The organism is Sinobaca sp. H24 (genome assembly GCF_023845525.1).
In genome coordinates, this window is the sequence record NZ_JALBWT010000010.1 from 114490 (window position 1) to 172160 (window position 57671).

General features: G+C 47.1%; 39 protein-coding genes, 17 pseudogenes and 1 other annotated feature (2 of these 57 only partly in view). Of the genes and pseudogenes, 4 read left to right on the forward strand and 52 right to left on the reverse strand.

The genetic code is table 11. The features are described from left to right. The 3 genes and pseudogenes from ftsY to smc all read right to left on the reverse strand — a co-directional run. Positions 1–313, reverse strand: the beginning of a protein-coding gene (gene ftsY, locus MMY81_RS14755) for a signal recognition particle-docking protein FtsY (protein WP_120192281.1). 665 nt of this gene lie to the left of the window's left edge; the window shows 313 of its 978 coding nt (coding positions 1–313); it begins with the start codon at positions 311–313; its stop codon lies off the left edge, out of view. Between the two features lie 20 nt (positions 314–333). Further along, positions 334–922, reverse strand: a pseudogene (locus MMY81_RS36270) (chromosome segregation protein SMC); the annotation flags it as partial. A gap of 604 nt (positions 923–1526) precedes the next feature. Further along, on the reverse strand, positions 1527–3893 hold the full coding sequence (gene smc / locus MMY81_RS14770; protein WP_252313498.1) for a chromosome segregation protein SMC: 2367 nt from the start codon (positions 3891–3893) through the stop codon (positions 1527–1529). Positions 3894–4099: 206 nt separating this feature from the next. Between smc and MMY81_RS14775 the strand changes: the two genes are divergently transcribed. Further along, complete coding sequence (locus tag MMY81_RS14775; RefSeq protein WP_120192283.1) at positions 4100–4327, forward strand: DUF1128 domain-containing protein; 228 nt, start codon at positions 4100–4102, stop codon at positions 4325–4327. A 54-nt stretch (positions 4328–4381) separates the two neighbouring features. Here MMY81_RS14775 and rnc read toward each other — a convergent pair whose 3' ends face one another. The 9 genes and pseudogenes from rnc to MMY81_RS14820 form a co-directional block, all read right to left on the reverse strand. Next, positions 4382–5110 carry a ribonuclease III gene (gene rnc, locus MMY81_RS14780; RefSeq protein ID WP_252313499.1) on the reverse strand — a complete coding sequence of 243 codons (729 nt, stop codon included), beginning with the start codon at positions 5108–5110 and terminating at the stop codon, positions 4382–4384. Between the two features lie 240 nt (positions 5111–5350). Next, positions 5351–5584 carry an acyl carrier protein gene (gene acpP / locus MMY81_RS14785; protein ID WP_120192284.1) on the reverse strand — a complete coding sequence of 78 codons (234 nt, stop codon included), beginning with the start codon at positions 5582–5584 and terminating at the stop codon, positions 5351–5353. Between the two features lie 103 nt (positions 5585–5687). Next, entirely contained in the window at positions 5688–6428 is a 741-nt protein-coding gene (gene fabG / locus MMY81_RS14790; protein WP_120192285.1) for a 3-oxoacyl-[acyl-carrier-protein] reductase, read from the reverse strand. Then, positions 6428–7317 (reverse strand): annotated as a pseudogene (gene fabD / locus MMY81_RS35305) (ACP S-malonyltransferase). The gene fabG and the pseudogene fabD overlap by 1 nt, the downstream one beginning before the upstream one ends. A gap of 46 nt (positions 7318–7363) precedes the next feature. Next, on the reverse strand, positions 7364–8359 hold the full coding sequence (plsX, locus tag MMY81_RS14800) for a phosphate acyltransferase PlsX (RefSeq protein ID WP_120192287.1): 996 nt from the start codon (positions 8357–8359) through the stop codon (positions 7364–7366). 22 nt (positions 8360–8381) lie between these two features. Continuing rightward, a pseudogene (gene fapR / locus MMY81_RS14805) lies at positions 8382–8938 on the reverse strand (transcription factor FapR). A 67-nt stretch (positions 8939–9005) separates the two neighbouring features. Further along, a complete protein-coding gene (recG, locus tag MMY81_RS14810; RefSeq protein WP_252313500.1) occupies positions 9006–11054 on the reverse strand; it encodes an ATP-dependent DNA helicase RecG in 2049 nt (682 codons plus the stop codon). A 329-nt stretch (positions 11055–11383) separates the two neighbouring features. Then, positions 11384–13058, reverse strand: a pseudogene (locus MMY81_RS14815) (DAK2 domain-containing protein). A gap of 21 nt (positions 13059–13079) precedes the next feature. Beyond that, a complete protein-coding gene (locus MMY81_RS14820) occupies positions 13080–13442 on the reverse strand; it encodes an Asp23/Gls24 family envelope stress response protein (RefSeq protein WP_120192290.1) in 363 nt (120 codons plus the stop codon). 246 nt (positions 13443–13688) lie between these two features. Between MMY81_RS14820 and rpmB the strand changes: the two genes are divergently transcribed. Both rpmB and MMY81_RS14830 read left to right on the forward strand, forming a co-directional pair. Continuing rightward, a complete protein-coding gene (gene rpmB / locus MMY81_RS14825) occupies positions 13689–13877 on the forward strand; it encodes a 50S ribosomal protein L28 (RefSeq protein ID WP_120192291.1) in 189 nt (62 codons plus the stop codon). A 148-nt stretch (positions 13878–14025) separates the two neighbouring features. Continuing rightward, a protein-coding gene (locus MMY81_RS14830) for an IS1182 family transposase (protein WP_374561984.1) occupies positions 14026–15386 on the forward strand; the annotation gives its coding sequence in 2 pieces (ribosomal slippage) (positions 14026–14604 and positions 14607–15386; 1359 coding nt in all). A 163-nt stretch (positions 15387–15549) separates the two neighbouring features. Here MMY81_RS14830 and rpe read toward each other — a convergent pair. The 14 genes and pseudogenes from rpe to MMY81_RS14895 form a co-directional block, all read right to left on the reverse strand. Beyond that, positions 15550–16194, reverse strand: coding sequence for a ribulose-phosphate 3-epimerase (gene rpe, locus MMY81_RS14835; RefSeq protein ID WP_252313502.1), 645 nt, complete (start codon positions 16192–16194; stop codon positions 15550–15552). A gap of 4 nt (positions 16195–16198) precedes the next feature. After that, entirely contained in the window at positions 16199–17077 is an 879-nt protein-coding gene (gene rsgA, locus MMY81_RS14840) for a ribosome small subunit-dependent GTPase A (RefSeq protein WP_252313503.1), read from the reverse strand. A gap of 11 nt (positions 17078–17088) precedes the next feature. Beyond that, positions 17089–18474 carry a Stk1 family PASTA domain-containing Ser/Thr kinase gene (pknB, locus tag MMY81_RS14845; RefSeq protein WP_252313504.1) on the reverse strand — a complete coding sequence of 462 codons (1386 nt, stop codon included), beginning with the start codon at positions 18472–18474 and terminating at the stop codon, positions 17089–17091. Continuing rightward, positions 18474–19229 carry a Stp1/IreP family PP2C-type Ser/Thr phosphatase gene (locus MMY81_RS14850; protein ID WP_252313505.1) on the reverse strand — a complete coding sequence of 252 codons (756 nt, stop codon included), beginning with the start codon at positions 19227–19229 and terminating at the stop codon, positions 18474–18476. Before MMY81_RS14850 ends, pknB begins: the two co-directional genes overlap by 1 nt. Before the next feature lie 13 nt (positions 19230–19242). Beyond that, a pseudogene (gene rlmN / locus MMY81_RS14855) lies at positions 19243–20323 on the reverse strand (dual-specificity RNA methyltransferase RlmN). Positions 20324–20335: 12 nt separating this feature from the next. Beyond that, positions 20336–20746 carry an RsmB/NOP family class I SAM-dependent RNA methyltransferase gene (locus tag MMY81_RS34075; RefSeq protein WP_308215338.1) on the reverse strand — a complete coding sequence of 137 codons (411 nt, stop codon included), beginning with the start codon at positions 20744–20746 and terminating at the stop codon, positions 20336–20338. Further along, complete coding sequence (gene rsmB / locus MMY81_RS14860; protein WP_308215335.1) at positions 20725–21681, reverse strand: 16S rRNA (cytosine(967)-C(5))-methyltransferase RsmB; 957 nt, start codon at positions 21679–21681, stop codon at positions 20725–20727. The genes MMY81_RS34075 and rsmB overlap by 22 nt, the downstream gene beginning before the upstream one ends. After that, positions 21671–22617: pseudogene (gene fmt / locus MMY81_RS14865) on the reverse strand (methionyl-tRNA formyltransferase). Before fmt ends, rsmB begins: the two are co-directional and overlap by 11 nt. Before the next feature lie 88 nt (positions 22618–22705). After that, positions 22706–25119 (reverse strand): annotated as a pseudogene (gene priA / locus MMY81_RS14870) (primosomal protein N'). After that, positions 25116–26321 carry a bifunctional phosphopantothenoylcysteine decarboxylase/phosphopantothenate--cysteine ligase CoaBC gene (coaBC, locus tag MMY81_RS14875; RefSeq protein WP_252313506.1) on the reverse strand — a complete coding sequence of 402 codons (1206 nt, stop codon included), beginning with the start codon at positions 26319–26321 and terminating at the stop codon, positions 25116–25118. The pseudogene priA and the gene coaBC overlap by 4 nt, the downstream one beginning before the upstream one ends. 70 nt (positions 26322–26391) lie before the next feature. Continuing rightward, entirely contained in the window at positions 26392–26622 is a 231-nt protein-coding gene (gene rpoZ / locus MMY81_RS14880) for a DNA-directed RNA polymerase subunit omega (protein WP_120192300.1), read from the reverse strand. Position 26623: 1 nt separating this feature from the next. Then, on the reverse strand, positions 26624–27238 hold the full coding sequence (gmk, locus tag MMY81_RS14885; protein WP_252313507.1) for a guanylate kinase: 615 nt from the start codon (positions 27236–27238) through the stop codon (positions 26624–26626). A gap of 31 nt (positions 27239–27269) precedes the next feature. Beyond that, on the reverse strand, positions 27270–27530 hold the full coding sequence (gene remA / locus MMY81_RS14890; protein ID WP_120192302.1) for an extracellular matrix/biofilm regulator RemA: 261 nt from the start codon (positions 27528–27530) through the stop codon (positions 27270–27272). A 74-nt stretch (positions 27531–27604) separates the two neighbouring features. Further along, positions 27605–28483 carry a YicC/YloC family endoribonuclease gene (locus MMY81_RS14895; protein ID WP_252313508.1) on the reverse strand — a complete coding sequence of 293 codons (879 nt, stop codon included), beginning with the start codon at positions 28481–28483 and terminating at the stop codon, positions 27605–27607. A gap of 167 nt (positions 28484–28650) precedes the next feature. Here MMY81_RS14895 and MMY81_RS14900 point away from each other — a divergent pair, with 167 nt between their 5' ends. Beyond that, the gene (locus MMY81_RS14900) at positions 28651–30402 is read left to right on the forward strand and encodes an Rqc2 family fibronectin-binding protein (RefSeq protein WP_252313509.1); all 1752 of its coding nucleotides are present in this window, start codon (positions 28651–28653) and stop codon (positions 30400–30402) included. Positions 30403–30448: 46 nt separating this feature from the next. Here the strand turns inward: MMY81_RS14900 and pyrE are convergent, their stop codons facing one another. From pyrE to murD, 26 genes and pseudogenes are all read right to left on the reverse strand, one after another. Next, on the reverse strand, positions 30449–31081 hold the full coding sequence (gene pyrE, locus MMY81_RS14905; protein WP_120192305.1) for an orotate phosphoribosyltransferase: 633 nt from the start codon (positions 31079–31081) through the stop codon (positions 30449–30451). Continuing rightward, positions 31081–31791 carry an orotidine-5'-phosphate decarboxylase gene (pyrF, locus tag MMY81_RS14910; RefSeq protein WP_253075968.1) on the reverse strand — a complete coding sequence of 237 codons (711 nt, stop codon included), beginning with the start codon at positions 31789–31791 and terminating at the stop codon, positions 31081–31083. Before pyrF ends, pyrE begins: the two co-directional genes overlap by 1 nt. Continuing rightward, positions 31788–32708, reverse strand: a complete 921-nt coding sequence (locus MMY81_RS14915) for a dihydroorotate dehydrogenase (protein ID WP_252313510.1) — start codon at positions 32706–32708, stop codon at positions 31788–31790. The genes pyrF and MMY81_RS14915 overlap by 4 nt, the downstream gene beginning before the upstream one ends. Then, a pseudogene (locus tag MMY81_RS14920) lies at positions 32705–33470 on the reverse strand (dihydroorotate dehydrogenase electron transfer subunit). The gene MMY81_RS14915 and the pseudogene MMY81_RS14920 overlap by 4 nt, the downstream one beginning before the upstream one ends. Then, positions 33467–36688 (reverse strand): annotated as a pseudogene (gene carB / locus MMY81_RS14925) (carbamoyl-phosphate synthase large subunit). Before carB ends, MMY81_RS14920 begins: the two co-directional pseudogenes overlap by 4 nt. Positions 36689–36705: 17 nt before the next feature. Further along, on the reverse strand, positions 36706–37794 hold the full coding sequence (locus tag MMY81_RS14930; protein WP_252313511.1) for a carbamoyl phosphate synthase small subunit: 1089 nt from the start codon (positions 37792–37794) through the stop codon (positions 36706–36708). A 1-nt stretch (position 37795) separates the two neighbouring features. After that, positions 37796–39079 (reverse strand): dihydroorotase, encoded by a 1284-nt coding sequence (locus tag MMY81_RS14935; RefSeq protein ID WP_252313512.1) that lies wholly within the window; start codon positions 39077–39079, stop codon positions 37796–37798. Next, complete coding sequence (locus MMY81_RS14940) at positions 39079–40011, reverse strand: aspartate carbamoyltransferase catalytic subunit (RefSeq protein WP_252313532.1); 933 nt, start codon at positions 40009–40011, stop codon at positions 39079–39081. Before MMY81_RS14940 ends, MMY81_RS14935 begins: the two co-directional genes overlap by 1 nt. A 51-nt stretch (positions 40012–40062) precedes the next feature. Further along, entirely contained in the window at positions 40063–41394 is a 1332-nt protein-coding gene (locus MMY81_RS14945) for a solute carrier family 23 protein (RefSeq protein WP_252313513.1), read from the reverse strand. Positions 41395–41545: 151 nt separating this feature from the next. Next, the gene (pyrR, locus tag MMY81_RS14950; RefSeq protein WP_120192313.1) at positions 41546–42097 is read right to left on the reverse strand and encodes a bifunctional pyr operon transcriptional regulator/uracil phosphoribosyltransferase PyrR; all 552 of its coding nucleotides are present in this window, start codon (positions 42095–42097) and stop codon (positions 41546–41548) included. Between the two features lie 221 nt (positions 42098–42318). Continuing rightward, positions 42319–43232: pseudogene (locus tag MMY81_RS14955) on the reverse strand (RluA family pseudouridine synthase). Then, positions 43198–43700, reverse strand: a pseudogene (gene lspA / locus MMY81_RS14960) (signal peptidase II). Before lspA ends, MMY81_RS14955 begins: the two co-directional pseudogenes overlap by 35 nt. Positions 43701–43834: 134 nt before the next feature. After that, positions 43835–46597 (reverse strand): annotated as a pseudogene (ileS, locus tag MMY81_RS14965) (isoleucine--tRNA ligase). Positions 46598–46690: 93 nt separating this feature from the next. Then, positions 46691–46907: a binding site (T-box leader), on the reverse strand. A gap of 36 nt (positions 46908–46943) precedes the next feature. After that, positions 46944–47442, reverse strand: a pseudogene (locus tag MMY81_RS14970) (DivIVA domain-containing protein). 21 nt (positions 47443–47463) lie between these two features. After that, the gene (locus MMY81_RS14975) at positions 47464–48243 is read right to left on the reverse strand and encodes a YlmH family RNA-binding protein (RefSeq protein WP_252313514.1); all 780 of its coding nucleotides are present in this window, start codon (positions 48241–48243) and stop codon (positions 47464–47466) included. An 11-nt stretch (positions 48244–48254) separates the two neighbouring features. Further along, complete coding sequence (locus MMY81_RS14980; protein ID WP_252313515.1) at positions 48255–48509, reverse strand: YggT family protein; 255 nt, start codon at positions 48507–48509, stop codon at positions 48255–48257. A gap of 12 nt (positions 48510–48521) precedes the next feature. Further along, complete coding sequence (locus MMY81_RS14985) at positions 48522–48956, reverse strand: cell division protein SepF (protein WP_120192319.1); 435 nt, start codon at positions 48954–48956, stop codon at positions 48522–48524. A 35-nt stretch (positions 48957–48991) separates the two neighbouring features. Further along, positions 48992–49684 carry a YggS family pyridoxal phosphate-dependent enzyme gene (locus MMY81_RS14990; protein WP_252313516.1) on the reverse strand — a complete coding sequence of 231 codons (693 nt, stop codon included), beginning with the start codon at positions 49682–49684 and terminating at the stop codon, positions 48992–48994. Positions 49685–49700: 16 nt separating this feature from the next. Further along, on the reverse strand, positions 49701–50537 hold the full coding sequence (pgeF, locus tag MMY81_RS14995; protein WP_252313517.1) for a peptidoglycan editing factor PgeF: 837 nt from the start codon (positions 50535–50537) through the stop codon (positions 49701–49703). 71 nt (positions 50538–50608) lie between these two features. After that, positions 50609–51806, reverse strand: a pseudogene (ftsZ, locus tag MMY81_RS15000) (cell division protein FtsZ). Between the two features lie 38 nt (positions 51807–51844). Next, positions 51845–53177, reverse strand: a pseudogene (ftsA, locus tag MMY81_RS15005) (cell division protein FtsA). A 230-nt stretch (positions 53178–53407) separates the two neighbouring features. Continuing rightward, positions 53408–53704 (reverse strand): hypothetical protein, encoded by a 297-nt coding sequence (locus tag MMY81_RS15010; RefSeq protein WP_252313518.1) that lies wholly within the window; start codon positions 53702–53704, stop codon positions 53408–53410. Beyond that, positions 53701–54390 carry a cell division protein FtsQ/DivIB gene (locus tag MMY81_RS15015; protein WP_252313519.1) on the reverse strand — a complete coding sequence of 230 codons (690 nt, stop codon included), beginning with the start codon at positions 54388–54390 and terminating at the stop codon, positions 53701–53703. Before MMY81_RS15015 ends, MMY81_RS15010 begins: the two co-directional genes overlap by 4 nt. A gap of 83 nt (positions 54391–54473) precedes the next feature. Then, a pseudogene (murB, locus tag MMY81_RS15020) lies at positions 54474–55389 on the reverse strand (UDP-N-acetylmuramate dehydrogenase). 16 nt (positions 55390–55405) lie between these two features. Next, the gene (gene murG / locus MMY81_RS15025) at positions 55406–56506 is read right to left on the reverse strand and encodes an undecaprenyldiphospho-muramoylpentapeptide beta-N-acetylglucosaminyltransferase (protein WP_252313520.1); all 1101 of its coding nucleotides are present in this window, start codon (positions 56504–56506) and stop codon (positions 55406–55408) included. 40 nt (positions 56507–56546) lie between these two features. Further along, positions 56547–57671, reverse strand: a pseudogene (gene murD / locus MMY81_RS15030) (UDP-N-acetylmuramoyl-L-alanine--D-glutamate ligase) (it continues 229 nt past the right edge of the window).

The following is a 57671-nucleotide window of genomic DNA, read 5'->3' on the forward strand; positions in this document are numbered from 1 at the left end:
TCTCCAGCTTTGCGGCCAGTTTTTCGCTGATAACCGGAGCCAGCTTTCTCGTATCCGTAATGTTTTGAATGCGGGCTTCGTGTTCGAGCTCTTCCACCAGCTCCATTACCGTCGTCACCCCTACATCGGCTCCGATCAGAATTTCTTCCAGTTCTTCAAAAAAGTCTTCATCTACTGTCCGGTACTGCGCGAACAGCTCATTCATACGGCCGGTGAAATTATCTCTTGTTTTGGAGAGGCCGTCTTTAAATTTGGAGGTCACGCCATCTGATTGATTGGAAAATTTATTTTTTAATTTATCAAAAAAGCTCATCATCTTCCTCCTCGATTTTCTTATACAGTTGCTTTCATTGCCTCTTCAAGCCGAACGGAAACCATTCGTGAAACGCCGGATTCCTGCATCGTCACCCCGTACAGCACATCCGCTTCCTCCATCGTGCCTTTACGGTGGCTGATCACAATAAACTGGGTGGTTTCGCTGAAGGTCCGTAGATATCTGGCGAACCTGGTTACGTTGGCTTCATCGAGTGCCGCCTCTACTTCATCGAGCACGCAGAAGGGCGCCGGCTTTACCTTTACGATGGCAAACAAAAGCGCAATGGCCGTCAGAGCCTTTTCGCCTCCGGACAATAACGATAAATGCTGTCTCTTTTTCCCAGGAGGACGGGCCATAATGTCCACTCCGTTGTCAGCAGATCATCCGGATTGGTCAGGTACAGATCAGCTTCCCGCCTCCGAATAACTCCGCGTATATCTGCTGAAATTCTTTTTTTATGGCCGTAAAAGATTCGTTGAAGCGGCGGGTTACTTCTTCATCCATTTCCGCCATTACTTCATCCAGCGATTCTTTTGCTCCGGTCAGATCCTGCTTTTGACCGGACAGGAAGGTGAACCGTTCGTGTACTCTGTCATATTCTTCAACTGCGCCCAGATTCACTGTTCCCAGCTCGGAAATGTCCAGCTTCAGCAGATGAATCCTGTCGCGGACCGCTTCCGGATCGTCTTCTAATGTATACGTCTCTTTCGCCCGCTCAAAGCTCATGGACAAATGATCCTGTATAAACTGCAGTCTCGTTTCCAGCTCTGCATCAAGACGATTCATCTGCACTTTTGCTTCATGGTGGCTGTTTTGTTCCTGGGTCTGCTTTTTTTGCAGTCTCATCTGTGTTTGTTCCATTTCTTCATTTTTTTCTGTTTTTTGCTGCTGGTCTGTACGCACCGTTTCTATCCTGGCGGAAAGTTCCTCTATGGCCTCTTTCACTTCATTTATGTCGGACTGAAGCTGTTTTTCACCGCCCTGCATCGAGACAATATCGCTTGCAAAATACTCCAGATCTTCTGAGGCACTCTGCAGTTCTGCTTTTTTCTGCTCGTGTTCTTTTTTTAGACGGGCGGCTTCTCTTTCCTGGTTGATTACGGTTTCGTGAAGCGCCGACCATTCCATTTTCAAGGCTGTTTCTTTTTCTTTCGCTTCAGTAATCAGCGCTGTTCTGGCTGTTTCTTTTTGTTCAACTGCTGAGATATCTTCATCCAGTTTTTCGAGCCGCCTGCACGGATTCTTTATTTTCCTGAAGAAGCGCTTCTCTTTCCTGAATGCGATTCAGTTCTGTCTGAAGTGAAAGGGCTTCTCTATCATAATGGGACAGCTTTGAAGTAACATTGTCGAGCTTTGCTTTTGCTTCCTGAGCCAGTCCTCTGGCTTCTTCTGCTTTTAAGCGGGCCTGTTCCCGCCTGGATTTTGCAGCCTGCCAGGCTTCATATTGTTTTCCGGCTTCCTCTTTGGCCTGTTCTGCTTCTGTTTCAAGCTGAATCGTCTTTTCCTGCATGTCTTTTAAAGAGGCCTCAAGCTTGATTCTTTCCTGCTTTCTGCCGAGCAGAGCCGATCCCTGCCGCTGCAGGGCCCCGCCGGTCATAGAGCCGCCGGGATTTACTACGTCACCTTCCAGCGTCACTATCCGTACCCGGAACCCGGACTGTCTGGCCATTTGATTGGCCGCTTCCAGATCTGCAGCTAAAATCACATGGCCCAGCAGGGAATGCACGATAGCGTGGTATTTGTTATCTGCGGAAATATGACTGGCTGCCACTCCCTCAAAGCCCGCCATCTGTTCCAGCTGTTTTTTCGTGTTAGCCGGTACTTCTTTCCGGCGTATCGATGTTATTGGCAGAAAGGTTGCTCTGCCTTTTTTCTGCTGTTTTAAATAGGAAATTGCTCCGCGTGCGTCTGCCTCTTCTTCGACGACGATATGCTGCATCGCAGCACCAAGGGCTGTTTCCACAGCCGTTACATATTTATCCGGTACCGTTATAAGTTCTGCTACTGCTCCGATAATGCCGTTGAGCTTCGTGCTTCGTGCTTTTAATATTTCTTTTACCCCTTGATTAAAACCGGAGTAGTCGGTTTCCATTTCTTTTAGAAGCGAGAGCCTCGATTTTGCTTCATCCAGGTAGCGGTAGGCTTTGTACATTTGTTTTTCTTTTTCAGAAGCTTTTCCGCCTGCCAGACGGCTGTTTTTTTCGGCCAGTTCTTCAGCTTCTTTGCAGGCAGCATCCTCCCTGCTCCATTCGCTGCTTTCTTCCTGTTTTTCCGCAAATGCGGCTTCAGCTTCTTTACGTTCATTCAGAAAAGCTTCATTTTCCGCATCAGCCGACCCTGCCTTACGGCGCATTCCTGCCTGTTGATCCTGAAGGTATTTTTCTTCGTTGCGGATGGCAGCGCGCGCATTGAGCTTTTCAATATAATCCGACTTCATTTCTTCAATCTGCGGCTGCAGGGAATGCATGTTTTCTGCAAGCTGCTTTTGAATGAGCGACAGGGATTCTTTTACCTGATCCTCTTTTGTTTTCATCTGCTGGAGCTCGTCTGTTTGAGCTTCCCATTCTTTTTGGCTGAAGTCTGCCTGCACGTGCAATTGCTCGATTCTTTGCTGCAGTTCTGCTTTTTTTTCTTCAATATTTTTTTCTTTTTCCTGAAAAAGCAGGCGTCTTCCTTCTTCTTTTTCAAGCTGTTCCCGGAGCGCCATATATTTCTGCTGATCTTCTTCCAGCTCGCTGGCTTGCTTTTTTATCCTGCTCGTTAACCGTTCGCGCTCGTCCTGAAGAGATGCCCATTCTTTTTCCGTTTGTTTGTACTTTCTTTCCAGCTGTTCCGCTGTTTCGACCTGCGCTTTCCACAGGGCATGCCGTTCTTCTATTTCATATACGGTCAGGGCAGCTTCCTGTTGTTCAAGCTCTTCGGACTTTTCCAGGTATTCCTTTGCAAGCGATGCCTGTTCTTTTAACGGCTCAATCTGACTTTCCAGTTCGTGCAGAATATCTTCGACCCGCTGCAGATTTTCTACGGTATCTTCGAGTTTCCGTCCGGCCTGTTGTTTTCTTTGTTTATATTTAAGCACACCGGCAGCTTCTTCAAATATGGAACGCCTGTCTTCCGGCCGGCTCGACAGTACTTCTTCCACCCTGCCCTGCCCGATAATGGAAAAAGCTTCTCTTCCCATTCCGGAGTCCATAAACAAATCGACAATATCCCTGCGCCGGCACGGCTGCCTGTTTATTAAGTATTCACTTTCCCCGGAACGATACAGCTTGCGCGTCACGCTTATTTCGCTCCACTCCATGCCGAGCTCTTCCTGTTCATTATTCAGGACCAGGGTTACTTCCGCCATGTTCAACGGCGCCCTTGTATCACTGCCTGCAAAAATTACGTCTTCCATTTTTGAACCGCGCAGGGAACGGGGCGACTGTTCGCCGAGCACCCAGCGTATACCATCTGCGATATTGCTTTTTCCACTGCCGTTGGGACCAACGACGGTTGTCATTCCCGGTGTAAATTCTATGTCCATCTCTTCAGCAAAGGATTTAAATCCTTGAATTTCCAATCGTTTGAGGAACATCCAATTCCCCCTCTATCATTTCGTATTTTATTTCAGCCGGCATGTGCTGGACGTCTTGTCCAGGTTCTGCGCTGATATTTCACTGCAACACTTTATTTTATCATATTCCTTCAGGGTTCAGAAGCATTCATCCTGTAATTTACCTTTGCTCTTTTCATGAAAAACCCCTACAATAAATAATTATCGGATAATCTGGAGGAGATAGAGTGAGTTTACAGGAACCAACGACAGAAAATGTTCATGAAATGATGGACGTTATGAGAATAAAGCTTCAAATTGTAAACCCGGCAGCACTTGATGCTGAAAACTTTGACCTGAACCGTTATGATGAGATCAAAGAATTATACGATATGGTAAGCAGCAAAGATAAGTTCAGCGTAAGCGAAATGGACGCTATCGTATCTGAGCTCGGAAAACTGACCAAAGGCAGATAAGCTGCCCGAATAGAAGACCGCTACTCTTTCCCGGGAAAGAGTAGCGGTCTTTTTTTACTGGGGGCCGCTGCTGCGGTTCTGTTCTAAATATTTCAAGGCGTTTTCAGCCGCCTGCTGTTCTGCTTCTTTTTTAGATCGTCCGGTGCCTTCCCCGAGTACCGTATCATCAAGTTTAAGCACAGCAGAGAACTCCCGGCTGTGGGCAGGTCCTCTTTCATCCTGAATTTCATACAGGAGCGTTCCACCATTTTCTTTTTGGATCGTTTCCTGAAGCTGGCTTTTAAAATCCATCATATGCGAAAAAGCACCGTTTTTCAGCTTTGTAAACATGGACTCATTTAAAAACAACTGAGCCTGTTCCATTCCCTGATCGAGATACAAAGCTCCGAGAAACGATTCGTATACATCAGCAAGCAGCGCCGGGCGGAGTCTTCCCCCCGTCATTTCTTCTCCTTTTCCGATGAATACAAGCTCACCGAATCCTTGTTCCTTTGCAAGCTTTGATAAGGACGGTTCGCATACAGCTGCCGCGCGGAGCTTTGTCATTTCCCCCTCGCTCATATCCGGGAAATGAGTATATAAATAGCGGGAAACAGCCAGTTCGACTACTGCATCTCCTAGAAACTCCAGTCTTTCATTATCCTGCACAGACCGGATCCGATGCTCATTCACATAGGATGAATGCGTAAAAGCCTGTAATAGTAAATGTTCTGCCTGAAAAGTAAATCCGAGCTGCGCCATTTTGTCTTTGATACGCTGCTTTTGTTCAGGAGGAAACACCATTTTTGCCCGCGTTTTTTTTCTTTTTTCGATACCGGCGGTTTTTGGCCTGATGAATGTGACATATCTTTTGGCATCACTCTTTCTCCTCTTTAAAACATCAGCGCCTGATCGGCAGCTGTGCTTTTCTTTTCATTTTCTACAGACTTATATAGAAACAGCCAAGTTCCTTATAGAACTTGGCTTATTCATATACAGCATATCAAATACTCTTTATTAAAAGAAGTAATAATAACCAGGGTATTATTGCTGAGCCTGTATGTAATCTACTACATCAGCCACAGTAACAATCTTTTCTGCGTCTTCATCAGAAATTTCCAGGTCAAACTCATCTTCAAGCTCCATTACAAGCTCGACGACGTCCAATGAGTCAGCGCCCAGATCTTCTTTGAATCTAGCTTCTCTGGTTACTTCTGTTTCCTCTACACCGAGGCGTTCCACTACAATACCTTTTACGCGTTCTTCCACATCTGCCATGCTTTTCACCTCCTCGAGAGAATATATCATTCTCACACTATTAGACATTATAGAAGATGTACCCTGAAAAAACCACCCTTTTTCTACAAGGCACCTTGAAACCCTACATCACCATGCCGCCGTCTACGTTGATTGTCTGCCCCGTAATGTAGCCTGCGCTGCTTGACGCAAGAAACGTTACAGCATGTGCCACATCGTCCGGTTTTCCGAGGTGGGAAGCCGGTATCTGTGAAAGCACGGCGTCCCGGGCTTCTTCCGACATCTGTTCGGTCATATCCGTAGCAATAAATCCGGGTGCTACAGCATTCACCTGAATATTACGGGAAGCAAACTCTTTGGCCATCGTTTTTGTTAATCCGATCACGCCCGCTTTGGCAGCCGTATAGTTTGCCTGTCCCGGATTCCCTGTCAGTCCGACCACCGAGGCAATATTAATGATTTTTCCACTGCGCTGCTTGGACATTGTACGGGCCGCTGCTTTGGAACAGAAGAACACGCCTTTTAGGTTAATGTTCATCACGTCGTCCCAATCGTCCTCTTTCATCCGCATCATGAGGTTGTCTCTCGTAATACCTGCGTTATTTACAAGAATATCGAGTCCTCCAAAGGCGGAAGTAACTTCCTTAAGCATTGTTTTTACTTCTTCTTCTTTTGAAATATCTGCTTTCCAGGTGAAAGCTTCCACGTCGTACTTACGGCACGAATTCGCCACTTCTTCTGCTTTTTCCCTGTTACCTGAATAGTTTACAGCTACGTTGACTCCCTGCTTTGCAAGTTCAACCGCAATAGCTTTTCCAATTCCTCTGGATCCTCCGGTTACAAGGGCGGACTGGCCTTTTAGCATTATACCTCTCCCTTCCATGATTCTGCTGCTTTATTAATCGTCTCCGTATCTTCTGCTGCCATAACATCCAGGCCGCGGCGCTGAATTCTGCGCATCAGTCCGCTTAGTACTTTGCCCGGACCTACTTCAATAAATGTTACGGTGCCTTCTTCGATCAGTTTTTTCATCGAATCCTCCCAAAGCACGGGAGAAGTCACCTGCTCAATCAGCTGGGATTTTATCTTTTCTTTATCTCTTACAGGTTCAGCCGTTACATTGGACACCAGTGGAATCTGCGCTTCGGTAAAGACGATCTCATCCAGAACATCGGCTAACTTGTTTTTTGCCGGTTCCATTCCCTTTGAATGAAATGGCCCGCTGACAGAGAGCGGAATCACTTTTTTTGCTCCCTGCTCTTTCGCAGCTTCTCCTGCTTCCTCTACGGCTTCTTTATCGCCGGAGATAACAATCTGGCCGGGGCATTAATATTGGCCAGCTCAACGCTTCCCGCCGTGACAGAGCGGGTTACCTGCTCAAGCTCTTCCCTGTCCATCCCCATTATGGCTGCCATAGCGCCTTTTCCTGCCGGTACGGCCTCTTCCATAAATAGGCCGCGCTGATGAACCGCCTGCACGGCATCTTCAAAAGACAGTACGCCGGATGCGACAGCTGCTGAATATTCCCCCAGGCTGTGGCCGGCGGTATAATCTGCCTTCACGCCCTGCTTGTCCAGCTCTTTCCATGCGATAATACTTGCTGCTAAAAGAGCCGGCTGGGCATGCTCGGTTTGTTTCAGCTTTTCCTCAGGTCCGTTAAACATTAAATCCGTTAACGAAAAACCAAGCACCTTATCCGCCCGGTCAAGCAGTTCTTTTGCGTCTGAAGAGCTTTCGTATAATTCTTTTCCCATGCCTACATATTGTGAGCCCTGGCCTGGAAATAAAAGGCTGTTTTTTTCATTGCGATTCCTCCTGCTGCTGCACTTCTTTTTGAATAACCGATGTGACGTCTTCTTCAACCATCTGCCTTGCCTGTCGTATCGCATGAAAAATGGCGATATGGTCCGACGAACCGTGTGCTTTAATAACGGGGGCTTTTAAGCCGAATAAGGCTGCGCCGCCGTAATGGACATAGTTCATTTTTTCACCAATATTTTTGAAGCTGCTTCTTAAAACGCCGGCTGCCAGCTTATTCGTCAAGCTGGAGTTCATTTCCTGCTTCAGGAGACTAAAGATGGTTTTTGCCGTACCTTCAATGGATTTCAACAGCAGATTGCCGGAAAAACCGTCGCATACGACCACATCACAGCCTCCTTCAAGAAGACCTCTTGTTTCTACGCTTCCAATATAATTAATCGGCGCCGCTGACAGAAGTTGATGAGCCTGCTTGGTAAGCTCGTTGCCTTTCCCTTCTTCAGTACCTACGTTAACGAGACCGACTCTGGGCCGGTCCATTTTTTTCACTTTTTCCATGTATATGCTTCCCATAATTGCATTCTGCAGTAGATGGGAAGCTTTGGCATCCATGTTCGCTCCCACATCAAGCAGCAAAAAACCTTCGCCTCCGATAGTCGGCAGCATAGGAGCAAGAGAAGGCCTTTCAATGCCTGGAATCCGGCCGATATGAAGGAGACCCGCTGTCATCAGCGCCCCGGTATTACCAGAAGAAATACACGCATCCGCACGCCCTTCCTTCACTTCCCGGACCGCCAGAACCATTGATGAGTCCTTCTTCTTGCGGACGGCTTTAGTCGGTGTATCATCATCTGCAATCATTTCCGTCGTATGTAGAATAGTCATCTGCTTTTTATCGGATAGATGTTTTAAAATCTCCGTTTCATCTCCAATGAGAGTAAACTCTATATCCTTAAAAGAGCGGACGGCTGCCATGGCCCCGGCAATATGCGCTTTCGGCGCATGGTCGCCTCCCATTACATCAATAGCGATTCTCATTGTACTGGCTCCTTCAACTGATTTATTTTCCTGAACGGTACATGGAAAACTCTCCATAAAATACCATTTCTTCTTTAACATTGCTTACGACATGTACAATGGTTTTTCCATCCTTGGTGCCTTTCACTTCCGCTTTAGCGATCACCCGCTCCCCTTCTTTTACACGGCGGTGAAAGTGGACGGAGGCTTTAGCGGTTAAAGCCATCTTTTCATCTATGATAGCAACCGCCAGTGAGTTTGCCTGGGCAAACAAATAATGGCCGCGGGCGATGCCGGTTCGTGAAAACACGTGTTTTTTTTTTATATCAAGAAGGGAAATTGCTTCCTTATCAAGCTGAAGATCAATAATTTCCCCAATCACTTCTTCTTCAGGCAGTGCTTTCACATCGTCTAGATGCTCACGGGCTACATGCTTGATGCGCTCCCTGAGCTCGGGAATCGATAAAGCCAGACGATCCAGACGGATGGTCTGCACGCTTACGCTGAAAAATCAGCCAGATCTTCATCCGTAATAAATGGATTTTCTATAATTTTGCTTTGCAATTTTTCCTGGCGCTGCTTTTTAGTGTATTTCATCAGGCCACCATCCAATGTTATGACTAGGTAATAAAAGTAGTATATAATTCCAGATCTGTTTTTGCAACCGTTAGTCAAGCTTTTCCCCGCGCAGGGCGCCATGCCGGTGCAGATAATCCCGAAGCGGACTGTACTCGTTTTCCTCCCAGAAAGAGGAACTGTTTATCAGCTCCTGGGCATCCTGCCTGGCGGTTTCCAGCGCGCGGTAATCCAGAACTACATCGGCAAGCTTAAAGTAGGGCAGGCCGCTTTGTTTGCTTCCCAGGAAATCCCCGGGGCCTCTCAGTTCCAGATCTTTTTCGGAAACAACAAACCCGTCATTGGTATCTTCCATAATACGCATTCTTTCTTTTCCTGTTTCTGACTTGGGGTCGGCAAGCAGAATGCAGTAAGACTGATCTTCGCCTCGTCCGACTCTTCCCCTCAGCTGATGAAGCTGGGCAAGCCCGAAGCGGTCCGCGTCATAAATAACCATGACGGAGGCATTTGGTACGTTTACGCCCACTTCTACTACCGTAGTGGAGACAAGCACCGATACTCTGCCCTCTGCAAAAGACGCCATTACTGCTTCTTTTTCGTCCGCTGAAAGCCGGCCGTGCATTAACCCCACTTTATAATCGGTATAGTAGGCACTGAGCTGGGCATGTACATCAATGGCGTTCTGCACATCGAGCATCTCTGATTCTTCAATCAGCGGACAGATTACGTATCCCTGTCTGCCCTGATCCAGTTCTTTTTTCATAAATCCAAGCACCCGCTCAAGCATCGTATGTTTGGCACTGAATGTTTGAATGGGCTTTCTGCCGGCCGGCATCTCATCGATCACGGATACATCCATGTCCCCGAAGACGGAAATGGCCATCGTACGGGGAATAGGGGTGGCTGTCATAAAAAGAACATCCGGCTTTTCTCCTTTGCTCTGCAGCGTTCTTCTCTGATTCACGCCAAAACGGTGCTGTTCGTCCGTTATAACGAGACCGAGCCGCTGAAACTCCACGCCTTCCTGAATTAAAGCATGTGTGCCCACTACAATATCCACGCCGCCGGTCTGAATCGCCTCATACACTGCCTGTCTTTTCTTGCCTTTCACCGAGCCGGTTAACAGACCGATTTTCACTCCTGTATTTTCAAAAAATGGCTGCAAAGATTGAAAATGCTGTTCAGCGAGAATTTCCGTCGGTACCATAAGCGCAGACTGGTTCCCTCCCAAATACTGGGCATACATGACAATAAGGGCTACCACCGTTTTTCCGGACCCAACATCCCCCTGCAGAAGCCGGTTCATTCTTCCGGGCTGGAGCATATCGGTCACAATTTCGTTTACAGACCTTTTTTGGGCTCCCGTTAAAGAAAACGGTATGGTTTGAATAAATTTCTTCAGCTCAGGCTTGTCGTAGCTCAGTTTATTCCCCTGAGCCGCCATTCGTTTGGATCGTTTTAATGCCTGCATGCCAAGCTGAAATAACAACAGTTCCTCGTAAACAATCCGTCGTCTCGCATGCTTCAGCTCTTCGTGGCTTCCAGGCTGGTGAATGCTCCAGTAAGCGCTCTGTTTGCCGGGAAGCTTATACTTTTTTAAATATTCCTCCGGAAGGACTTCTATTATCCCACTGCTGTATTCCTTCAATGCCGTCTGAATAAATTTCTTAAGCTGAAACATCGAGAGATTCCCGCCGATGGAGTAAACCGGAGCCAGACTTTTAGAAGGATCTGGTTCTCCTTCCTGAAATCCCTGCACGGTCATCGTCAGTCTGTGTTTATCCCATTTTCCCGTCAGGGTGATCGCTTCTCCCTGCTTTATTTTATTTTTTAAAAAGGCACGGTTAAAAAAAGTAGCCGTCACGAGAATACCATCACATACCAGCCGGACCGTCAGCCTTGATTTCTTCCGGCCGAAATAACGAAGCAGCGGCTCACCCTGAACCGTCCCGGTAATGGTTGCCTTCTGCTCATGTTCGAGCTCGTGGATTGGTACAATTTCATGATTTTCATATCGATATGGAAAATGCTCAATCAGCTGCTGAACGGTATTTATTCCGATCTGCTGAAGTTCGAGCTCTTTTTCTTTGCCAACTCCATGAAGCACTGCCACCGGATCGTTTAAATGAATCGTACTCATTGCCGCCACCCGCTCTCTTTTGAGGCGGTGCCGCAGCGTTTTTTATTTTTATATAATAAATGAATTTGCATATTCATTAGTCAGCCTCCCTGCTTTTCCAGGCCTGCGGAAAAGTAAAAGTGGAAATGTACGTTCGCCTTTATTATAGCACTCTCCTTCCCTTGTTTTACAGGAGAAAACCCGTTCATAACAAAAAAGCCTTTTCTTTAACAAAAAGGCTTTCAGATACAGTATTTATTTCGAATCCGCATATATATTCATTCATATTTCCAGCAAAAACGAGGCGTCAGGGGAAAGGTGACCCTAACCCCTTCCAGCTTCGTTCCGCTCTATTCCACGGAAATTATATAAGAATAAAGCGGCTGGCCCCCGTGATGACGTTCCACTTCGGCTTCTTCATAATGTTTTTCAATAAAAGCCTGGACAGCTGCCGATGTTTCTTCATCACTATCTTCTCCTTCAATGATCGTAACGATTTCCGTCTCTTCGTCGATCATGCTGGCGAGAAGTTCATTTGTTACTTCTTTTATATCGGTCCCCGTGCTGATAATATCTTTTCCGCTGATGCCCATATAATCGTCTTTTGCAATTGATCTGCCATTTATCACGGTGTCCCGCACAGAAAAAGTAACCTCTCCGCTTTTCACATGGCTTTTGGCTTCAGCCATAGCACGGCTGTTTGCAGAAACATCTTTTGACTCATCCAGAGCTAAAAGCGCGCTTAGTCCTTCCGGTATCGTTTTCGTTTCAATAACCGTTGCCTGCTTATCGGCGACCTCAGCTGCCTGGCCGGCTGCCATAATAATATTTCCATTGTTGGGAAGCAGAAACACATGCTCGGCGTTCACACGCTCTATTGCCTGCAGAAAATCCTCTGTGCTTGGATTCATGGTCTGTCCTCCGCTGATAATCTCATGGGCCCCCATGCCTTTAAACAGTTCGTCCATTCCAGGTCCCGCTGAAACGGCTACAACGCCGTAGCGGCTTTTCGGTCTTTCTGAGCCGGCTTTCTGCCTGGATTCTTTCTCTACAATAGCCTGATGCTGCTCGCGCATATCTTCCGCTTTGATATGGCGCAGTGATCCGTACCGCTGGGCTCTATTGATCACTTCACCCGGATATTCCGCATGAATATGTATCTTTAACAACTCTTCATCGTTTACGACCAATAAGGAATCTCCCCATGCAGACAGCTCGTTTCTAAAAGCTGTTTCATCATACGGATGTTTATTCAGCTTCTCTTCGTCAAAACAAATCATCACTTCCGTACAGTAGCCGTATTCCATATCTTCTGTAGAAAGCTGTGTCTGGGCCTGCTGATGATGCTCAAGCTTCACGAGATCATCCAAGGAAGGTATTTCCTCCCTGGCGTCTGATGAGGCCAGACCGGCCAGCACGTTGTACATCCCTCTATAAAATATAAACAAGCCCCTGTCCGCCGGAGTCCACTACTCCAACTTCTTTTAAAATCGGAAGCAGTTCCGGAGTACCGGCCAGCGACTGCTCTGAGCCTTCCACCAGAAAACGAAAATACTCTTCCGGGGTCGTGCTGTCCTGCAGCTGTTCCTGTGCATACGCTGCGCCCTCTCTGGCTACAGTTAGAATAGTGCCTTCCACCGGCTTCATGACAGCTTTATAGGCCGTATGCACCCCTTCATTAAAAGCAGCAGCCAGCTGCACTGCCGTGACGTTCGTTTCTTTTTCAAGAACCTGGCTGAAGCCACGGAAAAGCTGGGACAAAATCACCCCGGAATTTCCTCTTGCTCCCATCAGCAGACCTTTGGAAAAAGCTTTCGCAGTGTTTCCAGCTGACTCACTGTGGTCTGCCGCCATTACTTCTTTCATTCCTGAAGATATAGTTAAATTCATGTTTTTTCCGGTATCCCCATCCGGAACCGGAAATACGTTTAGTGCATCTACTTCCTGGGCATGCTTATGAAGCATTGCAGCTCCTTCTCCAAGCATATCCGCAAGCTTTGAAGCCTTTAACTCATTTTCCAACACGCTGCTTCCTCCTCATTTCTATTACGCATCAATCACTCTTACTCCCTGGACATATACGTTAACAGCCTTTACATCTATTCCGAGCATATGCTTTATCTGGTACTTCACTGCACTTTGTACATTGGAGGCCACCTCGGATATTTTAATGCCATAGCTTACAATAATGTACATATCAATATGTACTTCTTCTTTTTCTCTTCGAAGAACAATTCCTTTTTCGATATTCTCTTTTTTGAGCAGATCAGAGATGCCATCCTTAAAATGCTTTTGGGAGGCCATGCCTACAATGCCATAGCAGTCAACAGCAGCTCCGCCGGCGGCAGTGGAGATCGTATCATCAGATATCTCAATTTTTCCAAGCGTTGTTGAAACTTCGATTGTCATACATATTCCTCCTCGGCCTATTAAACATTCTGCCTTATAGTTTACTATAGCCCCGCCTTTTTTGAAAGCGCTGGACAATTTCTATGGTATATTTCATTCAGACGCTGAAAAAAAGCGGCTGATTCCGATTCACTGCCGGGCTTGTCAAGATCTTTTCTTAACAAGGATTGCATTGCGGAAAGTGTTGTGCTAAAATCATTTAGTATGAATTAATTGGTACAGAGAAACATAAAGGAGGTGCGTTTCATGGCTCGCAAATGTTTTATTACCGGTAAAGGCCCTAAATCCGGCCACAACCGTTCCCACGCTAATAATGCTACGAAAAGACGCTGGAATGCTAACGTTCAGAAAGTTAGAATCCTAGTAGATGGCAAACCAAAACGTGTATACGTTTCTGCTCGTGCTCTTAAATCCGGCAAAGTGCAGCGCGTATAATCATATAATTGCCTGCGCATTAAAAAGAACAACGGCTTATGGCCGTTGTTCTTTTTCAGGCTGTCGAGAAAGTTTTCTTTCTCGGCAGTTTTTTGTGGGCAAGCAGCTGGAATGGTCGTATACTGAAAAGAAAAGGGGCGATCCTAAGATGCTTGGCAAAGCCAAAAACCATCGACGCGATCAAGTGACTGTTTCTGTAGAAGAACTGGTGCCCGCTGATCACTTTCTCCGCACCATTGATACGATGATTGATTTTCAGTTTATTGAAGAAAAACTGGCTGCCTATTATTCGCCGACCATCGGTCGGCCCTCCATTCCACCGATCACGTTGTTTAAAATGATGTTTATCGGCTATTTTTATGGCATTCGTTCGGAACGGCAATTGGAAAAAGAGCTTCAGACCAACGTCGCCTATCGTTGGTTTCTTGGTCTTTCTCTGACGGATCGCATTCCAGATCATTCCACGATCAGCTGGAACCGTCAGACCCGGTTTCTGGATACCACCGTATTTGAAGATATTTTTAATGCCATTGTTCATCAAGCAGAGGGCCATGGATTGGTGGACGGTCGGATTTTAGTGAGTGACTCCACCCATGTCAAAGCGAATGCCAATAAAAACAAATTTCTACGTAAAGCCAAATCCCCCAAAGTTCCTGCCTATCTAGCAGAACTGGAAGCCGAAGTGCAAGCCGATCGGGAAAAAGAAGGAAAAAAGCGCTCGGACCCCGGAAGGAGAGGAAGCCCGCCGACCCAGCGATGACCCGAATCAGTCGGACTGATCCGGATAGTGGATTCATGATGCGAGATGGCAAACCGCAGGGATTTTTCTACCTCGACCACCGGACGGTGGACGCCAAATATAATATCATTACCGATACCTATATCACGCCCGGTAACGTCCACGATGCGGATCCGTATCTGGACCGACTGGAGGTGCAGCGGGCTACGTTTGATTTCCCGGTAGAGGCGGTGGCGCTCGACGCCGGCTATTTTACAGGCTATTTGTGCAAAAAGCTCGAAGAGCAGGGAATTTATGCGGTGATGGGATACCGTCGCTACGGAAAAAGCCGCCGGTACCTGCCGAAACGGAAGTTTCGATACATCGCGTCCAAAAAAGCCTATGTATGCCCGATGGGCTGTATGTTGACCTACCGCCTTACCGATCGGGAAGGATATCGTCAGTATCGTTCCCGCCCGCAGGACTGTCAGGGCTGTCCGATGCGGGAGACTTGTTTTTCGCCTGCCGCTTCCTCCCGGTTAATTAGCCGACATATATGGGAGGATGGGAAAGACCGGGCGCGAGCAAGAAAACGAACGAAGACAGGAAAAGCCTTGTACCATTTACGCAGCCAGACCATCGAACGGAGCTTTGGCGATGCCAAAGAGCTCCACGGTTTTCGGTACACGCGGTATCGCGGGCACCCGTCTGTCCAAGCGCAGGCCCATCTCACCGCTGCCTGTCAAAACATGAAAAAAATCGCCCTCTATCTCGCCAAACGGTCGGCTTAGAGGACGATTTTTTGCGAAAGAAGTGAAAAAAACGTGGATCGAACGATCCACGGGAAAAAACAACCTTGTTTCTTTCATTTCTCAACAACCTGAAAAAGAACAACGGCTTATGGCCGTTGTTCTTTTTTTATTTTATCTGTTTACATAATATTATTATAAGTTACTAGCCGCGGATAGCTTCGATAGCCCGGGCACGGTCTTTTTGACTGTAAATCGCCGATCCTGCTACAAGTACATCTGCTCCGGCTTCCACGCAGAGCCGGGCTGTTTTTTCATTGACGCCGCCGTCAATTTCAATTTCAGCGTGATAGGCTTTTTCATCAATAATACTCCGCAGCTCTTTTACTTTATCCATAACCTCCGGAATAAATGCCTGGCCGCCAAAGCCGGGGTTCACGGTCATAAATAATACAAGGTCCACTTCTTTTAAAATAGGAAGAATGCTTTGAACCGGAGTGGCCGGGTTTAACACAACGCCGGCTTTTTTTCCGGACTGTTTAATTAATTCAATCGTACGATGCAGATGCGGGCACGCTTCCACATGGACGGAAATGATGTCTGCACCCGCCTTGGCGAATGTTTCAATATACTGATCCGGATTTTCAATCATTAGATGAACATCCAATATCTTTTCGGTATGCGGACGGACAGCTTCTACAATCAGCGGACCGATCGTAATATTAGGCACAAAGTGACCGTCCATTACATCAATATGAATGTATTCAGCCCCTCCTTTGTCCACTTCTTCAATTTCTTCTTTTAGACGTGCGAAATCTGCGGCTAGAATTGACGGTGCTATTTTTGTCATTAAATTAATACCTCCGAATGTCTGCGATTTCTTTATAAAATTGTAAATAGTGCTGATAGCGGTGATCGGCAATACTGCCTTCTTTCCAGGCAGCCGTTACTGCGCATCCCGGTTCCTTTATATGCTTGCAGCCTCTGAACTTGCAGTCCGGCAGCCTTTCTGCCATTTCTGGAAAATAAATATCAACATTTTCTTTCAGCAGGCCCGTAAATTCCAGAGAGCTGAATCCCGGCGTGTCTGCAACCAGCCCATCAAATACTTCCACCAGCTCTACGTGCCTCGTCGTATGCTTGCCCCGTTTTAAATGGTCTGATATAACACCTGTTTCCAGCTGCAGCTTTGGGTTCAGATAATTTAGCAGCGTGGACTTTCCCACGCCGGACTGGCCGGCAAAAATGGAAAGTTTCCCTGCAAATAAATGGGAGATCTGCTCCAGGCTTTCCGGAGTCTGGACGCTTAAAAAATAAACAGAATAGCCGATGCTTCGGTATAGATCCGCATATTTTTCTATCGCCTCCTGTTCTGAAGGGGAAGCCAGGTCTTTTTTTGTTACTACAATAACAGGTTCAATATCATGCGCCTCCAGATGCACAAGAAAACGATCCAGCAGCATGGTAGAAAACACGGGTTCGACCGCTGAAAACACGAGTATGCCCTGATCAATATTTGCAACCGATGGGCGGACGAGCTCGTTTTTTCGTTCTTTTATTTCCTGGACGTATCCTTCTTTGTCATTATCTGCGTCAAACTCCACCCGATCTCCTACCAGAGGGGAAATTTTCTGTTTTCGAAATAAGCCCCTGCCTCTGCATTGGAAAACGCCATCGTCATTTTTTACATAATAAAATCCACTGAGTGCTTTAATAATAAGTCCTTCTCGCATGCTTCCTCCTTTTAATCTTCTGCCTGCACATTTCCGGGAAGCAGAAGCTCCGTCCAAATGGCAGTCCAGCCGTTTTGTTCTCGGCTGCCGCTTTCCACTGCCAGATCCATAGTAGAAAGATCATTAACATAAATGGTCACTTCCGAATGCTTTTTCACAGAAGAACCAGCCGCCGGCAGCTGGCCGGTTGTCTCCCCGCTGGCTCTATCCTCAATTGTTACTTCCTCCGGCAAAGCAGCAAGCCCGGAATTTTCCAGACGTTCCAAAGCTTCGTCGGCATGCAGGCCTTCCAATTCAGGAACATTCACATCTTCTACGCTTAATATTTCAGGAACAAACGTAAAGGCTGCAACAATTGATGCAAACACGAGAAGCAATACAATGAGAATAGACAAAAACCAGCTGTTTTTCTGGGACGGGCTTTTTTTTCTTCCGCTGGTATCTTCTCTGGGGCCCGTAACAGCCTGCACCGGCAGTATTTTTGTTTCCTCACTCTCTGCATCAGGTCCTGTATATACAGAGGCCATCGCCAGCGTCTGATAAAACCCTATATAAGGCGCTTCATTTTTTCTGCTTTCCTGCAGAGATGTCTGCAGGTCTTCTTTCATGGAAAACGCAGTCTGGTAACGGTCATCCGGATCTTTTTCGACAGCCCGGAGAATAATGTTTTCTATGCTCTGGGGCAGCCCGTACCGCCTGTCTGTCGGCATCGGTATGCTTTCCTGAATGTGCATTAAAGCAATACTGACTGCCGACTCCGCTTTAAAGGGCAGACTACCCGTAACCATCTCAAACAGGAGAATCCCAAGAGAGTATATATCGGCACGGTGGGTGATGACGCTTCCTTTCGCCTGTTCCGGCGATAAATAATGGACGGATCCGATGACGGAGTTTGTGTGCGTAATCGTAGCCGAAGAGGCCGCTCTGGCTATCCCAAAGTCAGCTACTTTGGCAGTACTGTTATTATCTATAAGTATGTTCTGCGGCTTTAAATCTCTATGCACGACTCTATTGGCATGTGCCTGCTCAATAGCGCTGAGAACCTGCTTCATGATTTCCACTGCTTCTTCTATAGGAAGCGGTCCTTCTTGCGTAATCTTTTCTTTCAGCGTGATGCCTTCTACATATTCCATCACGATGTAATATGTATCCTCATCTTCTCCCACGTCATAAATATTTACAATATGAGGGTGATGGAGGCTGGTGGCTGCCTGGGCTTCACGGTGAAAGCGTCTAATAAAGTCATTGTCTGCGTTAAATTGAGGCTGCAGAATTTTCACAGCGACGAACCGCTCCAAAATGATGTCATTGGCTTTATATACATGAGCCATACCGCCCACGCCGATAAGGCTGATGATTTCATAACGGTCGCTCATTCGTTTGCCGATCATGTCCATCACTGCATCCTCCTTTCCATCGAAAAGGAATTAATCACTGCAGCTATCGTAATATTGTCTTCTCCGCCCCGGTCGTTTGCTTTATGTACAATCCTTTCCACCGCTTCTTCTACAGAGCTTCTGCTCTGCAGCAAGTCAGCGATTTCCAGGCTTGTTACTTTATTGGAAAGGCCGTCTGAGCACAAAAAGACGCCTTCCCCTTTACCCCATTCCATAACAGAAGCATCGCATTTAACGTTTTTATCCGTACCGAGCGCACGGGTTAGTACGTTTTTTCTGGGATGGCTTTCTGCTTCCTCTTCCGTTAATTCGCCTCTCAGACGAAGTTCGTTTACTAGAGAGTGATCCTGCGTTTTTTGATAAACACCCTGTTCATCGAATACATAAGCACGGCTGTCTCCAACATGAGCGATTGCTATAAATCCCGGGGTGCATACAGCGGCAACGGCAGTAGTTCCCATTCCCTGCAAATATACGTCCTGACGGGAAAGCTCAAATATAGCCGCATTTACCTTTTCTATCCGGTTGATAAGCCAGGCTCTTGCTTCTTCCGGAAGCAGCGGGAACGATTCATGCTCCCACTCCTTTTTAAATATTTCCAGAGCAGCAGCACTGGCTGTATCTCCTGCCTGGTGCCCGCCCATTCCATCACAAACGACTGCCAAATACTCACCGCTTTGGTTTTTAAAAATCCCTGCGGCATCTTCATTGTGTCTTCTTACTTTGCCGGTAATGGTTTTATACGCCTGCTTCAAGGAGCGGTTCACCTCACTTCTTTTTTCCTTCGTTCGCACGGAGCTGGCCGCAGGCAGCATCAATATCATGACCCTGTTCACGGCGGATCGTTACGTTGACTCCAGCTTCTTTGAGTGTTTTTTCAAAAGCAAAGATATCTTCACGTTTAGTTCGCACATAATCCCGCTCCGGTACATGGTTAACCGGTATTAAGTTTACGTGGCATTTGAGCCCTTTAATAAGCTCAGCAAGCTGTTTTGCATGTTCCACCTGATCGTTGACGCCGCCGAAAAGACCGTACTCAAACGTAACCCGGCGGTTCGTCGTTTCCTGGTAATACTTAATAGACTCCATAAGTTTGTCCAGCGGCCATGCGCGGTTTACCGGCATCAGACGGCTTCTTATTTCTGTCGTCGGCGCATGAAGGGAAACGGCAAAATTAATCTGCAGTTTTTCATCCGCAAAATCATAAATTTTAGGTACGACACCACTTGTGGAAACCGTGATGTGTCTTGCACCAATATTTAAGCCTTTGTCGTGATTAATAACTTTTAAAAACCCAATCAGTTCTTTATAGTTGTCAAATGGTTCTCCAATCCCCATTACAACAACAGAGCTGACCCGTTCTCCTTTTTCATCAAGCGCGCGCTGGGAAGCGAGCACCTGAGCCGTAATTTCTCCGGCTTCAAGGTTACGCTTTAAGCCGCCAAGCGTGGAAGCGCAGAACGTACAGCCGAGTCTGCAGCCTACCTGACTCGTCACACATACGCTGTTGCCGTATCCATGCTTCATAACAACTGTTTCAATCGTATTGCCGTCTTCAAGTTCAAACAACAGCTTCACTGTTCCGTCTACGGATTCCTGCTTGGCTACTTCTTTAAGCGGCGTAATGGAAAATGTGCTGCTGAGCTTCTCTCTAAGCGATTTGGACAGGTTTGTCATTTCGTCAAACTGCTCCACCCGTTTGTCATAGAGCCAGTAAAAGATCTGGTCAGCCCGAAAAGACGGCTCCCCTGCTTCCTGCAGCCACGCTTTTAAATCGTCAAACTGAAGCGTGTATACCGATCCTTTTTTTCCTGCGATTTCTGCCTACTTCTTTTTTTAATTCCTGCATATAAAATCCCTCCTAACCTTTTCTTTCAAATGCCGCCATGTAAAATCCGTCCGTCTCGTAATCGTGCGGAAGAATCGTCCATTCACTTCCGCTTTCCGTGTCCTGAGTTAAGCGCCTTTTCATGGAATCATCCCGAACAAAGGAAGGGTGGGACTCTAAAAATGCCTTCACTACCTGTTCGTTTTCTTCCGGACGCACTGTGCATGTACTATACACGATCCTGCCGCCTATTTTCAAGGTTTTAGCTGCTTCTGTTAATATATCATACTGTACCGAAGGCAGGGAAATTAAGTCATCCGGCTTTTTGTTCCATTTTAATTCCGGTTTTCTGCGGATTACTCCCATACCGCTGCAGGGAGCATCGATAAGAATACGATCGTAATACTGCTCGTCTGTCTCGGTTAGTATATTCCTGGCATCCAGCTTTTTGTTGAAATAATGGAAAGTTCGAGCCTTTCCGCCTGTTCTTCAATATGCCTGAGTTTTTTTTGATGAAGGTCAAACGCATGAACACTTCCCTGATTATGCATCCGCTCAGCAATATGGGTTGTTTTCCCGCCCGGAGCGGCGCATGCATCAAGTACAGTCATACCTGCTTTGGCATCAAGCGCCGCTGCTACAAGCATCGAGCTTTCGTCCTGTATCGTAAAATAACCTTCATTGTATGCTTTCGTCATCAGCACATTTCCAGCCAGTACAACGAGAGCATCTTCGGACAAGGCTCCTTTTTCTGTATCGCAGCCCTCACGTTCCAGCTTTTCCATTACTTCTTCTCTCGACGCTTTCATACGGTTAACCCGGATACTCGTCTGCGGGGGCACAAGATTCTGAGCGGCCATTGCTGTCGTATTCTCTTGTCCGTAGGCAGTTTCCCATTCTTCCAGGAGCCACTGGGGATGGCTGTACTCTACAGAAAGCTTTTCCAATCTTTCCATCTGTTCCGGAAGTGCAGGAAAGCCGGCGCGTTGATACGAACGAAGCACGGCGTTCACAAGACTGCCGATTCCTTCGTGGCCTTTTTCTTTAGCAATGCGGACGGCCTCGTACAGCACGGCTCTTTCCGGCACACGGTCCAGATAAATCATCTGATACAGCGACATTCTCAATAAGGACGCCACCCATGTTTGTAAAGAGCCGACCCCTTTTTTCACATGAGCATTCAGGCAGTAATCAAGCGTATTTCTTCTTTTGATTGTGCCGTAGACAAGCTCGGTGAGAAGCGCGGTATCCCGCTCGGGCACGAGACGATCTTTAATGGCTGCGTCCAGTACTAAATGGCTGTATGCCCCTTCTTTTTCTACACGTTCTATTAAAGAAACGGCAATGCTTCTAACGTCATTCGGCTGTTTAGTCTTCACTCGTGAAACGCTTCCCCTCTTCAAATGGATGCCTGCCTCTCAGCAGTTCTTCTACGGTCATTTTCTTTTTTCCGGATGGCTGAAGCTCCGTAACGGCAAGAAGCTGGTGGTCGCCTGCCGTAATCCAGATCGAATCTGGTTTTACTGCTGCAATTTCGCCCGGTTTCCCTTCGGACTCTTCATCCAGCCGTACTGTTTTTCTGATTTTGTATAATTTGTTTTCAAATGTAGTGTATGCTACAGGCCATGGAAACAATCCCCGTACTTGATTATGAATGTCCCGGGCGGGTCGGTTCCAGTCAATTTTTTCCTGGTCTCTTGTAATGTTGGAAGCAAATGTAGCTTCTGCTTCATTCTGCTTTTGCGGAGAAACTTCTCCCGACTTTAGAACAGGAATAGTTTCCAATAGAAGCTTAGCACCGGCTCCGCTTAATTTATCATGAATCGTTCCGGTCGTATCATCCTCTTCAATCGATACTTCCACCTGGGTAATAATGTCTCCGGCATCAAGCTTTGGCACCATATACATAATGGTTACACCGGTTTTTTTTCTCCATCCATGACTGCCTGATGGATGGGGGCGCCTCCCCTGTATTTAGGAAGCAGGGATGCGTGGACATTTACGGCTCCAAGCGCCGGCGTATCCAACAGCTCCTTTGGAAGGATCTGACCATACGCCGCGGTAACAATCAGGTCCGGCTGAAGGGAAATGATTTCCGCCAGTTCCGGACTGCCTTTCAGCTTTTCCGGCTGCAGCACTTTCAGCCCCTGCCTGATGGCTTCTTCTTTTACCGGGGGCGGAGAAAGTATTTTTTTTCTTCCTTTCGGACGATCCGGCTGCGTCACTACTGCCGCAATCGTATACTCCTCTTTAACCAGTCCCTGCAGAACCGGGACGGAAAAATCAGGTGTTCCCATAAACACAATATTCATTATCCGTGTCTCCTTTTCTTCTAACGCTGGACGTTTGGAACAAACAAACAACCCCGCTCTCCATTTGTCACGATGGTCCGCGGGGCTCTATTTACATAAACATATAAGGATACATATCCATGGAAAGCTGAAGCTTTCCTTTGGCAATTTCCGAATTGTAACGCTCTGCTACAGATTGAAGCACCTTTGTAAGTTCAGGTTCATTTTTATATTTTATCATGCATTGATACCGATATCTATCTTTAATCCTTGCAATAGGAGAAACCGTAGGACCCAGTACTACTGCTTTTTCGGAGAGGGAACTGCGGATATATTCCGTAATTTTATCTGCTGTTTTCATAACTTCCGCCAGATCTTCGTGCGCTGCATTAACCATCGCTAAATAATAAAACGGCGGGTAGCCTCCCCGCCTGCGCTGGAGCATTTCTTCCTGATAGAAGGCTTTGTAATTATGGGTTTTTGCATGCTGGATGCTGTAGTGCTCAGGCGTATAGGATTGAACGACAACCTCGCCCTTTAATTCGTCTCTTCCTGCCCGTCCGCTCACCTGTGTAAGAAGCTGAAACGTCCGTTCCGCCGCACGGAAGTCCGGAAGATGCAGCATTGTATCCGCCGCCAGAATGCCGGCCAGCGTAATTTTAGGGAAGTCGAGACCTTTTGCTATCATCTGTGTGCCGAGAAGAATGTCCGCTTCCCCGCGCCCGAATGCATCAAGCAGTTTTTCGTGCGATCCTTTCCGGCTCGTCGTATCCATATCCATTCGGATCACGCGGGCTTCCGGGAGAAGCCGCGTCAGCTCTTCTTCCACTTTCTGTGTGCCCGTGCCGAAAAAACGAATCTGACTGCTCTGGCAGGAGGGACACGTATGCAGCATTTGCTCTTCGTGTCCGCAGTAATGGCACTTCAAACGACGGTTCGTATGATGATAGGTGAGCGTAATTTCGCAGTGCGGACAGGAAGGCGTAAATCCGCAGTCCCGGCACATTACAAAAGTCGAATGCCCGCGGCGGTTTAAAAACAGGACGCTCTGCTCTTTTTTATCAATCCGCTCTTTCAGCTTATCGAGCAGAAGCGTGGAAAAGACGGAGCGGTTTCCCTGCCGGAGCTCTTCTCTCATGTCCTGAATGGTCACTTCCGGCATGGCTTTGCGGTTCACGCGCTGCGGAAGCTCGAGCAGCGTGTAGACGCCTTTTTCAGCACGTACATAGGATTCGAGACTTGGAGTTGCGCTGCCAAACACAACAGGACAGTGGTGATATTCGGCCCGCCAAATGGCAACGTGCTTTGCATGATAGCGCGGATGATCCTCCTGCTTATAGCTTCCTTCATGCTCCTCATCCATAACAATTAATCCCAGATTATCAAAAGGTGCAAATACGGCTGATCTTGCCCCTACCGCTACCTTCACTTCCTTCCGGTGAATCTTCCGCCATTCGTCATACTTTTCCCCGGCGGAAAGGGCACTATGCAGAACAGCCACTTCGGCTCCAAATCTTCCTTTAAATCGATTAACCATCTGCGGGGTTAATGAAATTTCCGGAACCAGAACAATGGCTTCCTTCCCCTGCGAGATTACCTCATCGATAGCCTGCAGGTACACTTCGGTCTTTCCGCTTCCGGTAACGCCATGCAGCAGATAAGAATCTGTCCGTCCCTTGTGGAGGCTTTCCAGAATATTGTCCACCGCTGTCTGCTGTTCTTCCATTAATGGCAGTGCGGTTGATTTTTGAAACAGTTTATCTTTGTAGGGATCCCGGTAAAACTCTGTCTTTTTTTCGACAAGAAGGCCTTTATCCACTAGAGCACGTACTGCCTGGCGTCCGGATTCCATTTTTTCAAGCAGTTCGGGCTGGGCAATTTCTTTATCTCCCAGTTCGTTCTGCATCCACTCAACAATTTGCTGCTGTTTTTTAGCGTTTCCTGATAGATTGTGTTTAGACCCAGCTGCCTGATATTCCTCTGCTAAAGACAAAATCGTCTGCATCTTTTTTTCAGTGCGGTTTTTTAATAAATAATCGACGATAAACACGTCCTGCCTGAATTTCTTCATTGAGGAGCTTCATGGCTTTCTTCTCTGCCGGAAAAGCTTCCCAGTCCAAAATCGTTTTCCCGGCAAAGGCGTCTGCAATTTCTACAGGTACGACTTCAGGATCCTCCGCTAAAAACAGTCTTTTTTTTGGCTTCGCCCTAATCGCTGATGGAACCATGGACTGGTAGGCCGTAATCAAAAAGCACACCGTTTCTTCTGCAATCCACCGGCCGAGCTGGAGAAGCTCTCCGCTTAGAACCGGAGAAGGGTCGAGCAGAGAGGTGATTTCTTTGATCCGTTTTACTTCCGTAGAGGCTGTCGTATCCGTCACAAACCCCTGAATCTGCCGGGGGCCGAAAGGTACGTTTACTCTCATTCCGGGCTGGATAAACTCTTCCATTTCTTCAGGGATTTTATAATCGTATAACCTGTTTTGTCTGGCCTGTCGGCACATCAACGATAACTTTAGCGATCATTTCTTATCCGCATCCTCTAACTGATCAACCGCCATAGCAAGAATTGTTTCAGCTATTGCCTGTTTACTCTGAAGCGGTATATGAAACAGCGGCTTTTCTTTTTGTACGATAAAAACCTCATTGGTATCTGTATTAAACCCGGTTCCCTCAGAAGCAATATTGTTGGCAACAATCATATCTGCATTTTTCCGCTGGAGCTTTTCCTGTGCATAGGATTCAACATTTTCCGATTCCGCTGCAAAACCAATAAGAAAAGGTTTCTCTGCAAGCATACCTAATTCCTGCAGTATATCTGTCGTACGTTCCATTTCTATCTGGTGGGTGCCGTCCGTTTTCTTTTCTTTATGAGCCAGCCGTTCTTTTGCGCGATAGTCACTAACTGCCGCTGCTTTCACAATAATATCCTGGCTGCCGGCTGCAGCCATTACCTCGTGATGCATATCAGCTGCTGAAATAACATCCACACGCTTCACACCAGGCGGCGTGTCCAGCTTAACCGGACCTGCGACCAGCGTGACTTCAGCTCCCATGTCAGCTGCAGCTCCGGCGAAAGCGAAACCCATTTTTCCGCTGGACGGGTTGGTCAGAACGCGCACTGGGTCGATATATTCATGTGTGGGCCCGGCCGTTACAAGCACACGGCGCCCGGCAAGTGCTTTTTTAGCTTTTTCCTGATGAGATAGAAAGCCAATAATATCTTCCGGCTCTGCCATCCGTCCTTTTCCAATCCAGCCGCATGCCAGGTAGCCTTCGCCGGGTTCAACAAAACGATAGCCGTCCTGCTTAAGCTGATTCATGCTGCGCTGTACCGCCGGATGATTGTACATGTTTACGTTCATCGCCGGCACTGCGTACATAGATGCTTTGGTTGCAAGCGCTGTAGTTGTTACCATATCATCTGCAATTCCATTGGCCAGCTTCCCTAAAATATTGGACGTGGCAGGCGCAATAATAAAAATATCCGCCCAGTCTGCAATATCAATGTGGGCTACTACTTCCGGTTCTTTTTCAGCAAACGTATCAGTATACACCCGTTCCCTCGTTAACGCCTGAAATGTAAGCGGCGTAACAAATTCCTGTGCGTGATCGGTCATCATCACCTTTACATGAGCCCCGCTCTGCTTGAGCCTGCTGGCCAGTGCAGCTGCTTTAAACGCGGCAATACCGCCGCTTACTGCCAGTACTATATTTTTACCCTGCATCTGCCGTTTCCTCCTGTCATTAATAGATTTGAAAAAAAAAGCCGCCCCCCGTGAAGAAGGCCGCTGTCTTTTACTTATCCTGCTGCTGTTTGGACGGATCGTCCGAAGCCGTGTAGTCGAGCTTCCCGCGTTCAATTTCTTCCAGAGCCACGCCTACGTATTTAGCAGACTTAATGTTATCAATCATTGGAACAGCTTCTTCCAATTCAAGCAGCTCTCTTGCTCTTCTTGCCGAGATAGTGCATAACGTATATTTTGAATTAATATGGGTCATAAGCGTATCAATAGATGGATATAACATATTATTCGACCTCCACTGCTTTTTTGTATTTGTCAATCAGCCGTTCTTTTTTGCAGTGTTCTGCAGTAACAATCGACTGCACACGTTCTACTGCTTTGTCTACTTCATCATTTTGCACGACATAATCGTAATAGTCCATCATCTCGATTTCCTCTTTAGCGATATCCATGCGTTTATTAATGATATCGGCGGTTTCCGTCCCCCGCTTTGTAATTCTATCACGAAGTTCAGCCAGACTTGGCGGAATCAGGAAAATAAATATCCCTTCCGGATGTTTTTCCCTTACTTTCTTTGCTCCCTGCACTTCAATTTCAAGAATGACGTCGCGTCCTTCTTCAATGGTATCGAGTACATAATCAATCGGCGTGCCATAGTAGTTATCTACATATTTGGCATGCTCAAGCAGTTTATCCTGCTTAATCATTTCTTCAAACGCCTCGTGGGTTTTGAAAAAATAGTTTATCCCATCTATTTCTCCTTCACGCGGCTTTCTTGTAGTAGCAGAGACAGAATACTCAATACTGCTGTCTTTCTGCCGCAAAGCGCTGCAAACCGTGCCTTTGCCCACACCGGCCGGACCCGATAATACGATGAGCAGCCCCTTATCGTCTTTCATAATACACAACGTCCTTCCTTCTGTTCAAAAGTTAATCTTCGGAGAGTTCTTCTTTCGTATGAAGCCTTTGTGCAACTGTTTCAGGCTGAACGGCTGACAAAATAACGTGGTCACTGTCTGTAATAATAACAGCTCTTGTTCTTCTGCCGTATGTCGCGTCAATCAGCATGCTCCGATCCCGTGCTTCCTGAATAATTCTTTTAATAGGCGCCGATTCAGGGCTTACGATGGAGATAATTCTATTTGCTGAAACAATATTGCCAAAACCTATATTTATTAGTTTTATGCTCAATTTGTTACCCCCCTATTCTGGTCAACCGTGCTGTTTCCTGCTTGTTTGAGTATAGACGAAAACGCGTTCGATATCTACTCTATATTTTGAACTTGTTCTCTCATTTTTTCAAGCTCACTCTTCATGTCCACTACAATATGGCTCGATGCCGCATCGCTTGCCTTGGAGCCTATTGTGTTCATTTCCCTGTTCATTTCCTGCAGCAGAAAGTCAAGCTTTCTTCCCACTGCCGTTTGTTCGTTTAAAATATAGGAAAACTGTTTAATGTGAGCATAGAGTCTGGTTATTTCCTCTGCTATGCTGATTTTTTCAGCAAACAGAATAACCTCTCTGTATAGTTGATCCTCGTTGGGAAGATTCGCGGTATCGACTTCTTTTAAACGCTGCTCGAGTCTGGAGCGGTACCCTTCTACTATAGAAGGCACTCTGGCTTCAAGCTGTTTTGTAAAATCTTCGAGCAGAAAGAGACGATCCTGAAGATCCTGCGTGAGCGCACGGCCTTCATGTACCCTCATCACCACCACGGCATCAAGAGCCTGCTGAATTCCGGAAAGAAGGGCGTCCTGCCATTCTTCGCCGAGCTGTGGATTTTCTGTTACGTGTACCACGTCCGAATGCAGAATAAATGATTCTGCAGACAGGGCCGGCGTAAACATCTCCATTCTGTCCATTTTTTCGGCAACATTCAGATAATCAGCTAAAAGCTCCCAGTCCACATAGACTTTTTTGGAAGAAGGGAGAATGCCTTCAATAGACATGAACACGTCAATTTTCCCCCGGCTGATACCTGCTGCTATATGTTTGCGAACTGCGTGCTCCGCTGAATGAAATGCACCGGGCATACGGAGCATAATATCGCTGTAGCGGTGGTTCACCGTTTTCATTTCAATATGTATGGTTGCTTGTCCAATCGGTACTGATGATGTTCCAAACCCCGTCATGCTTACAGCCATTTTTATCACATCCGCTTATATATTCTACCTAATTTTATCATTCCTAACAACTAAGGGAAATAATAAAGCTTATTTCCACAAAAAAACCAATAACTTCGCCGGCCCTGCCGGTATCTTCCGTTTCCCGGTGCATGATATACTGTAAATGATGAAAGGATGTAGGTAACATGAGCTTCGACGGAATTATGGCAAGAGCCATTACAGCAGAATTAAATGAAACCGTACTTAATGGACGGATTTCTAAAATTAAACAGCCTTATAAAATGGATATCAGCATGACGATTCGTGCCGAGCGCGTGAATCATCAGCTTTTTTTATCTTCAAATCCTAATTTTGCAAGGCTGCATTTCACTTCGCAGCGCTACGAAAATGCTCCCGAGCCGCCGATGTTCTGTGTGCTTTTAAGAAAGCATTTGGAAGGCGGATTTATCAGGCGCATCGAGCAGCACGGAATGGAACGTATCATTACTCTTTATATTGAAGGAAAAGACGAAATAGGAGAAAAGCAGGAAAAAAAGCTGATTGTAGAAATTATGGGCAAGCACAGCAATATCATTCTTCTGGATGCCGGATCGAATACCATTCTTGACAGCCTTAAACATCTGCCACCCTCTGTAAACAGCTATCGTACCATTCTCCCGGGACGTCCGTATATAGAACCTCCTTCCCAGGAAAAAGCCGATCCCCTTACAGCAGACAGGGATGACGTTCTCCGTCACCTCGATGCCAACCAGGGCCGGCTCGATAAACAGCTGCTCCAGGCTTATACCGGCGTATCCCCTCAAATAACAAAAGAGGTCATCCACCAGGCGGGCCTCGGATCTGTTTCCCAGGTAGCTGATACATTTGTCCGTATGATGGAAGACGTTAACCAGCTGCGCTTTCAGCCGCAGATGATTGTTGCCGGCGGAAAAGAATACTATTCGGTTCTTCCTCTTGATCATTTAAAAGGAGAAGTGACTACTTTCTCTTCCACGAGCGAACTGCTCGAACGCTTTCACACCGGCAAAGCAGAACGGGACCGGGTTAAGCAGCAGTCCCACGATATGCAGCGTTTTCTGCAGAACGAATGGCAGAAAAATAAGAAAAAAATTAAAAAACTGGAAAAGACGCTTCAGCAGTCGGAAAACTCGCTTGACTACCAGAAATACGGCGAACTGCTGACCGCTCACCTTCATCTGATTAAAGGCGGGGAAAAGGAAATTGAAGTGATGGACTACTATGATCCGGATGGGTCTTCTCTCACGCTGACCCTGGATCCGCGTCTCTCTCCTTCTGAGAACGCGCAGAAGTACTTCAAACGCTACAATAAAGCAAAAACATCGCTGAGCTTTGTGAAGCGCCAGATCCGCGATGCGAAGCGGGAAATGAACTACCTCGATCAGATTCTCCAGCAGCTTGCTTCCGCCTCGCCGGGAGACATTGAAGACATCCGCGAGGAGCTTGCGGAACAGGGCTATATGAAACGGAAAATGAAAAAAGGCCAGAAACGAAAAAAACCTTCTGCCCCTGTGATTGAGAAATACCTCTCCACAGACGGCACGTTGATTTTTGTCGGCAAAAACAATAAACAAAACGAATATTTAACGAATAAACTCTCACGTGCTTCTCACACGTGGCTTCATACGAAAGATATACCCGGCTCTCATGTCGTAATACAAGGAGAGGACTTTTCCGAGCAGACGCTGAAGGAAGCCGCTTCTATTGCTGCCTTTTATTCCAAAGCACGGGACTCCGGCTCCGTGCCGGTCGACTACACGCTGATCCGCCATGTGAAAAAACCAAGCGGGGCTAAACCAGGCTTTGTCACTTATGACAATCAGTCCACTCTGTTTGTCACTCCAACCGAAGAGCTTGTCCTGCAGCTCCGCGAAAATGAAAAGCAGCATCGAAAAGAACAATCCAGACAGGAAAGCTAGAAAAGAGGAAGCCCACCCCGGCTTCCTCTTTTTTTAAAGCAGGGAACTACCTGCTCATCCAGTCTTCCGACTCCGGATTCTGTTTCCATTGTTTTAAGCGCTCCATATCGGCAGCTTCAATGTAATTTTCTTTTTCGGCGGCTTCTATCAGGGCATCAAATCCGGTTAAAACTTCTACAGTGAGACCTGCTTCCTGAAGCTGGTCTGTCCCTTTTTGGAGACCGTATGTAAAGATAGCCGCTGCTCCAAGTACAACCGCTCCTGCGGATTCAAGAGCCCGCTGAACTTCAATAATACTTTTGCCTGTAGAAATAAGATCCTCCACGATAACTACTTTTTGCCCTTCTTTGATCTGACCCTCAATTTGATTTCCTTTGCCGTGTGATTTAGAAGAGCTTCGTACATATACCATCGGAAGCTGCATCTTATCGGCTGTCAAAGCCGCATGGGCAATGCCTGCTGTCGCAGTACCTGCCAGCACATCCGCCTCTGGGAAATGAGCGGTAATTTTTTCTGCCAGCCCTTCTGCTATCGCTGTACGCAGCGAAGGGTAGGACAAGGTCAGCCTGTTATCGCAGTAAATCGGAGACTTCATGCCGGAAGACCAAGTATAGGGAGCGGCCGGACTTAAAGAGACCGCCTGTATTTTTAACAATTCTTTTGCAATTTCATGTTCCATCAGGCATTCCTCCAAGCTTTTTCAATTGTGTGGTAGGCTGCGGCCGGATCGGCGGCACCGTTAATACTACGCCCGACAACGATCGCACTGCTGCCCATTTCTTTTGCCAGAGCCGGATCGGCTACCCGTTTCTGGTCTCCGGCGTCCTCGCCTTTCAAACGAATTCCCGGCGTAACTGCCATAAATCCGGAAGCCTGCTCTTCGCGGACAGCGGCGGCTTCCCACGCGGAGCAGATCACTCCGCCGGCACCGGCTCGGGCCGCCAGTCCGGAAAAGTGACGGACCGCTTCTGCTAAAGATCTGCCGATAAGAAGCTCCTTTTGCATCACCTGCTCGGTCGTACTTGTCAGCTGGGTAACGGCCAGGCATACCGGCGGCTCGCTGCCTTCCCGGGTGCCTTTTTCAGCTCCGCGGACAGCGGCCTCTATCATTGCCTGACCCCCGGCTGCATGGACCGTAAACAGATCGACGTCCAGCGCGGCAATCTGGAGCGCCGCTTTTTCTACGGTATGGGGAATGTCATGCAGCTTTAAATCCAGAAAAATACGATGGCCCTGTTTTTTTAATTCCCTCACAAATGAAGGACCCGCCTGATAAAACAGCTCCATGCCCACTTTTAGAAACAAAGGCTCCTTAGGCAGCTTTTCCAGCAGAGCCGCTGCTTTTTCTGCATTTTCTACATCCACCGCTATAATCGGCTGGTTTATCATGATAGTGCTTCCACCCCTTTTCGGATATCAGCCGGACTGTTGTAGCCTTTTTGTTCCATCCACTCTTCAAATTCATCTATGAGCTCCGGACAGGCGAACGGATTCGTGAAGTTCGCCGTGCCGACTGCAACAGCATCCGCTCCTGCCATGAAGAATTCAATAATGTCCTCAAGCGTTGTCACTCCGCCCATGCCGATAATAGGGAGATTTGTCTGCTGGCGTACTTCATAGATCATTTTGACCGCTATCGGCTTAATAGCCGGTCCGGAGAGCCCCCCAATTTGGTTGGCAAGAACCGGACGGCCTGTTTTCACATCCAGCTTCATGCCGGAGAGCGTATTAATCATGCTGAGTCCGTCTGCTCCTGCTTTCTCTACGGCCTCGGCTATCTCTCTGATGTTTGTTACATTTGGAGAAAGCTTTACGTAAAGCGGTACGGTCGAAAGGGCTTTTACCCGTTTTGTCAGCTCATAGGCTAATTTAGGATCCGTACCAAACGCAATGCCGCCTTCTTTAACATTCGGGCAGGAGATATTCAGTTCAAACGCGGATACTTTATTGTTCTCCGACAAATGGGACGCTACGGCTTCGTAGTCATCCATTGTTGATCCGGCAATGTTGGCCAGAAGCGGCGTTTCATAGCGGCTGGTGAGCCAGTCAATTTCTTCAGCCGTCACTTTTTCCATGCCCGGATTCTGCAGGCCGATGGCATTCAGCATCCCGGCGGATGTTTCCGCCACCCGCGGGGTTTCATTTCCAAACCGGGACTCCCGTGTCGTAGCTTTAATGGCAATAGCTCCCAGTTTATCTAAGTCATAAAGCTTTGCAAACTCCCGCCCGAATCCAAAACATCCGGAAGCCGGCATGACCGGATTTTTCATCGGCAGTCCCGGCAGATTTACAGCTGTTCGGTTCATATGATCACCTCTCCCCAGTTAAATACCGGGCCATCGCTGCATATCTTACGGTAGCCGGTACCCGTCGGATCGTCGACCGGATGGCACACGCAGGCAAAACAGGCACCGATGCCGCAGCCCATGCGCTCTTCCAGCGAAACGGCTCCACGGGCTTCGGAGTAGTCTTTATTTAACGCCCGCAGCATAGGATTCGGTCCGCAGACATACAAATAATCAAAGCTCAGCCCCTGCTCGCGTATTACATCCGTAACGACACCTTTTGTTCCTTCACTGCCGTCCATTGTGCTGATAAACAACGGTCCCTGTGCTTCAAAAACGCCTTTGTAAAAGACGGCGGAGGTATCTGCAAATCCAAGCACCGTCGTAACCGACGCACCCTTTTTCACAATATCTTTGGCAAGCCCGTACAATGGAGGGATCCCGACACCGCCTCCTACAATAAGCACCTGGTCACCGGACTGGATACTGCTCGTAGAAAAGCCGTTGCCAAGCGGACCGAAAACATTTATGACATCTCCAGGACGTCCGTTTGGTTCCCTGTCCATCTGCGCGGTAAATAACGGTCAGCGTCTTGTCTGCTTCGTTTACATGGCTGATGCTTAACGGACGCCGCAGCGTGAATTCGGTACCCGGAGCCGGTTTAATATGCAGAAACTGTCCGGGCGCACTGACGTGGGTGACGAGCTCCCCAAAAAGCTTTATTTCATAAATAGCCGGGGCAATTTCCCGCTGGGCTTCGACCCGCATATCTTCCTTTATCATTTACGGCTCACCTCTGGAGCGGGTGCCTTCGTTTCTATCATGGCAGGCATAGCCTCGGCTGAGAATGTGATCATTTCAAGCACGGATAGAAGGGCGCCGGCTGTATCAAGTGACGTCATGCAGACAACTTCGTTTTCAACGGCTTCACGGCGGATTCGGAAGCCGTCTTTAGCCGCCTGTTTGCCTTTATCCATCGTATTAATCACGAACTGGGCATGACCTTCGCGGATCACATCAAGAATGTTAGGGGATGCCTCTTCTACCTTGCTGACCGTTTTAACAGGAATATGCTCTTTATGGAGCATTTCTGCGGTACCGGCTGTTGCCATCAGCGTGTAGCCGATTTTATGGAAACGGTGCGCAAGCGAGAGTGCTTCGGCCTTGCGGTCATCGGCAATTGTAAACAATACCGAGCCGTGCTCTGGTATATTCATGCCGGAGGCGATAAGTCCTTTGTACAAGGCTTTTTCAAGCGTTACATCACGTCCCATTACTTCACCGGTTGATTTCATTTCCGGCCCGAGTGTAATATCCACCCGGCGCAGTTTCGCAAAAGAAAATACCGGGACTTTCACGAATACTTCATCCTTTTCCGGAAGCACGCCTTCTTTGTAGCCTTGCTCTTTTAATGAAGTGCCCAGCATTACGTTTGTTGCTGCTGCTGCAATCGGCACGCCTGTAATTTTGCTTAGGAAAGGCAGCGTGCGGCTCGCTCTCGGGTTCACTTCCAGAACATATACTTCGTCTTCGTGAATAACAAACTGGATATTCAGCAGGCCGATAATGCCAAGCCCTTTGCCAATCGCTATCGTGCGTTCAACCAGCTTCTGTTTCATAGCATCGGAAAGCGACTGCGGTGGATATACGGCAATCGAGTCTCCGGAGTGGACTCCTGCCCGTTCAATATGCTCCATAATGCCCGGAACGACAACGGTCTCTCCGTCCGAAATCGCATCTACTTCAATTTCTTTTCCGACCATGTAACGGTCAATTAACACGGGATGTTTTTCATTTACTTTTACCGAGCGTTTCATATACGAAAGCAGTTCTTCTTCTTTTTCGATAATTTCCATTGCCCTTCCGCCGAGAACATACGAAGGTCGTACAAGAACAGGATAACCAATTTCTGAAGCTGTTCTTACCGCATCTTCTGACGATACAGCAGTCTGGCCCAGCGGCATTGGAATTTCAAGTTCTCTTAAAGCCGCTTCAAACTTATCACGGTCTTCTGAGCGGTCCATATCTTCCATCGACGTTCCCAGAATTTTCACCCCTTTGCGGTCGAGGTCTTCCGCTAAATTAATTGCCGTCTGTCCACCGAACTGAACGATCACGCCCATCGGCTGCTCCAGGTCGATTACGTGCATAACGTCTTCAATCGTCAGCGGCTCAAAATACAATTTATCGGAAACACTGAAGTCTGTGGAAACTGTTTCCGGGTTGTTATTCATGATAATGGCTTCATAGCCTGCCTGCTGGATCGCCCAGACGGTGTGTACGGTAGCGTAATCAAACTCAATACCCTGTCCGATGCGGATAGGTCCTGAGCCCAGTACGAGCACTGAGGGCTTGTCTGTACGAATGCTTTCATTTTCCTGTTCATAGGAGGAATAATAATAAGGGGTCGCCGATTCGAACTCGGCGGCACACGTGTCCACCATTTTATAGACCGGTACGAGCCCTTCCTGCCTGCGGAACGTTTCCACTTCGTCCACGCTCCAGTTCCAGCTCTGCGCGATAAATTCATCCACGATGCCCGTTTCTTTCGCCATTTTTAAAATGTCGAGATCGCCGGTATTGCCCTGCAGCATTTCTCCAACGCGCGCGATACCGAGAAACTTTTCAATAAAGAACATATCAATTTTCGTAATATCATGAATCCGTTCGGACGACCAGCCGCGGCGGAGAGCTTCCCCGATAATGAATAAGCGCTCGTCTTCAGCATAGCGGAGCTGGCTTTCCACTTCCTCATCACTTAAGTGCTTATGTGTATCATCGTACAAATGATTTTTTCCAAGTTCGAGGGAGCGGATCCCTTTCATGATGGACTCTTCAAATGAACGTCCGATAGCCATCACTTCGCCGGTTGCTTTCATCTGCGTTCCTAGTCTGCGGTTCGCTGCTTCAAACTTATCAAAAGGCCATCTCGGTATTTTTGTGACGATATAATCAAGTGCCGGTTCAAAGCTGGCATACGTTTTACCGGTAATTGGGTTCATCAGTTCATCCAGATGATAGCCAACGGCAATTTTTGCTGCCAGCTTGGCGATCGGATAACCGGTCGCTTTGGAAGCAAGCGCCGAGGAACGGCTTACCCGCGGATTCACTTCGATAATATTGTAGTCAAAGCTGTCGGTGGCCAGCGCAAATTGAACGTTGCAGCCTCCTTCAATTTTGAGTGCGCGGATGATTTTCAAGGAAGACTCCCGCAGCATCTGATACTCCTTGTCGGAAAGCGTCTGGCTCGGTGCCGTGACAATAGAGTCTCCGGTATGCACGCCAACCGGGTCAATGTTTTCCATATTACATACGATTATAGCCTGGTCATCTTTATCCCGCATAACTTCGTATTCGACTTCTTTCCAGCCGGCGATGCTTTTTTCAATCAGGCACTGGGTAACCGGGCTGTATTTCAGGCCGGACGTAACGATTTCAATCAGCTCTGCCTCATTATCAACCAGTCCGCCTCCCGTTCCTCCAAGCGTGTAGGCCGGACGGACGATGATGGGAAAGCCGACTTCCTCTACAAAAGCCTGAGCCTCTTCGAGCTTATTTACGATGCGGCTGTCCGGCACCGGTTCATTTAATTCATACATTAGATTCCGGAACGCGTCCCGGTCTTCTGCTTTTTCATCGAATCAAGCTTTGCCGAGCAGTTCTACATTGTGACGTTCCAGAACACCTTCGCGGTGAAGCTCCATCGCCATGTTTAATCCGGTTTGTCCGCCGAGCGTCGGAAGGAGGGCATCCGGCTGTTCCTTGCGGATAATACGGCTGACAAACTCCAGTGTAATCGGTTCAATGTATACCCGGTCTGCCATATTTGTATCGGTCATAATAGTTGCCGGGTTGGAGTTTATGAGAATAACTTCGTATCCTTCTTCCTGAAGCGCCTGGCACGCCTGTGTTCCTGCATAATCGAATTCCGCTGCCTGTCCTATGACGATCGGTCCTGAACCAATCACTAAAATTCTATGAATATCCGTTCTTTTCGGCATTATAGTCTCCCCTTCTTTTAAACAGCTGTAGATGCTTTTTTATGTTTGTCTATCATGCTCATAAACTGATCGAATAGTTCATTGGAATCGTTTGGTCCCGGGCATGCTTCCGGATGGTACTGAACGCTGAAAGCCGGATAGTATTCATGCGCTACGCCTTCTACCGTATTATCGTTTACATTGACATGCGTCAGCATTAAATCGGTTCCCATCAGTGAATCCCGGTCAATCGTATATCCGTGGTTCTGCGACGTAATGTCTACTTTGCCGGTGCGGATATTTTTTACCGGATGGTTTGCGCCCCGGTGCCCGAATTTCAGCTTGGAGGAGGTGGCGCCGCCTGCCAGGCTCAACAGCTGATGGCCGAGGCAGATACCAAATACCGGTACTTTGCCGAGAAGATTCTTTACGGCCTCTACCGCTTCCGGCACGTCTTCCGGATCTCCCGGACCGTTGCTCAGCATCACGCCGTCCGGATCCAGCTTTAAAATCTCCTCTGCGGTTGCATTGTACGGCATTACAAATACATCGCAGTTGCGTTTAATAAGATTTCTCGCTATGCCGTGCTTGGCACCATAATCCATTAATACAACCCGGCGCCCTGCTCCAGGTGCATGGTAGGCGTTTTTCGTAGATACCTGCGCTACTTTGTCTTTGGACGGTACAAACGACTGCAGCGATTCAATAATCGCCTGTTCATCAGCAGTTTCATCGGCAAGCCGTCCGTGCATCGTACCCCGGTCCCGGATCAGACGGGTCAGCATTCTTGTGTCGATACCTGTGAGACCTGGAATATCATGCTCTTTCAACCAGTCATCCAACGTACCGATATTGCGGAAGTTGCTCGGATGAATGGCTGATTCTTTTACAATCAGTCCGCCTGCTAAAGGCAGGAGTGTTTCAAAATCGTCGCGGTTCGTTCCATAGTTTCCAATAAGAGGATAGGTCAGTGTAATAATCTGGTCGCAGTAGGAGGGGTCGGAGAGAATTTCCTGATACCCTGTCATACTCGTATTGAACACAACCTCTCCGGTCGTTTCTTTTGTACTTCCTATCGCATGGCCGGTAAATACCGTGCCGTCTTCTAAAATTAGTTTTCTTTTCATCCTATTGGAACACTCCCTCTTTTTGATATACTACGGTTCCGTTTACCATCGTCCATACCGGCCAGCCGCTTGCCTTCCATTCTTTAAACGGCGTATTTTTACCTTTGGATACAAACGTTTCCGGACGGATCGTGTCTTCTTTTTCCAGATCAATCAAGGTGAGGTCTGCGGCTGCACCCTCAGTAAGCGTGCCGGACTCCAGCCCGAACACCCCGGCCGGGTCTTTAGTCAGGCCGTCCACCAGCTGCTTAAAGGTAAGCGTTCCTTTTTTCACCAGGTACGTATACAGCAGAGGAAAAGCCGTTTCTGCTCCTGTAATGCCAAATGGAGCCTTTTCCAGCGGCTGGTTTTTATCCTCTTCTGTGTGAGGGGCGTGATCGGTTGCAATACAGTCAATCGTTCCATCGAGAAGTCCTTCGATAAGGGCGTCCCGATCCTGCCTGCCTCGAAGCGGCGGATTCATTTTGTACTGGGCGTCCACAGAAGGAATATCGTCCTCGCATAAAATCAGGTGATGCGGCGTCACTTCGGCCGTAACGTGGATACCGGCGCGCTTTGCGTCACGAATGACCCGGACGGACTCTTTCGTACTTACATGGCAGACATGATAATGAGCTCCGGCGGCTTCTGCCAGAAGCACATCTCTTGCAATATGTACGGATTCGCATACCGCCGGAATGCCCCGCAGGCCGTGTTTTTTTGAAAAATCTCCTTCATGTACACTGCCTTTGTTGATTAACGTATTTTCTTCACAGTGGGCTACAACCGGCATATTTAAAGCCGCTGCCCGCTTCATGGCTTCGAGCATCACCGATGCATCCTGCACGCCCACTCCGTCATCTGTAAATGCAAAGGCGCCCCGGCTTTTAAGGTCTTCCATATCAACGATATCTTTTCCGAGCTCCCGTATTGTAATTGAAGCGTATGGCAGCACACGCACAACCGCTGTTTCGCTGATTTTTTTCTGAAGAGCATCCATATGTTCAGCGGAGTCCGGCACCGGCCTTGTATTCGGCATTGGGCACACTGTAGTAAACCCGCCTTTTGCAGCCGCTTTAGTACCCGTTTCAATCGTTTCTTTCTTTTCGCCGCCTGGTTCTCTCAAATGAACATGCACATCCACAAGGCCCGGGGAAAGAAAGGCGCCTTTTGCATCGATAGCTGCTTCTTCTGTCTCCGGCATGCTTCCTACAGCGCCAATTTTTTTATCTTTAATCAATACATCTTTGGTTTGAAGCTTTCCTGTTTCATCCATTACCTTTGCGTTTGTGATCCATCCATTCATTATGATCTCTCCTTTTGCGTAGTAAGGGCTTTTTCCAGTACAGCCATTCTGGAGTACACACCGTTTGTCATCTGTTTAAAGATACGGGAGCGTCTGCACTCTACCAGTTCATCTGCAATTTCCACATTCCGGTTAATCGGGGCGGGGTGCATAATGATACTATTTGGTTTCATTCTTGCTTCTCGCTCCGGCGTCAGGCCGTACAAATGATGATATTCGGAAGCTCCGGCTACCATTTTCACCGTATGCCTTTCGTGCTGGATCCGAAGCATCATCATGACGTCCGCCTGTTCTACTGCATCTTCTATGGGAAGAAAGCGGCGCATCATGTCTTTATCCATCCACTCTTGTGGTCCGCTTACGTATACATTCGCACCAAGACGCTCCAATACCTCTATATTGGAACGGGCGACCCGGCTGTGGCGGATGTCGCCTGCAATGACTACATTCATGCCGGCAAACGATCCGAATTCCTGTTTGATCGTAAGCAGATCCAGCATGGACTGGGTCGGATGATGCCCGCAGCCATCGCCGCCGTTGATAATTGGAATGCCAATCTGATCTCTCAGTTCATCGAAATAACGTTCTTTGCTGTGGCGGATAACCGCGACATCTGCTCCAATACTTTCCAGCGTTCGCACTGTATCGTAGAGCGTTTCTCCTTTTTTAACACTTGATGTATCTGCATCAAACTGAAGGACATCGAGTCCAAGCCTTTTTTCTGCTGCTTCAAAGCTGATTTTTGTTCTCGTGCTCGGCTCGAAAAAAAGATTTACAGCAAACACTTTTTCTTTCGGCTCCCATTTCTCTCCCTCGGCAAATGCCTGGGCTCTTTGAAGAAGAGCTTCAATTTCCTCTATGCTGCACTCATCAAGGGTTAAAAAATCCCCCTGCTTTCCTGTTTTTACTGGTTGTTTTTGTTCTTGTGCCATACTTTTCATCCCCAGTCCTCCTATTCATTTCGAAACGCAGAATCCAGTTAGTCAGGCCGCGTCGTCTTCATTGGCTGCTTGATCAAGAGACTTAAACATTGCCCTGTTTCCAAATCCATGCTCTTTTCCAGGAAGTACTGCATTCAGCAGAATACCGATAAAGGTCGCAAACGCCATGCCGGCGATTTCAAGCTGGTCGCCCACTTCAATAAATGCTCCGCCGATGCCGGTTACCAGAATCACTGAGGCGATAATTAAATTACGTTTAATGCCGAAATTAATTTGATTGTCAATCAGCATACGAAGACCCGAAGAAGCGATAATGCCAAACAGCAGAATGGAAACGCCTCCCATGACTGCCCCCGGGATCGTAGCGATCAGCGCCTCTACCTTTCCTACAAACCCAAAGGCTATCGCCATAAGCGCAGCTCCACCGATAACATATACGCTGAAAACTCTTGTAATGGCGAGTACGCCGATGTTCTCTCCGTAAGTCGTGTTAGGCGGCCCGCCAAGAAGCGAAGCCACGATAGTAGCCGCCCCATCTCCCATAATCGAGCGGTGCAGGCCCGGCTTTTTAATAAAATTGCGCCCTACTACTTTACTGAGCACCATTTGATCTCCTATATGCTCTGCCAGCGTTACGACCGCAATAGGGGCCATGATCAGCACAATTGTCCAGGACCACTGCGGTGTAAACGTTGCAAACGGAATGACGAAGTCCGGCACATGAAGCCAGGGAGCCTCTATGACACTTTGAAAAGAAACGAGTCCAGCGGCGACAGCTACCAGATAACCGCCTATAATACCAAGCAGAATAGGCACCAGGTTCAGAAATCCTTTGAAAAATACGGAGGCAATAATCGTAATAAATAAGGTGGCCAGCGCTACCGAAAAATGAAGCGATGGATTAATATAGGAAGCCGACGCTTCGTCATAGTTCATTGCCATGTCGATGGCGGTGCCGGCAAGACCGAGACCGATAACGATAATAACGGGACCGACTACAATCGGCGGCAGCACATTCATCAGCCAATTTACCCCGGTACGCTGTATAATTACCGCCGTAACCCCATAGATAAGGCCTGCCGTAAAGGTTCCTATCATCACGCCCTCCGGTCCGCCGATGGCCACCGCTGCGATGACCGGCATAATAAAGGCGAATGATGATCCCAGATAGGCTGGCACCTGACCTTTTGTGATGACAAGATAGGCCAGCGTTCCGAGTCCGCTTGATACTAAAGCGACAGACGGACTGAGACCGGTCAGAACCGGTACAAGCACGGTTGCTCCGAACATCGCAAATAAATGCTGCATGCTGAGAATCAGCCATTGATTCCATTTTGGTTTTTCGTGTACATCTAATTTTACGTCGTTATTCATTGTTGTTACCCCCGCTGTGATTTAATTTATACAAAAAACCTCTTTATCATCAGACAAAGAGGTACGCAGGAGCAGGCAGGCATGATTTACACAGGCCTGCTTCGTTCCAATCGCCTCTTATCTGTCTCACTGGACTGATTTAAAGAGTACTTTATGAAGTTTGGTGGCGGATACTTACTTCGTCCGCCTGATCACTTTCTTTAAGCTTTACTGCAATTATTTCATCTTTGGATGTAGGTACATTTTTGCCGATATAATCCGGGCGGAGCGGAAGCTCACGATGTCCCCGGTCAATCAGGACGGCGAGCTGAATAAGAGAAGGACGTCCAATGTCCATGACGGCATCCATTGCCGCTCTGACGGTTCTTCCAGTATACAGAACGTCATCGACTAAAATGACCCGTTTATCTTTAACCGTGTGCGGAATGGAAGTGCCTTTGAGTTCCGGCTCCTCATTCTGGCTGCGGTGACTGAGATCGTCTCTGTACAGCGTTATATCAACTTCTCCCACCGCTACCGGCCGGCCTTCGATTTTTTCGATCTGTTCAGCAATGCGGTTGGCAATATGAGCCCCCCGTGTTTTGATGCCGACAAGGATGCATTCGTCCATCCCTTTATTTTTTTCAATCATTTCATGTGAGATCCGCGTTAACGCTCTTCTTACAGCCTGCTCATCCAATAATACCCGTTCTGTCGTTTCCACTGCCTGCACCTCCTGTATTGTTTCCCGTTAAAAGCGTACAAAAAAATCCCCTCGTCCGATGGGATGAGAGGATGGATGTACTGCGTCATAACAAAACAGTCTTCTCACAGGAAAGCTGTTATGCAGGGCAAAGTCCTTCTCAGCCTCACGGGACTGTCGTTAAAGGAATGGCTATTTGATTGTTGATCTGTTGTTATTATGACAAACAGTGACTGTCCGGGTCAAGTAATTTTTCGAAGACTTTCCAGCAGCGACTCCATTTCTTCCGGAAGCGGCGCTTTAAACGTCATCCGTTCCTGCGTCATTGGGTGGATAAAAGAGAGCGTATGGGCATGAAGAGCCTGGCCGTCGATCGGCAGCGTGTTTTTCTTGCCATACTTAGGGTCTCCCGCAATGACGTGGTTAATATTTTCATATGAACACGGATTTGGTGGGTTCTTCCCGTTTCCAGTTCACAGTGAATATACGTGTAATGCGCAAAGCGCTCGAGCACGTCAAAATGAGTGACTGCGTCCTTCGCATTGCGCTGGGTTACTTTCATTTTCTGACGGTCTCTTTCGTCACGGCCGATCGGCGCATCAATGGTGCCTTTATCATGCTCCACCACGCCGTGCACAATCGCTGCATATTCGCGCTTCATGGATTTATCCTGAAGCTGGCGGCTCAGCTGTTCATGTGCTTTATCGTGCTTGGCAGCCACCAGCAGCCCCGTCGTATCTTTATCAATACGATGAACAATGCCCGGACGCTTTTCGCCGTTAATACCGGAAAGATCATCACAGTGATACATAAGAGCATTTACAAGCGTTCCGCTGTAATGCCCCGGTGCAGGGTGAACGACTATGCCCCGTTCTTTGTTTATAACAATAACGTCTGCGTCTTCGTAAACAACATTCAGCGGAATATTCTCCGGCAGGATGTCCGGTTCTACAGCTTCCGGCACGCTGACTTCGACTTCATCTTCCGCGTTTAGTTTGTAATTGCTTTTTACCGTTTTGTTATTAACGAGCACCTGACCTTCTTTAATCCACTGCTGTACCATGGACCGGGACCAGTCTTCCCCCTGTTTTGTTACAAATTGATCGATTCTTGAACCTTCTTCATCCGTTGTTATGATCCACTGCATTACTTCCATGTTTGCTTTTCCTCTTTTCTTTCCATTCGTCACTCATCATTTTTATAATTAATAATCCTACGCCTACGACTAAAGCAGAATCCGCTACGTTAAAGATAGGATAGCTGTAGCCCCAGAAATACGTATCCACGAAATCCACGACCGCTCCAAACAGTACCCGGTCAATGAAATTGCCAAGCGCTCCCCCAGTATGAGGACAAGCGGCAGGCCGATCATAATACTGGTTTTCCCGTATTTGTGCAGGTGATAAATAATCGCTGCAACCACTACCACGGTAATAATATAAAAGAACCACATCTGCCCCTGGAGAATGCCAAAGGCGGCTCCTTCATTCCGATGGGAAGTAAGGTATAAAAAGTCCGGGATCAGCTCAATGCTTTCTCCTATATCCATATAAATAACGACTGCATATTTTGTCAGCTGGTCCAAAGCAATAATAAACAGGGCCAGCAAATAATAAAATATCATCATCTAATTTCCTCCGGCTTATCTTAAGTTGTACGTACTTATGCATTTTAGCATAACAGCGCCCTTTAGAAAAGAAGCTTCACCAGGGTCTACTTTAAAAAAGCTTCCCTCCATGAGGAGAGAAGCTCTATTTATTATACTTCCGAATAATGTTCTTTAACAATCGTGCTGCATTTGCTGCAAAGCGTAGGATGGTCTTTATCTTCCCCTACCGTTTCTGAAACCGTCCAGCAGCGCTCACATGTGTCGCCGTCGGCTGCCTGAACCGTAATAGCAAGAGACTGATATACATCAGCTTCCGGCGGCGCCTCTTCCTTTTCCCCAGCAATTTCTGCTTTGGAAACGATAAATAGTTTTTCGAGATCGTCCGTATCTTCCAGAAGTGATTTCAGCTCCGGTACAGGATACAGCTTAATGGATGCTGTTAATGATTTGCCAATAAGCTTTTCGGCTCGTGCCTGCTCGAGCGTTTTTAACACGTCATCACGCACGTCCATCATTGTATTCCATTTTTTCTTTAACGCCTGATAGCTTTCTGTACTTAACGCTTCCGCATATCCGTTAAGTGTACGCTTTCTGCGGATGTTTCCGGAATGTAGGTCCATGCTTCCTCTGCCGTATGCGGAATAATTGGTGCAGCAGACGGGTCAGGGCAAGAAGCGTGTCATAAATAACCGTCTGAATGGCCCGGCGTTTTTTGCTGTCGCGCTTCGATATAGAGAGTATTTTCGCACTGTCCATATAAAAGGAGCTGAGCTCTACCGTGCAGTAGTTATGAATAGCATGGTAAACCGCTGCAAACTGGTACTCTTCATAGCCTTTTGTTACTTTAGCAATAAGGTCCTGAAGCTTCACATGCATAAACAAATCGAGCTCAGGAAGATCCTCTACAGCTACGCGGTCCTCTGCAGGATTAAAGTCATTCAGGTTACCGAGCATAAAGCGGAACGTGTTTCTGATTTTACGGTACACCTCGGCTACCTGCTTTAGAATATCGTCAGAAATACGCACATCTGCCTGATAATCTACGCTCGATACCCAAAGACGAAGAATGTCAGCACCGAGCTGCTTCATGACGTCATTCGGAATAACGGTGTTGCCGATCGACTTACTCATTTTATGACCTTTGCCGTCCAACGCAAACCCGTGGCTGATTACTGCTTTATACGGTGATTTACCAGTTACGGCAACGCTTGTGGACAGCGAGGAATTGAACCAGCCTCTGTATTGATCGGACCCTTCAAGATAAACATCGGCCGGACGCTGCAGTTCTTCCCGCTCTTCGAGCACAGCCTGATGGGAGGAACCGCTGTCGAACCATACGTCCATAATATCTGTTTCTCTCGTAAACGTACCGTTCGGGCTTTGTTCGGACTGATATCCTTCCGGCAGCAGGTCTTTTGTGTCCCATTCAAACCAGATATTGGAGCCGTGCTTTCTAAATAAATCCGATACGTGGGAAATCGTTTCGTCTGTCACAATTTCCACACCGTCTTCTCCGTAAAACACGGGAATTGGAACGCCCCATGCCCGCTGTCTGGAAATACACCAGTCCCCGCGGTCACGAACCATATTAAATAGTCTTGTTTCTCCCCATTCAGGAAGCCACGTTACATTTTTTACTTCTTCGAGCAGCTGTTCCCTAAAGTCTTTAATAGAAGCGAACCACTGAGCAGTAGCCCGGAAAATAACCGGTTTTTTGTACGCCAGTCATGCGGATAGGAGTGCTTGAAAAAGTTCAGTTTTTCCAGAGCATTTAATTCATCAAGCTTTTGAGTGATCTGCTTGTTTGCTTCATCATAGAAAAGTCCTTCAAAACCGGGCGCCTCATCCGTGAAATACCCTTTATCATCTACTGGACAGAGAACTTCCAGGCCATACTGCTGACCTACTACATAGTCATCCTCCCCGTGCCCGGGCGCTGTATGGACACAGCCTGTACCAGCATCCAGTGTTACATGATCACCCAGAATAACAAGAGAGTCTCTTCCATAAATAGGGTGGCTTGTCATTACATGCTCAAGCTCTTCTCCTTTAAACGTGCGGAGCGTTTCAGCCTCTTCCCATTCCAGCTCGGTTTTCAGCTGCTCCAACAGGCCTTCAGCTACGATATATTTTTTATCATTCTGCCTGACCGAAACATACGTCAGCTCCGGATGAACAGCAATCGCAAGGTTTGCCGGGATGGTCCAGGGAGTCGTGGTCCAGATAAGAAACTTTTCGTCCCCGTCCAGAATATTTTTGCCGTCCTTTACATCAAACGTGACGTAAATAGATGCTGATTTTTTATCATGGTATTCAATTTCCGCTTCGGCCAGAGCTGATTCGGAAGAAGGTGACCAATAGACCGGCTTTTTGCCTTTGTAGATATAACCACGCTTGGCCATTTCTCCAAATACTTTAATCTGCTGGGCTTCGTAGTCATTCGTGAGCGTAATATACGGATTATCCCAGTCTCCGCGTACGCCGAGTCTTTTAAACTGCTCGCGCTGGCGGTCCACCTGCTTTAACGCGTAGTCTTCACAGGCCTGACGGAATTCTGCCACCGACATTTTTTTCCGGTTTACTTTTTTGTTTTTTGTTAATGCCGTTTCAATCGGAAGACCGTGGGTATCCCAGCCCGGCACATAAGGGGCATGAAACCCGGACATGGATTTGTAGCGGACGATGAAATCCTTTAATACTTTATTCAGGGCATGACCCATATGGATATCTCCGTTTGCATACGGCGGTCCATCATGGAGCACAAATAACGGACGTCCGGCTGTGCGTTCCTGTACTTTTTGATACATGTTTTCGCTTTCCCATTCTTTTTGTCTTTCCGGCTCCCGGTTCGGCAGATTGCCGCGCATTGGAAACGCCGTTTTCGGCATGAGAAGTGTTTCTTTGTAACTCATTTTATTTCCCCCATTCATTTACTTGTAAGCTCTTTTTAAAAGTTTCAATATACGGATACATCATCCAGACACACAAAAAAGCCCTCTCGATCCGATAGGGACGAGAAGGCTCGCGGTACCACCCTAATAGCTGAAAAAACACAGCCACTTTGGGTTTGTATAACGGTAAACAACCGCCGGTACCTACTTTTATTTCAGTATCGGAACTACAGGGTGATGTCTTTACCTGCCATTGTACTGTGCTTTCACCATGTCACAGCTCGCTGTCCAGACGGCGTACGATAAAGTATGTCCCTGTCTTCGTTTTTTAATATGTTGTGTAGAAAGTATAATTCAGAAAATCCGGTTAGTCAATATTTCGATCCGTCTCTGCTGCAGGCGTTTCCTTCGCAATATCTTCCCATTCTTCGCTATGTAAGAGATTCATCTGGGCCTCGACAAGCATTTTAAACCTCATCCGGTATACGCTGGCCTGCTTTTTCAACTCCTGCATTTCCAATTCCATTTTCTTTGTACGGCTCAATGCGTCGTTAATCAGACGATCCGCGTTTTTCTCCGCTTCCTGAATGATCAGCTGGGATTCTTTATTGGAGCTTTTTCTTACTTCTTCTGCCGTTTCCTGGGAAACCATAATCGACTTATTCAGCGTATCTTCAATAGCGGAGAAGTGTTCTACACGTTCTTCCAGATCTTCTGCTTTTGTCTGCCATTCATTTTTTTCACGGATAGCAGCTTCAAAATCTTTAATTACCTGATCCAAAAAACTCATTAACCTCATCTTCATCATAGCCGCGGAATCCTTTTGTAAACTCTTTATTATGGATATCTAAAGGAGTAATTGGCACTGGCTTCACCTCTGCTGTCGTTTATTGGTCTTTCTTTTTTCCGTACTGCAAACGATATCGTCCTTTTTTCGTCAATCCTTCATTACTTAAAATCTTCCGCCGTCCCATGCCCCGCACGGATACATAATCGCCGGGGGCAACCTGATAAGCCGGCTGGGTAATGGTCTTCCAATTTACTTTTACTTTTTCTTTTTCAATATAAGGAAGCGCTTTGCTTCTGGAAACGCCGTACATTTCAGCAATAAGGACATCAAGCCTGAAAGAAGTAATCGTGGAGCTTACCTCCTCCCAGCTTTCCTCTGCTTCCAATGCATCCTGCAGCGGCTTTCTCTCGACCTGCACCGGTGCATTGCCGGCTTTAGTCAGATTCATTTCCAGGTACAGGCTGACTTCTTCGCTTACCACACAGTGAAAAAACCCTTCACCGGCTATAATATCCCCATATTTTTCTCTTTTAATGCCAAGACCCGTAAGCGTCCCCAGTATATCGGGGTGGCGGAGGGTTACAAACTTGGCGGGATAGGAAACTTCGTATAAAGCTAAATGAAACGAGTCTTCTGTTATTTCTTCATAAAAAGGATAAATACAGGCTCTTTTTCGTTCAGCCCCATTGGCTCCTCCATGAAACTGATAACGTACGGTTTCATCTTTACCGATGATCATCGCGAGCAGATCCTGTTCACGTGGATCAAGAAAATCTGTCAGCTTAGTTTCATAATACGTCTCTACTGCCTGCTTCCAATCCCGCACCTGCTCGATGAAGGGGTGTTCTTCTTTTCGAAAATGCTCAGAATAGTCCATAGATGCTCCTTTTACATAAATAACGCTTGAACACCGCGGCTTGCCATATTTAATACGAGCAGAGCCACTAGTGGAGAAATATCAAACATTCCAAGCGGTGGAATCACGCGGCGGAACGGCTCCAGAAAAGGTTCCACGATGGATCCTATAAACTGGCCGATGGATGTTTCCCGGGCATTGGGAAACCACGACATAAGAATATAAGCTAGTACGATAAATGAATAGATCTGCATTCCTGCAGCTAAAATTGCTCCAATTTGCGCCATTATTTCTCTCCTTTAAGGTTGTTCCTGATTATGTTCATACAGTGCTTCTGAAATGGCACCGGACACATCAATATTGTCCGGAGTGCACAAAAATATATTTTCACCGACTTTTTGAATGTCTCCGCCTATAGCATAAACAGTGCCGCTGAGAAAATCAACAATCCGCTTTGCCTGGTCGTGCTGAAGGCGCTGCAAATTAATAATAACAGATTTTCTATTTTTTAAATGATCTGCAATATCCTGTGCCTCTTCATAGGTTCTGGGCTCGACCAATATCATTTTTGCTGATTGCTGAAGACTTTGCAGACTGACAACATTGGACTTTTCTTTTGCAGGCGGTGCCGGATCCGGAACCGGATCCTCTTCGTATTTTATGAGCGGGTCCCTGTCCTCGACCGTGCCGTCTTCTAATTCAAAAAAACGCTTAAAGTTTTTTTTGAAACCCATGGATTTTCCTCCTGCCTTTAATAGTATGATGCCTCTCAGGCGTTCGTTTCATTACCTACAAGACTTGTTCCAAGTCTAATATACGTTGCGCCTTCTTCGATTGCAATAGCATAATCATTGGACATCCCCATTGACAGCTCTTCACAGGGAGCGTTCGTCTGGCCGAGCTTCCGCACACGATCTCTCAGCTCTCTCAGCTCACGGAACCATCCCCTCGTTTTTTCCGGCTCTTCTTCATATGGTGCCATTGTCATCAGCCCTACCACTTCAATAGCAGAAAAACCTTCGAGACGTTGGATAAACGGAATGACTTCTGCAGAATCCAGGCCTGCTTTGGAAGCTTCACCGGACACATTAACCTGCACAAAGCATTTAACTTTATTTCCATCCTCCAGCCTTTTTTCCAGTTCTTCTGCTAATGACATACGATCCAGTGAGTGAATATATTCATATTTGCCGATAATTTTTTTCGCTTTTTTGGATTGAAGCTGGCCGATAAAATGAAAAGATGCTTTATCCTGAAGCTTTTCCCATTTATCCAGTGCTCCTTCTATCCTATTCTCGCCAAGATGGGAAATTCCTGCTTCAATAGCACGTTCGGCTGTTTCCATCGATACATATTTTGTGACAGCGATGATATGAACTTCATCTTCCCGGCGGTCGGCTCTGCTGCATGCTTCTGCGATTGTCTGTTTAATGTTCGCCAGATTTCCCTCTACATCTCCCAACGTGCCTTTCCCCTTTCTAATCTGCATTTTTACCGATAAAGCTCATCATCCGCCCACTCTTTCCTTTATCCCGGCGGTGTGAAAAAAATAACTGCTCCTGCTCAAATGAACAGTAGGAGGTGATTTCAATTTGCGCTGCTGGTATACCCGCCTGTTCCAGAAGCAGGCGGTTCACTGCTTTCATATCCAGTTGATACCTGCCGCTGCTGTTCTTAGTCCAGGGCGCGGCAGCTGAAGAACCCAGTACCTGTTTCATTGCATTTATAACGGTGTCATCCACTTCATAATGCTGCTGGGAAATACAAGGACCGATCACGGCGTATATTTCTTCCGGAGCGATACCTTCTTCTTTTTCCCATGTTTCGATCATCCGCGCTCCTATATTTAGAGCGGTTCCTTTCCAGCCTGCATGGGCCAGTCCGACCAGCCCGCTGCGCGGGGCGTGAAAATATAATGGCACACAGTCAGCATAGAAGCTCACCAACGTTACATCGGCAGAGCTGGTATACATGCCATCTGCTTCGCCTACCCGGCTTTCCCGCGTTAAAGCACCTTTTCCGGCGTCATCCCTGACAGCATGTATAATGTCTGCTTTGTGCACCTGCTCGGCTGCTGTCCATGTGGAAAGCGGCCTTCCCGCCTCAGCCGCGACCATTTTTCGGTTTTCGACGACGTTATCAGCTTCGTCTCCAACGTGAAAGGCCATATTATTGCTCGCAAAAGGAGCCGGGCTGTGACCGCCGGACCTTATCGTAAATCCGGCGGTTATATCTCCCGGTGCCGAAAACGAAGGGGAAGTGAGGGTCAAAAACGAGCTCGCGGATTGTGTAAAAGGTTCCCTGCTGGCTGTCATGTATAATTCTCCTTTTCAATAAGCCATTCTTGAAAAAAGCCGGACGCGTTGAACACGTCCGGCTTAAGAATTTATTTTTTCTTACGGCGGTTTCTAAGGAATGCCGGAATATCAAGTGCATCTGATTCTTCTTCAGCTGGAGAATGAGATTCTCTTTCTCTTGGCTGCTCTGTATACTCGTCATCACGTCCGGCGCCCGGCGGCGGAGTCTGACGGCTTCTCGCTGGAGCAGGCTGGCTGTACTGCTGGCTTCTTCTTGGAGAAGCACTCGGCTGCTGGCTCTGTCCTCTTGGATTCACTCGTGCACGTTTATCTTCATTATCTTCAAACCCTGTAGCAATAACCGTTACCACTATTTCGTCCTGAAGGTTTTCGTTAATAACCGAACCGAAGATCATATTAACTTCAAGATCAGAGGCTTCAGAAACAATTTCTGCTGCTTCATGTACTTCAAACAGGCTTAAGTTAGCGCCGCCTGTAATATTCATGAGAACACCCTGGGCCCCATTAACAGATGTTTCAAGAAGCGGACTTGAAATTGCTTTTTTAGCAGCTTCAGCTGCCCGGTTTTCGCCGGTAGCAATACCGATTCCCATGAGAGCAGAACCTTTTTCACTCATAATTGTTTTAACGTCGGCAAAGTCCAGGTTAATCAGTCCCGGTACTGCGATTAAGTCAGAGATACCCTGTACACCCTGGCGGAGTACATTATCAGCTTCCTGGAATGCTTCAAGCATCGGCGTGCTCTTGTCTACAATTTCAAGCAGACGATCGTTTGGAATGACAATCAGTGTATCTACTTTTTCTTTTAAAGATATAATTCCGTTTGCTGCCTGGCTGGAACGCTTTCTGCCTTCGAATGTAAACGGACGTGTTACAACGCCGACTGTAAGGGCGCCGATTTCTTTAGCAATTTCTGCGATAACGGGAGCAGCACCTGTTCCTGTACCGCCTCCCATACCTGCAGTAATAAATACCATATCAGCACCCATAAGCGCCTCTTCGATCTGCTCTTTGCTTTCCTCAGCAGCTTTTTTACCGATCTCAGGATTAGCTCCTGCTCCAAGCCCGCGTGTAAGCTTTCCGCCAAGCTGAAGCTTTGTTTCAGCCTGGGAGAGCTGAAGTGCCTGGGCGTCTGTGTTAACAGAAATAAACTCTACACCCTGTAGTCCGTTTTCAATCATGCGGTTAACCGCATTGGAACCGCCGCCCCCTACTCCGAACCTTAATCTGTGCGAGCTGGTCCATATCCATTTCAAATTCTAACATCAATGATCCTCCTAGTTTATCAATTCTGACCCTTTGTTTTATTCAAAAAACACTTTGAAGAAATTCTTCACTTTGCTTTTTACTGTAGGCTGATCAGACTGATTAGATTGATTTTCTTTTTCACGTTGTTCCCTGAGTTCTTTACGGTCTTTCTTAGGCTTTGCATCTGCAGGCGGAAGAGGTGCTGCCTGAAAAGACTGCTCTTCAGTAGAAGATGTGACCGCCATTTCCTTATCTTGAATTTTAACATGTTCATGGGCAAATTCAATAAGACCAATGGCAGTTGTATAAATGGGCTCTCTGACGCCGATATAGTCAGGTACTGTCATACGTACGTTCTGGCGCAGAACATCCTCTGCGAGATCAAGCGTTCCCGGAATCATTACAGAACCGCCTGTAAAGATATAACCGCCGGGCAGGTCGGAATAGCCCATACGGTAAATTTCTTCATGCACAAGTTCAAAGATCTCTTCAAGCCTTGGCTCGATAATCTGTGCAATTTCATATTGGGAATAATCTTCAGAATGGTCATTTCCCATCGTATTCATACTAAATGTTACATCTTCGGAAGCATCGTCAATAAAACGCATAGCCATGATGTCGTTTAATACGCTCCGCTTCTTCTGAAGTGGTACGCAGGCCGACAGAAATATCGTTGGTAATATGATCCCCGCCAATAGACAGCACACGCAGAGCCTGCATCATGCCATCTTTGAATACAGAAATGGTGGTAGATCCTCCACCGATATCAACCATGGCCACACCAAGCGTTTTTTCATCTTTGGAAAGAGCAAAATCACCGGCGGCTAAAGGCTGAAGACACAGCGCTTCTATTTCCAGTCCGGCTCTTTCTACACAACGCAGCAGGTTATGTAAGGTTGTTTTGGCACCGGTAATAAGCGTAGCTTCCACTTCGAGACGTACACCCATCATCCCCCGTGGATCTGTGATCCCCTCTAATCCATCTACAATGAACTGTGTCGGGATCGTATCTACAATTTCTCTTTCAGGAGGAATGGAGAGGACCTGAGCGGCATCCATAACCCGGTCTATATCTTCATCGCGGATTTCACGGTCAGAGCTCGAAACAGCCACTACTCCGCTGCATGGTTTCATTTCAATATGATTGCCGTTCACTCCGAGAATAACGCGGGTAATAGAAAGGCCTACCATGCGCTCTGCTTTTTGAATCGCTTCTCTAATAGAATGAACAGTTTCATCTATATCGACAATAGCTCCCCGCTTCATTCCTCTGGAAGGTGCGGTTCCTACACCGATCACCTGTAGAGATTTGCCTGACATCTCCCCAATAATTACTTTAACGGCAGATGTACCAATATCTAAACTTACATAAATATCTTCATTATTCACTAGTCGGCACCTCCTATGCTAACACCCAAGTCTCTGTTTTAGATTCCGAGTTGTTTACTCTATTTATATTACATGAGCAACACGCTGTTGTGGTATCTTAACAGAAAATTATTTACTTTTTTTAATGAGATCACTTTTTACTATAGAATGGAAAGGTTATTTACACTTATAACGTCTAGTTTACATGAATTATGCTCAGCAGAAAAGAGCACGTTGAATTAAATTCACTGTTATTCTTCATTAACCGGGGTGGATTCTTCATTTTCCGGTGCTGTTTCCGAAATATCGTCGTTCTCTTCAGCAGATTCTTCGGTTTCTTCGGCCGGAGCTTCTTCTGTTTCGATTTCTGCAGAGTCTTCAGCCGGAACTTCTTCTTCAGAAGATTCTGCGGCTTCTCCGGCTTCTTCTGCAGCCGCTTCCTCAGGAGCCCCGTCATTTCCGCCTTCTTCTGCCGGGAGTTCTTCCTCTCCGGTTCCGCTTTCTTCTTCAGCTTCTTCATCGCTTTCAAAATAAGGCGTCAGCTTCATATGAAGAACACCCGGACGCTGCGGTCGACCTCCGCAGAGACAGAGGGATAAGATGCCATATGTTCAGCAAATCCCGGAATCGTGCTTTCTACTTCAATTCCGTCGTTCATAAAAAGCTTTAGTTCATTGGGATCTTCTTCTGTCGGCGAAAAAATCACTTCCGAGATGCTGTTTCTAATACCGTCTCCTGCATTACTCATTTCTTTTGAAAAGCGTTCGAGCTTTTCTTCATCAGAGAACCCGTGCAGAAGCGGGGCATCGCTTGGAATCTGTTCGGAAGGTTTATTACGCAGTACAGCGCCTGTTGTTAATACAGGGATAAACGTGCCTTCTGAAATAACATAGCCGACGCGTTCCTGCTCTGTAATATCAATGACTACTCTGCCGGGAAGAGAACGGCTGATGGAGGCTTCCTGGACTTCTTCCAGTTCCTCTATCTCTGCTTCCGCGCTCCCTCTGTCGATGGACCAGATGTTCTCTCCAGTAACGATGCCGCTCGTTTCAATAATGACGTTTTTCTCTGCAATTTGATTGCCTTCTACTTCCACAGCGCGTATATTGCTCAATGGCGACTGGAAATAAATAACCAGACCAATTAAGATCAAAAAGATGGAAAGATATATTACAAAACGCCTGTTCGAACGCTTTCTTCTCTGCTCCTGCAAGGTGGGAATCCGTTTCTTCAATCGGCACTACTTTCTTATCAGACATCTTTTTCAACCTCCAATCCTGCCCCGGATACTATGTAAAGAAATCGTGAAAAAACGCATCAACCGCGCCTTTTCACAATTTCTACTTCTGTATTCATTACTACCTGATATTTTTCCCACACAGTATGCTTTTACATGTTCGACAATAGCGAGTACATCTTCCGCTTTAGCCTCTCCGGTATTTACGATGAAATTTCCGTGGAGTTCTGAAATCTGCGCTCCGCCATGTACATACCCTTTCAGGCCGGAGGATTCCAACGAGCTGTCCGGCGTGATGGGGAAGGGGATTTCGGAACACACTTCCTGCACACGGCAGATTCCATGGCTGTGTTTCTCTCCTGTAGCTTTTATGTTTTTTGCATTTCTGCTACAATGTCTCTTTTATTCCTTCTTTGAGCTGAAAAAACCGCCTGTACACAGATACCTTTCTCCTTCTGAAGTCTCGATTGCGATAAGAAAATCCCATATTTTTCTGTATCTATCCATTCCAGTCTTCCATCCGGAACCAGCACTCTTGCTTTTACAAGAACATCCGCAATTTCTGTGCCGTGGCGCCGGCATTCATAAAGACAGCTCCACCTATTGTTTCCGGAATTCCTCCGGCAAATCAAATCCGGAAAATCCTTTTTTGCTAATAATGGTTGCCAGCTTAATTAATGAATAGCCTGCATCGACAGTTAGTATGCCGGTTTCCTCATCCAGCTCCATGCCGCTGAGGCGGTTGCCCAGTTTAATAACCGCTCCTTCGATCCCTTTATCATCAACTAAAAGGTTGGATCCTCTTCCAATAGCGCGCCAGGGAAGCTTTTGTTCTTTAATTTCTTCCAGAGCTGTTACCAGCCCTTCTACGGAATCCGGCTCGATAAATAAATCCGCCGGTCCGCCGATTTTCCAGGTAGTATGCTTGGATAATGGCTCGTCTTCGGCTACATAGCCTACCTGTTCGTCTTTCAGACGCTGCAATACCTCTTTCATGAAAGTGCTCCTTTCTCTATTTATTTGACTTTATTAATGAATCCATTAGTTTGTATAAGCGGCTGGATGCGTCAGGCACACCCAGGCTGAGTGATGCTTCTTTCATCTCTTTCCATTTGCTTTCTTCTGACAAGATGGATTGTATGTCCTGCATAAGCACTTCACTTGTTACATCTTTTTCTTTGCGGAGAACAGCAGCTCCATTCATTTCAAGGGCGAGCGCATTCTTTTCCTGATGATTGTTCGTGACATAAGGGCTTGGGATTAAAACAGCAGGTACGCCGAGCGCTGTAATCTCTGCGATTGTGGTAGCCCCTGCTCTTGTGACAATCAGGTCAACATGGTGAAGCACATCCGGCATGTTATGAAGAAAAGGCTGGATGGAAACATTTTCCGGGTTTCCTGCTTCTTTTACCTTTTCCATCACATTATCGTAATGAACGGAGCCGGTAACATACAGATACTGCCAGTCGTGTCCCGCAGTTTCCTTTAATGAGCCTAGGAATGCTTCGTTAATAGGTTTTGCACCTCTGCTGCCGCCTACAATAAGAACAGTTTTACGACCGGGCTTAAGGCCGAGAGAGGCCAGCGGATTTACCGGGGAATGGTTTGCCACTTCAGATGCCCGGGGATTTCCTACAAACTCCACCTTTTCTGAAGGAAAAAACGAGGCGGCTTCCTGAAAAGCAATGCCGACTTTTTCAGCGTACCTGCTCAAAAATTTGTTGGTTAACCCGGGAACACTGTTTTGTTCGTGGATGATACAGGGAATGTTAAGCTTCGCCCCTGCGTATACGACCGGTCCAGCTACGTAGCCTCCGGTTCCGATAACAATGTCTGCTTTAAACTCTTTAATCATTTTTTTAGCTTTGGATGTTCCATTGATAAACCGCCAGATCGTCTTTGCATTATCCAGAGAAAGCTTCCGTTTAAATCCAGTAATTTCAATGGTTTGGAACGGAATGCCCTCACGGGGCACAATATCGCTCTCCAGGCCTTTTTCTGTTCCGATATATAAAAATTCACTCTCAGGAGCTATTCTTTTTATTTCTTTAACGAGGGCCAGCGCCGGATAAATATGGCCTCCGGTTCCGCCCCCGGTTATTACTATTCTCATTAACATACTCCTTTATGCTTCTTCGCTGACGGAGAAGCTATCACTGCTTTTTTTGTTTGTTAATTTCCTGAATAAAAAGGTCGCCTCTCTGCTCAAACGTTTTGAACTGGTCCCAGCTTGCACAGGCCGGAGAAAGAAGAAGTACATCCCCCGCTTCTGCAACAGCGCCAGCCGCCGCCGTTGCTTCTTCAAGAGTATCTACTATTTTCACTATGCTCAGACCTGCTTTTTCTGCGGTGTCTGCCAGTTTATATTTTGTTTCACCATATGCTACTACTGCTTTAAGACCCGCAAAAGCGGCCTCGAGGCTGTCAAATTCGTTCCCCCTGTCCAGGCCGCCAGCAATCAGGACGACCGGGTCTGAAAAAGCTTCAATGGCCTTTTGGGTGGAAAGAATATTGGTAGCTTTGGAATCGTTATACACACGTATACCGTTCACATCTCCTACGTACTGAAGCCTGTGCTTAATACCCGAGAAGGTGGTTAATACGTTTTCCACTGCTTGACGGTCTACGCCGCTCAGCATAGCTGCTGCTGCCGCTGCAAGCATTTTTCATGATTATGCCTGCCCGGCAGGGATGCTTTACTCATTTCCATTACGGGCTCGTTTTGAAACATCATCCATCCGTCTTTAATGCAGGCTCCCTCTGATAGTATTTCTGTCGTGGAAAAAGGAAACAGCCTCGCGTTCGATTGTTTGGCAAGCGCCGTCACTTCAGGATCATCCGCGTTATAAAGTGCATATTCTTCCTCGGTCATGTTGGCAAACATTTTTCCTTTGGATGCTACATAATCTTCTTTTGAACCATGATAATCCAAATGCGCGTCAAATATGTTTAAAATAATGCCGATATTCGGCTGAAAGGCAGGGCTTCCTTTTAATTGAAAACTCGAAACCTCGGTCACCATAAATTCATCCTGCTTTACCTGTTCCGATACTTCACAGGCTACCGTTCCAATATTTCCGGCTAAATAAGACTTCTTTCCACCCTCCTCGAGCAGCGCATGGAGAAGGCTCGAAGTAGTGGTTTTTCCGTTGGAGCCGGTAATGGCTATCATTGTACCTTCGCATAAGCGGCCTGCTATTTCCATTTCTGTAATAACAGGTATATTCAACTCGCCGGCCTTTTCAAACAACGGCAGATCGTAGCGTATACCTGGATTT

Bases quoted from the DNA above. Each gene is read 5' to 3' on its own strand.
- MMY81_RS14935 (WP_252313512.1), bottom strand. From the start codon at position 39,079: ATGAATGGATGGATCACAAACGCAAAGGTAATGGATGAAACAGGAAAG.
- rpoZ (WP_120192300.1), bottom strand. From the start codon at position 26,622: ATGTTATATCCATCTATTGATACGCTTATGACCCATATTAATTCAAAA.
- murG (WP_252313520.1), bottom strand. From the start codon at position 56,506: ATGAGAATAGTAATAACCGGGGGCGGAACCGGAGGCCATATTTATCCG.
- MMY81_RS14930 (WP_252313511.1), bottom strand. From the start codon at position 37,794: ATGAAAAGAAAACTAATTTTAGAAGACGGCACGGTATTTACCGGCCAT.
- pyrE (WP_120192305.1), bottom strand. From the start codon at position 31,081: ATGGAACATGAAATTGCAAAAGAATTGTTAAAAATACAGGCGGTCTCT.
- MMY81_RS14940 (WP_252313532.1), bottom strand. From the start codon at position 40,011: ATGGCACAAGAACAAAAACAACCAGTAAAAACAGGAAAGCAGGGGGAT.
- MMY81_RS14980 (WP_252313515.1), bottom strand. From the start codon at position 48,509: ATGGCGCAAATTGGAGCAATTTTAGCTGCAGGAATGCAGATCTATTCA.
- pyrF (WP_253075968.1), bottom strand. From the start codon at position 31,791: ATGATAAACCAGCCGATTATAGCGGTGGATGTAGAAAATGCAGAAAAA.
- acpP (WP_120192284.1), bottom strand. From the start codon at position 5,584: ATGGCAGATGTGGAAGAACGCGTAAAAGGTATTGTAGTGGAACGCCTC.
- MMY81_RS14915 (WP_252313510.1), bottom strand. From the start codon at position 32,708: ATGAACCGAACAGCTGTAAATCTGCCGGGACTGCCGATGAAAAATCCG.
- smc (WP_252313498.1), bottom strand. From the start codon at position 3,893: ATGTTCCTCAAACGATTGGAAATTCAAGGATTTAAATCCTTTGCTGAA.
- MMY81_RS14985 (WP_120192319.1), bottom strand. From the start codon at position 48,956: ATGGGTTTCAAAAAAAACTTTAAGCGTTTTTTTGAATTAGAAGACGGC.
- pknB (WP_252313504.1), bottom strand. From the start codon at position 18,474: ATGGACATGATCGGCAAACGAATGAGCGACCGTTATGAAATCATCAGC.
- MMY81_RS14820 (WP_120192290.1), bottom strand. From the start codon at position 13,442: ATGACAATCGAAGTTTCAACAACGCTTGGAAAAATTGAGATATCTGAT.
- plsX (WP_120192287.1), bottom strand. From the start codon at position 8,359: ATGAGAATCGCTATTGATGTAATGGGAGGCGACCATGCGCCGAAAGCG.
- gmk (WP_252313507.1), bottom strand. From the start codon at position 27,238: ATGAAAGACGATAAGGGGCTGCTCATCGTATTATCGGGTCCGGCCGGT.
- coaBC (WP_252313506.1), bottom strand. From the start codon at position 26,321: ATGCAGGGTAAAAATATAGTACTGGCAGTAAGCGGCGGTATTGCCGCG.
- pgeF (WP_252313517.1), bottom strand. From the start codon at position 50,537: ATGACAGCCAGCAGGGAACCTTTTACACAATCCGCGAGCTCGTTTTTG.
- MMY81_RS14945 (WP_252313513.1), bottom strand. From the start codon at position 41,394: ATGAATAACGACGTAAAATTAGATGTACACGAAAAACCAAAATGGAAT.
- MMY81_RS14900 (WP_252313509.1), top strand. From the start codon at position 28,651: ATGAGCTTCGACGGAATTATGGCAAGAGCCATTACAGCAGAATTAAAT.
- fabG (WP_120192285.1), bottom strand. From the start codon at position 6,428: ATGCTAAAAGGCCAGTCCGCCCTTGTAACCGGAGGATCCAGAGGAATT.
- MMY81_RS15010 (WP_252313518.1), bottom strand. From the start codon at position 53,704: ATGAAGCTGACGCCTTATTTTGAAAGCGATGAAGAAGCTGAAGAAGAA.
- rpmB (WP_120192291.1), top strand. From the start codon at position 13,689: ATGGCTCGCAAATGTTTTATTACCGGTAAAGGCCCTAAATCCGGCCAC.
- rsgA (WP_252313503.1), bottom strand. From the start codon at position 17,077: ATGCGAGAAGGACTTATTATTAAAGCACTCAGTGGATTTTATTATGTA.
- MMY81_RS14975 (WP_252313514.1), bottom strand. From the start codon at position 48,243: ATGGACTATTCTGAGCATTTTCGAAAAGAAGAACACCCCTTCATCGAG.
- rpe (WP_252313502.1), bottom strand. From the start codon at position 16,194: ATGACAAAAATAGCACCGTCAATTCTAGCCGCAGATTTCGCACGTCTA.
- recG (WP_252313500.1), bottom strand. From the start codon at position 11,054: ATGAGTACGATTCATTTAAACGATCCGGTGGCAGTGCTTCATGGAGTT.
- MMY81_RS14895 (WP_252313508.1), bottom strand. From the start codon at position 28,483: ATGGCTGTAAGCATGACGGGGTTTGGAACATCATCAGTACCGATTGGA.
- rnc (WP_252313499.1), bottom strand. From the start codon at position 5,110: ATGGTGTTTCCTCCTGAACAAAAGCAGCGTATCAAAGACAAAATGGCG.